General features: G+C 38.7%; 45 protein-coding genes and 1 riboswitch. Of the genes, 5 read left to right on the top strand and 40 right to left on the bottom strand.

Annotation, left to right across the window (positions count from 1 at the left end):
* Positions 1-146: 146 nt before the first annotated feature.
* Positions 147-836 (top strand): hypothetical protein, encoded by a 690-nt coding sequence (locus tag ED2_RS07720; RefSeq protein ID WP_005875168.1) that lies wholly within the window; start codon positions 147-149, stop codon positions 834-836.
* A 256-nt stretch (positions 837-1,092) separates the two neighbouring features.
* Here ED2_RS07720 and ED2_RS07725 read toward each other — a convergent pair whose 3' ends face one another.
* Together ED2_RS07725 and ED2_RS07730 are read right to left on the bottom strand one after the other, a co-directional pair.
* Positions 1,093-1,818, bottom strand: coding sequence for a YebC/PmpR family DNA-binding transcriptional regulator (locus tag ED2_RS07725; RefSeq protein WP_016177747.1), 726 nt, complete (start codon positions 1,816-1,818; stop codon positions 1,093-1,095).
* A gap of 83 nt (positions 1,819-1,901) precedes the next feature.
* Positions 1,902-2,405, bottom strand: coding sequence for a VanZ family protein (locus ED2_RS07730; RefSeq protein WP_016177748.1), 504 nt, complete (start codon positions 2,403-2,405; stop codon positions 1,902-1,904).
* 121 nt (positions 2,406-2,526) lie between these two features.
* Here ED2_RS07730 and ED2_RS07735 point away from each other — a divergent pair, with 121 nt between their 5' ends.
* Entirely contained in the window at positions 2,527-4,329 is a 1,803-nt protein-coding gene (locus ED2_RS07735; RefSeq protein ID WP_005875165.1) for a M3 family oligoendopeptidase, read from the top strand.
* Positions 4,330-4,966: 637 nt separating this feature from the next.
* Here ED2_RS07735 and ED2_RS07740 read toward each other — a convergent pair.
* The 19 genes from ED2_RS07740 to ED2_RS07830 form a co-directional block, all read right to left on the bottom strand.
* A complete protein-coding gene (locus tag ED2_RS07740; RefSeq protein WP_005875164.1) occupies positions 4,967-5,437 on the bottom strand; it encodes an NUDIX hydrolase in 471 nt (156 codons plus the stop codon).
* 481 nt (positions 5,438-5,918) lie between these two features.
* The gene (locus ED2_RS07745) at positions 5,919-7,502 is read right to left on the bottom strand and encodes a C40 family peptidase (protein ID WP_016177750.1); all 1,584 of its coding nucleotides are present in this window, start codon (positions 7,500-7,502) and stop codon (positions 5,919-5,921) included.
* Between the two features lie 217 nt (positions 7,503-7,719).
* A complete protein-coding gene (gene mreD / locus ED2_RS07750; RefSeq protein ID WP_005875162.1) occupies positions 7,720-8,229 on the bottom strand; it encodes a rod shape-determining protein MreD in 510 nt (169 codons plus the stop codon).
* Between the two features lie 3 nt (positions 8,230-8,232).
* A complete protein-coding gene (gene mreC, locus ED2_RS07755) occupies positions 8,233-9,087 on the bottom strand; it encodes a rod shape-determining protein MreC (protein WP_005875161.1) in 855 nt (284 codons plus the stop codon).
* Between the two features lie 144 nt (positions 9,088-9,231).
* Positions 9,232-9,867, bottom strand: coding sequence for a thiamine diphosphokinase (locus ED2_RS07760; RefSeq protein WP_016177751.1), 636 nt, complete (start codon positions 9,865-9,867; stop codon positions 9,232-9,234).
* A gap of 1 nt (position 9,868) precedes the next feature.
* Entirely contained in the window at positions 9,869-10,519 is a 651-nt protein-coding gene (rpe, locus tag ED2_RS07765) for a ribulose-phosphate 3-epimerase (RefSeq protein WP_060789742.1), read from the bottom strand.
* Between the two features lie 12 nt (positions 10,520-10,531).
* The gene (gene rsgA, locus ED2_RS07770) at positions 10,532-11,422 is read right to left on the bottom strand and encodes a ribosome small subunit-dependent GTPase A (RefSeq protein ID WP_034865769.1); all 891 of its coding nucleotides are present in this window, start codon (positions 11,420-11,422) and stop codon (positions 10,532-10,534) included.
* A 593-nt stretch (positions 11,423-12,015) separates the two neighbouring features.
* Positions 12,016-14,076 (bottom strand): Stk1 family PASTA domain-containing Ser/Thr kinase, encoded by a 2,061-nt coding sequence (gene pknB, locus ED2_RS07775; RefSeq protein WP_016177754.1) that lies wholly within the window; start codon positions 14,074-14,076, stop codon positions 12,016-12,018.
* Positions 14,073-14,813 (bottom strand): Stp1/IreP family PP2C-type Ser/Thr phosphatase, encoded by a 741-nt coding sequence (locus tag ED2_RS07780; RefSeq protein WP_005875151.1) that lies wholly within the window; start codon positions 14,811-14,813, stop codon positions 14,073-14,075. The genes pknB and ED2_RS07780 overlap by 4 nt, the downstream gene beginning before the upstream one ends.
* 12 nt (positions 14,814-14,825) lie before the next feature.
* A complete protein-coding gene (gene rsmB, locus ED2_RS07785) occupies positions 14,826-16,184 on the bottom strand; it encodes a 16S rRNA (cytosine(967)-C(5))-methyltransferase RsmB (protein WP_016177755.1) in 1,359 nt (452 codons plus the stop codon).
* Complete coding sequence (gene fmt, locus ED2_RS07790) at positions 16,184-17,125, bottom strand: methionyl-tRNA formyltransferase (RefSeq protein ID WP_005875147.1); 942 nt, start codon at positions 17,123-17,125, stop codon at positions 16,184-16,186. Before fmt ends, rsmB begins: the two co-directional genes overlap by 1 nt.
* Positions 17,118-17,609 carry a peptide deformylase gene (gene def / locus ED2_RS07795; protein WP_005875145.1) on the bottom strand — a complete coding sequence of 164 codons (492 nt, stop codon included), beginning with the start codon at positions 17,607-17,609 and terminating at the stop codon, positions 17,118-17,120. Before def ends, fmt begins: the two co-directional genes overlap by 8 nt.
* A gap of 13 nt (positions 17,610-17,622) precedes the next feature.
* A complete protein-coding gene (gene priA / locus ED2_RS07800; RefSeq protein WP_016177756.1) occupies positions 17,623-20,031 on the bottom strand; it encodes a primosomal protein N' in 2,409 nt (802 codons plus the stop codon).
* Positions 20,032-20,338: 307 nt separating this feature from the next.
* A complete protein-coding gene (gene rpoZ, locus ED2_RS07805) occupies positions 20,339-20,644 on the bottom strand; it encodes a DNA-directed RNA polymerase subunit omega (protein WP_005875143.1) in 306 nt (101 codons plus the stop codon).
* Between the two features lie 4 nt (positions 20,645-20,648).
* Complete coding sequence (gene gmk, locus ED2_RS07810; RefSeq protein WP_016177757.1) at positions 20,649-21,263, bottom strand: guanylate kinase; 615 nt, start codon at positions 21,261-21,263, stop codon at positions 20,649-20,651.
* Positions 21,264-21,567: 304 nt separating this feature from the next.
* Positions 21,568-21,852, bottom strand: a complete 285-nt coding sequence (locus tag ED2_RS07815) for a hypothetical protein (protein WP_005875141.1) — start codon at positions 21,850-21,852, stop codon at positions 21,568-21,570.
* A 17-nt stretch (positions 21,853-21,869) separates the two neighbouring features.
* Positions 21,870-22,760 (bottom strand): YicC/YloC family endoribonuclease, encoded by an 891-nt coding sequence (locus ED2_RS07820; protein ID WP_005875140.1) that lies wholly within the window; start codon positions 22,758-22,760, stop codon positions 21,870-21,872.
* An 18-nt stretch (positions 22,761-22,778) separates the two neighbouring features.
* A complete protein-coding gene (locus ED2_RS07825) occupies positions 22,779-22,997 on the bottom strand; it encodes a YdbC family protein (protein ID WP_016177758.1) in 219 nt (72 codons plus the stop codon).
* Complete coding sequence (locus ED2_RS07830) at positions 22,967-24,679, bottom strand: patatin-like phospholipase family protein (RefSeq protein ID WP_016177759.1); 1,713 nt, start codon at positions 24,677-24,679, stop codon at positions 22,967-22,969. The genes ED2_RS07825 and ED2_RS07830 overlap by 31 nt, the downstream gene beginning before the upstream one ends.
* Before the next feature lie 287 nt (positions 24,680-24,966).
* On the opposite strand from ED2_RS07830, the gene ED2_RS07835 reads away from it, so the two are divergent.
* Positions 24,967-25,743, top strand: coding sequence for a hypothetical protein (locus ED2_RS07835; RefSeq protein WP_005875138.1), 777 nt, complete (start codon positions 24,967-24,969; stop codon positions 25,741-25,743).
* A gap of 222 nt (positions 25,744-25,965) precedes the next feature.
* On the opposite strand, the gene thiT is transcribed toward ED2_RS07835, so the two are convergent.
* The 9 genes from thiT to mprF all read right to left on the bottom strand — a co-directional run bounded on the left by thiT (position 25,966) and on the right by mprF (position 36,979).
* Positions 25,966-26,547, bottom strand: coding sequence for an energy-coupled thiamine transporter ThiT (thiT, locus tag ED2_RS07840; RefSeq protein WP_060789743.1), 582 nt, complete (start codon positions 26,545-26,547; stop codon positions 25,966-25,968).
* An 88-nt stretch (positions 26,548-26,635) separates the two neighbouring features.
* Positions 26,636-26,739: riboswitch (TPP riboswitch) on the bottom strand.
* A 20-nt stretch (positions 26,740-26,759) separates the two neighbouring features.
* Complete coding sequence (locus tag ED2_RS07845; RefSeq protein ID WP_005875136.1) at positions 26,760-27,728, bottom strand: ribose-phosphate diphosphokinase; 969 nt, start codon at positions 27,726-27,728, stop codon at positions 26,760-26,762.
* Between the two features lie 93 nt (positions 27,729-27,821).
* Complete coding sequence (gene glmU, locus ED2_RS07850) at positions 27,822-29,195, bottom strand: bifunctional UDP-N-acetylglucosamine diphosphorylase/glucosamine-1-phosphate N-acetyltransferase GlmU (protein WP_016177760.1); 1,374 nt, start codon at positions 29,193-29,195, stop codon at positions 27,822-27,824.
* Positions 29,196-29,538: 343 nt separating this feature from the next.
* Positions 29,539-30,357 (bottom strand): pur operon repressor, encoded by an 819-nt coding sequence (purR, locus tag ED2_RS07855; RefSeq protein WP_005875132.1) that lies wholly within the window; start codon positions 30,355-30,357, stop codon positions 29,539-29,541.
* A 166-nt stretch (positions 30,358-30,523) separates the two neighbouring features.
* Entirely contained in the window at positions 30,524-31,348 is an 825-nt protein-coding gene (locus tag ED2_RS07860; RefSeq protein ID WP_005875130.1) for a metal ABC transporter permease, read from the bottom strand.
* A complete protein-coding gene (locus tag ED2_RS07865) occupies positions 31,321-32,001 on the bottom strand; it encodes a metal ABC transporter ATP-binding protein (RefSeq protein WP_005875128.1) in 681 nt (226 codons plus the stop codon). Before ED2_RS07865 ends, ED2_RS07860 begins: the two co-directional genes overlap by 28 nt.
* Positions 32,002-32,018: 17 nt before the next feature.
* Positions 32,019-32,957: a metal ABC transporter substrate-binding protein gene (locus ED2_RS07870; protein ID WP_016177761.1), complete on the bottom strand. Its 939-nt coding sequence runs from the start codon at positions 32,955-32,957 to the stop codon at positions 32,019-32,021.
* A 430-nt stretch (positions 32,958-33,387) separates the two neighbouring features.
* Positions 33,388-34,236 carry a 4-(cytidine 5'-diphospho)-2-C-methyl-D-erythritol kinase gene (gene ispE / locus ED2_RS07875; RefSeq protein ID WP_005875124.1) on the bottom strand — a complete coding sequence of 283 codons (849 nt, stop codon included), beginning with the start codon at positions 34,234-34,236 and terminating at the stop codon, positions 33,388-33,390.
* 169 nt (positions 34,237-34,405) lie between these two features.
* Complete coding sequence (gene mprF / locus ED2_RS07880) at positions 34,406-36,979, bottom strand: bifunctional lysylphosphatidylglycerol flippase/synthetase MprF (RefSeq protein WP_016177763.1); 2,574 nt, start codon at positions 36,977-36,979, stop codon at positions 34,406-34,408.
* A 176-nt stretch (positions 36,980-37,155) separates the two neighbouring features.
* Here mprF and proC point away from each other — a divergent pair, with 176 nt between their 5' ends.
* The gene (gene proC / locus ED2_RS07885) at positions 37,156-37,959 is read left to right on the top strand and encodes a pyrroline-5-carboxylate reductase (protein ID WP_005875119.1); all 804 of its coding nucleotides are present in this window, start codon (positions 37,156-37,158) and stop codon (positions 37,957-37,959) included.
* Positions 37,960-37,993: 34 nt separating this feature from the next.
* Here the strand turns inward: proC and rny are convergent, their stop codons facing one another.
* From rny to yfmF, 7 genes are all read right to left on the bottom strand, one after another.
* On the bottom strand, positions 37,994-39,550 hold the full coding sequence (gene rny / locus ED2_RS07890; RefSeq protein WP_005875117.1) for a ribonuclease Y: 1,557 nt from the start codon (positions 39,548-39,550) through the stop codon (positions 37,994-37,996).
* Positions 39,551-39,917: 367 nt separating this feature from the next.
* Positions 39,918-40,958: a recombinase RecA gene (gene recA, locus ED2_RS07895; RefSeq protein WP_005875116.1), complete on the bottom strand. Its 1,041-nt coding sequence runs from the start codon at positions 40,956-40,958 to the stop codon at positions 39,918-39,920.
* Between the two features lie 104 nt (positions 40,959-41,062).
* Positions 41,063-42,310, bottom strand: a complete 1,248-nt coding sequence (locus ED2_RS07900; protein WP_025481399.1) for a competence/damage-inducible protein A — start codon at positions 42,308-42,310, stop codon at positions 41,063-41,065.
* A gap of 323 nt (positions 42,311-42,633) precedes the next feature.
* Positions 42,634-43,212, bottom strand: coding sequence for a CDP-diacylglycerol--glycerol-3-phosphate 3-phosphatidyltransferase (gene pgsA / locus ED2_RS07905; protein ID WP_005875113.1), 579 nt, complete (start codon positions 43,210-43,212; stop codon positions 42,634-42,636).
* A 545-nt stretch (positions 43,213-43,757) separates the two neighbouring features.
* Complete coding sequence (locus ED2_RS07910; protein WP_016177765.1) at positions 43,758-44,645, bottom strand: RodZ domain-containing protein; 888 nt, start codon at positions 44,643-44,645, stop codon at positions 43,758-43,760.
* A gap of 231 nt (positions 44,646-44,876) precedes the next feature.
* Positions 44,877-46,169, bottom strand: a complete 1,293-nt coding sequence (gene yfmH / locus ED2_RS07915) for an EF-P 5-aminopentanol modification-associated protein YfmH (protein WP_005875110.1) — start codon at positions 46,167-46,169, stop codon at positions 44,877-44,879.
* Positions 46,162-47,430 carry an EF-P 5-aminopentanol modification-associated protein YfmF gene (gene yfmF, locus ED2_RS07920; protein ID WP_016177766.1) on the bottom strand — a complete coding sequence of 423 codons (1,269 nt, stop codon included), beginning with the start codon at positions 47,428-47,430 and terminating at the stop codon, positions 46,162-46,164. Before yfmF ends, yfmH begins: the two co-directional genes overlap by 8 nt.
* A 218-nt stretch (positions 47,431-47,648) precedes the next feature.
* Between yfmF and mscL the strand changes: the two genes are divergently transcribed.
* Entirely contained in the window at positions 47,649-48,122 is a 474-nt protein-coding gene (gene mscL / locus ED2_RS07925) for a large conductance mechanosensitive channel protein MscL (protein ID WP_005875108.1), read from the top strand.
* 122 nt (positions 48,123-48,244) lie between these two features.
* Here the strand turns inward: mscL and ED2_RS07930 are convergent, their stop codons facing one another.
* The 3 genes from ED2_RS07930 to ED2_RS07940 form a co-directional block, all read right to left on the bottom strand.
* Positions 48,245-48,679 (bottom strand): GNAT family N-acetyltransferase, encoded by a 435-nt coding sequence (locus ED2_RS07930; RefSeq protein WP_005875107.1) that lies wholly within the window; start codon positions 48,677-48,679, stop codon positions 48,245-48,247.
* Positions 48,680-48,772: 93 nt separating this feature from the next.
* Entirely contained in the window at positions 48,773-49,018 is a 246-nt protein-coding gene (locus ED2_RS07935; RefSeq protein WP_005875105.1) for a Veg family protein, read from the bottom strand.
* 113 nt (positions 49,019-49,131) lie between these two features.
* Positions 49,132-49,710, bottom strand: coding sequence for an RNA polymerase sigma factor (locus tag ED2_RS07940; RefSeq protein WP_005875103.1), 579 nt, complete (start codon positions 49,708-49,710; stop codon positions 49,132-49,134).
* Between the last annotated feature and the right edge of the window lie 8 nt (positions 49,711-49,718).

Raw genomic sequence — 49,718 nt, forward strand, 5'->3', positions numbered from 1 at the left:
AAATAACCGTGCCTCTTCTCATTTTTGTAGCGGATCACTTATTAAATACGTTATAGGTACAAAAAATTTTCTAGCCATAAATTTATGGAACTTCACTCTATTCAAACCATGTTACTCTGTAACTATATTATTAGGAGGATGTAACTATGATGGAACAAAAAAGCAGTAGGAAACAAAACGAAGCAAATTTACGAAAGGAAGGCATAAGTGAAGCAACCAACTTAAAAAGTCTTAAGGAACTTATCGCTGGAGAACCTATAAAAAATTACATGAAAAATGAAAAACCAGATATCGAACGCTATAAGGCTGAAGTATATAAAATTTCAGATGACCTTACTACAAAAGAAAATAAGCTACATCAAATCAGTAAAAAATTAGAAAGTTCTCAGGATTCTAGAAAAGAAAAAATTACCGACAAGGAAAAACTTCAGGGAAAAGTAGCGACTACAAAAGAAGATATTCAAACGATCAAAGAAAAAATAGCAAAAAGAGAAAAAAGTTTTTTACATAAATTATTTAAAGGCCCTTATAACACTTTAACAAAGGAACTTCATTTAAAAGAAAAAAATTTACATTCAAACCAACTTATGATTGAAGCCTTATCAACCGAAATTAAAATAGCTGACAAATCAATTCCACATCTTGAAAAAGTGGTCAAAACCTTAAAAAAAGAAATAAACCAAATGAAAGAAGATATCTCTGGAGCAAGCAACATACTGGATAAGAAAACAAAAGAATTACATAGTGGAGTAGACCAAGTCAAAACTGCTCGTAAAATTGCTGCAAAATACCCCCAAGTAAAACGCAACGCTCAGCCCGCTAGATCCGGCCGTTGATAGACATTACCAAAGATGACCATGATTCAAAACCACAAAAAGAGAATGAGACAAAAGTAAGAAACACTTTTGTCTCATTCCCTAAAAACGAATAAACGGTGGGAGCAGAAGCAACTCCTTCTTAAATAAACCGAAATTCACAAAAATTTGAAAAGCAATTTCAGTTAATTTCTTCTTATTTCTCGGAGTTAAACACTTCTGTCCCAACCTCTAACTATCAAAGAAATACTGATTACAGCTAACGCTTCATCGCTTTTTATTCATCTTCAACAGAAGTAAACACCTCAGACACATCATCGTCATCCTCTAATTTTTCAATTAGATTCTCTAACTTTTGACGTTGTTCTTCACTCAAAACAACTGTAGTTTTAGGAATCATTGTTAGTTCTGCCTGTGCAAGCGTAAATGTTTCTTCTAGTTGATCTCGTACACTTGCAAAATCTTCAGGGGCTGTATAGATCTCAAAAACTTCTGGTGAAATCTGCAAATCCTCTCCACCAACTTCCAAGACCTTCTCTAGCATAGCATCTTCATCAATCGTCAGTCCAGCGCGTTCAATAGCAAGATACCCCTTACGATCGAATAAATAGCCCACAGAACCTGTTTCTCCCAATGAACCACCATTACGGGTGAAAGCTACTCGCACATTTGTCGCTGTTCGGTTTCGATTATCCGTCAAAGCATGGACTAAAATCGCTACGCCACCCGGCCCATACCCTTCATATGTCACTTCATCATAATTCACTTCATCAGCGGTAGTTGTTGCTTTTTTAATGGCCCGATCGACGTTGTCATTCGGCATGTTTGCGGCTTTCGCCTTGTCCACAACTAAACGTAAAGCTGGATTCATCGCCGGGTCAGGTCCAACTGCTTTAGCTGCCATATAAATTTCTCGAGAAATTTTTTGGAATATTTTTCCTCGCTTCGCATCTTGGGCATTCTTTCTTCCTTGGATATTATGCCATTTACTATGTCCTGACATGTTGACTCCTCCTTCTTACTAGTCATGTACTCTTATTCTAGTCTTTCTCCCTGAAAATTCAAAGTCTAAGCCACAAGTTTTGCTTATTTTTTCCTAAAGAAGCCAATAACAAGACAGATCACAATTGCAGTTAAGGCTCCCATAGAATCAAGCATCACATCTTGGAACATTGGCGAACGGCCACCAGTAATCATTTGATGGAATTCATCTAGACCTGCATAGCCGGTTGCTGAAAGCCAAGCTAAAATAGCTGTCAATCCCCATAACTTCAATTTAGGATATACACCTAAAAACAAGCTACCACCTAAAATAAAATAAGTGCCAAAGTGTGCCCCTTTGCGAATAAAAAACTCAACAAATTTACTGTAGCCTAAATGATCGATGCTAACGATACTTCCACCGTAAGTAAAGCTTATCCCACTCCATGCAGCTTTAAACGGTTGATTTGGCAACCATTCATCGATTCTTGAAACTTGTGACTGCTGTCCATAAGTCTGTGAGGAGCTATAAAACAGGACAAGCACGATCAACAGTGCAATCACTAGATAAAAGTTGCCATTCTTCATTTGCTTTTTGATTGAATTCATAAGTCACCTCTGTCATTTATCATAGCTCTTTTTTTTACAAACAACAATTTTTTTCTAAAGACTTAAACAGTAAAATAATGATATACTAATGATTGTATTATAAAACGAAGGGAGTTTTTTCATGACTTATTCACTAAACTGGGATTTAGACTCGATTTTTGCTGGAGGCAGCGATTCCGAGGCACTAAACGCACGATTAGAACAACTAGAAGCACAGATTCAAGAATTTTACACACAAACCAGCCAATGGCATTTTTCCGCAAATTCTAACAATGGATTAGTGGCACTATTAAAATTGCAAGAGACTGTGACAAATGGTTTTTCTCAATGTAATAGCTACATCACCGCTTTACTGTCTGCAAACGTCAAAGATTCTAAAGCAAAAATTTTATCAGCAAAATTATACTCATTTTTACCTCGTTGGCAATCTGCTGAAACTATTTTATCGAATAAATTTGCAGAAATATCTGACAATAATTGGCAAGAATTGCTACAATCAGCTGAAATTGCTCCTATTGCCTTTCGCATGAACGAAATTAGAAGAGATGGCGATCGTTTACTTTCTGAATCTGAAGAAACAATCATCAATACACTTTCATTAGACGGCTTGAATGCTTGGAGCAGCCATTACGATACAATCGTTGGAACAGTTGTGATCCCATTTGAAGAAGATGGCAAGATAACACAACTATCTGCTGGACAAGCTTTTAACAAAATGATGGGTGATCCTGATCCTCTTGTCCGCGAAAAATTATTCATCGCATGGGAAGAAGCTTGGCAGGAAAAAGCACCATTACTAACAGATACTTTGAACCATTTAGACGGCTTCCGCTTATCGACTTACAAACTTCATGATATGACGGATTACTTACAAAAACCATTGGAGTACAATCGCCTGAAAAAAGAAACACTTGATGTGATGTGGGCAACAATTGAAAAGAACAAACAACCACTTGCGGACTACCTAACAAGAAAAGCAAACCTTTTCGGTAAAGAAAAAATGGAATGGCAAGACCAAGATGCTCCAATCATTTTGGGTGATCTAGAGGAAAAAACTTTTTCTTTTGACGAAGCAGCTGCATTCATCATTGAAAACTTTGAAAAATTCAGTCCTAAGATGGCCGTTTTTGCTAAATCAGCTTTTGAAAAGAGCTGGATCGAAGCAGAGGATCGTCCCGGCAAGCGCCCAGGAGGATACTGTACGGAACTTCCTGAAACACAAGAATCTAGAATCTTTATGACTTACAGTAATTCAATCAATGAAGTTTCAACACTGGCACATGAATTAGGCCATGCTTTCCATAGCAGCGTGATGTGGGATCTACCAACGTTGAATCGCGATTATGCAATGAACGTTGCTGAAACAGCTAGTACATTTGCTGAATTGATCGTAGCTGACGCAACTTTAAAAGCAGCGAAAACAAAAGAAGAAAAAATCAATCTGCTTGATACGAAATTGCAAAATGCCCTAGCTATGTTCATGAATATCCATTCTCGCTTCATTTTTGAAAATCACTTCTATACTGCCCGTCAAGCTGGATTAGTTTCAGAAGATGAAATCACAAAAATGATGGTGGAAGCACAAAAAGAAGGTTATCAAGATGCATTAGCTACTTATCATCCTTATTTCTGGGCAGCTAAATTACATTTCTTCATTGATGACGTACCTTTCTACAACTTCCCTTATACTTTTGGTTACTTGTTTAGTTTAGGTATCTATGCCTATGCAAATAAAAAAGGAACAAGTTTTGAACAAGAGTACATCAACTTGCTACGTGATACTGCTTCTATGACAACAGAAGAACTAGCACAAAAACATTTAGATGTCGATCTAACAAAACCAGATTTCTGGCAAGCAGGAATCGATATGGTCCTAGAAGATATCCAAGAATTTATGGACCTATCAGAAGAGTTTACAAAATAAGGACTTTATCACTTGAAACCAGATTAGCACTAGTAAATCTCTAAGAACAAGAAAGAACTTTCAAAAAAATCCGAACGGACTCTTTAAGAATGCCACTTATTTTTCCGAAGAGTTCCCTGCTAATCTTATCACTATTTTAAACGTAGAATATGAGATAAACGTATTGAGTCTATGATATTTAGCATGGAGGTTGGGACAGAAGTGTTTAACTCCGAGAAATAAGAAGAAATTAACGAAAATTGCTTTTCAAATTTTTGTGAATTTCGGCTTATTTCCGAAGGAGTTGCTTCTGCTCCCACCGTTTATTCGTTTTTAAAGAATGGGACAAAAGTGTTTTTTACTTTTGTCCCATAAGCATGCTAAATATCTTTTTTATAAAAAAGAATGCGGGACAAATCTAAAAATCAGTTTTGCTACAGATTCCCGAGTAAACGGCATCCAAAAGTCATTTTTTTCGGAAATCTCAAAAAAAACGAGCAATACAAAAAGCGTATTGCTCATTTTTCTCTCCAATTTCTCAAACCTAAATGATTTTTGTCTCGACCTCTTCATGATTTAATTCAAAATAGCACTATCTAACAAAGAATCAAGAAACAAAGGTTCCCATCATTCCGAAAGTTCCCTCATTTTTATGCTATCACTCATTATTTGAATCTACGTTGATGATATGCATTGTAGAATTTGGAATCAAGTCATCAGTATGGTTTAGAAAATTAGGTTTTAAAGTAACTTTGCTTAATTCTGATTTTGAAAACCACGAGAATATGTTTGAATTCATCTCAAAAGTTTCAGTAGGTAATTCATTATTGGTATCAATAAGATATACAAACATAAATTCGTGGACTTTCTTACTATCGTATGTGTAAAAGTTCTCAACTACCCAAACCAATTGTTTTATTTCTATTGAAATATTTAATTCTTCGCCAAATTCTCTATGAATCGCTTCCTCAGTACTCTCCCCTAGTTTTACATTGCCACCAACCAACGCATAAAAATCGTCGTATTTCTTTTTATGCACCAATATCATCTCGTCATTTATCAGAAAACCACAACTTCTCACCTTGATTGTAACGCCATTTAATGTATACGAAATATCTCTAGTTTCCACACATTACACCTCCAATTCATGTTAATAATTCTAGTCATACCAGTTGGCTAAAACATTATTTTTATTTCAAACAGTTTTTCATGTATGCTTTCTTTGACAGTTTCTATTGGTCCACATTCTATCTCAATTTTATACTTGAGTCAATTTCATCATTTTGGAGTAGTGGCGTACTGACCTAACGTATCAACCTGCAGATTAACGTTTGACAGTTTCTAAGGAAAATCAGTCAGCAAAGGAAAGACCCTTTCAAACAAACCTAGCACTAGTGACTCCCTAGAGATAAGAAACAACTCTTAAAAAGCAGTCATAATCTTTAAGAGTATGACTTATCTTTTCAAAGAGATTTCTTCTATTGCTATCGTTGTTTTAAACTTAGAGCATGAGATAAATCAACACCTTTATCTCATGCTCTTTTTGGTGTATAAAATCCACAACAAAAAAAGAGTTAATCTATTTTCATAGACTAACTCTTTATCAATTCTTACATACTTACTGCAAAATCAGGTGCAAACCATTGAACTGAGCCAACTTTAACACTTTCACCTGGTTGAGGTGCGTGGATATATTGTCCGCCACCTAAAGCAATTGCTACGTGGTAAGTTCCACCAGGTGAACCCCAGAATAGCAAATCTCCAGCTTTTGCTTGAGAAACTGAGATTTTAGCTCCAGCATTTTCTTGAGGAACTGTCCAACCACCGATGTCACGGCCAGTTACTTGTTTGTAAACATAGCTTGTGAAACCAGAACAGTCAAAACCGCTTGGATCTTTACCGCCCCAAACATAAGGAACACCGATGTATTTGTAAGCTTCTGCTACGATAGCAGAACCATTTACACTACCAGAAGGTGTTGATGGTGTTGATGGTGTTGTAGGAGGTGTAACAACAGTACCTGTGTTGTTTGGTGTACCGCCATTGCCAGTTGAACCATTGTTAGATGTTGCCGGTGTTGATGGTGTAGTTGGCGTAGCTGGTGTTGTTTCTTGTGTTGAAGATTCAGGAACTGTTGTACTTTCTGTTACTGATGAATCAGTAGTAGAAGACTCAGTTGATGAATTTTCAGTTGTTGAAGTTGAAGATTCTGGAACTGTTGATTCTTCAGTTGTTGATGAAGACCCAGGAGTCACTACTGCACTTGAGCTTGAGCTTGAAGATTGTGCAGATGAGGATGAGTTTTCAGTTGTTGAAGATTGAACAGTTGATGAATTTTCAGTTGTTGAAGATTGAACAGTTGATGAATTTTCAGTTGTTGAAGCAGAAGACGCAGCTTGTGATTGTGCAGCTTGTGCAGCGGCTTGTTCACGTGCTTCTTTTTCAGCTTTTTCTTGTGCAGCTTGTTGACGCGCTTGTTCTGCTAAACGAGCTTGTTCACGGATACGTGCTTGCTCTGCTTCAGCTTCTGCTTTCTTACGGTTCAAGTCAGCTTTTTTATCTTCTGCAGTTGCTTGTTCAGCAGCTAATGAAGTTTTCAATACATTTAAATCAGCTTGTTTAGCTAATAGATCACCTTTTTGTGATTCTAAAGTAGCTTGGTTTGCTGATAATTCTTTTTGTTTTGCTTCATTTTCAGCTTTTTTATCTTCTACAGCTTGTTTATCTTGTTTTTGTTGGTCTACTAAGTCTTGGTTCGCTTTGACGATAGATGTCATCGCTTGGATACGACCAACAGCATCAGCTAATGAATCAGCATTCAATACAGCGTCGATGTAGTTTGAACTTGTGTTTTTAACTTGTGTTTCACGTGCTTGTTTTTGGATTGTTGCTTCACGTTTTTCAATACGTTCTTGTAAATCTGCAATTTCTTTTTCTAATTGAGAAGATTCTTTACGTAATGTGTCTTGTTTAGTTAATAGATCTTGTGCTTTTGCGTTAATAGAAGAAACTTGTCCTTCTAATGCTTCGATTTGTGATTGTGCACTTGCTTGTTGATTTTGTAAATCCGCAATTTTTTGATCTTGTTGTTGTATCTGTGAATCAAAATCGTCCGCCGCGGCAGCGATCGGTGATCCTACGGCAGTTAAAGCGATTGAACTTAGCATTACTGCTGATATTAAACTTTTTTTCACTCTTCATTCCTCCGACTGGCTTAATTTAATAAATATCTAAATATATTTAAGTCTTTCTTAACGATAACAAAATTGTACCATAGCAGTATGTCAAGGAGATAATAGTTATGTTACAAAAACATTTCAAAATAAACTATTAACATGACAAAACTGTAAGTTACAAGTGTTATCTTAAAAAATATCAGAATATTTCAAAAAACAAGTATAAAAAAAGAAATTATTCATCACTGAATAATTTCTTAAAAGGAAAAACAAAGATAGCAAAAATGATCATATTCAACAATAAAGTCGGTCCTAAGTATCTCGTGATAAAATAGGTGTTATTTACAGAAACTAATTTGAAGATCAATTGGACAGCTAAAGTAAACAATTCATAGCTGGTAACAAAGATGATCGTACTAAAAAATTCTGTAAAGATATTGAAGTGGATCGCCGAACTCATTCCATACATGATAAATACCATTAGAGGGAGAGCAACTGCATAGATCCCGATCACCCCTATATAATACGCATCAAATATGGCTCCTATGATGATCGTCGTAATCAGTAGATAGCGTTTCGGGAATTTTTGGCTGCAAAATAATAAAGCTAAAATCAGAAAATGCGCACTAGCCATATAATCCCCTTTTGACCACTCAACGAACATTCGTGTCAAATGCCCATCAATCAACATCAATAGGAACAATACGATAGGCAGGTAGTATTTCATTGTCTCTTTTTTTAGCATCGGTTATTCCTCCACTAGCCTTTGTACGATCGTCACCACTGATATATCATACATACCGGCATAAGGTTTAACGTATACTTCTCGATCCAATCCAAAACTGTCCGGTTTCGTTTTGACCACTGTACCGATCGGCAGATCTGCTGGTGAGTTTCCGCCTAGTCCAGAAGTCTGTACTACGTCACCTTCTTTGATATTTGTATCGCCAGTCAGCTGAGTGACCACTAAAGCTTGTGTCTTCTCATCATAATTTTTCAACAACCCAAACGCCTCGCCACTAGAAGAAGAGACACGTACTGGAAAATGATTAGAGCTTTCATTGGATGAAGTCAGCAACTCAATTTTAGAAGAAGCATTGTTCACTTCGATCACACGACCGATCAGTCCTTTTTGGGACATGACCGCCATATCGACTTCAATACCATCTTTTGATCCTTTATCAACGATCAGCATATCTTGCCAAGTATCCGGTGAACGTGTAATGACATTTGCTGTTACTTTTTCGTAGCTAGCCAATGTCTGGTTCAATTCAAGTTCTTTTTTCAGTGCTTCGATTTCCTTTTGATAATTTTTGTTTTTTAATGCTACTTCGTCATAACTGTCGATCTTTTCTTTAAGACGCTCATTTTCAGAATAAGTAGTAAACAGGTTATGGACAGAATCAACCCCATTTTCCACCCATCTTACGGGCGCTGAGATTGCACGATCAACGAATGATACACTGTCATTCACGACGGACTGGAAGAAATTAGGCTTTCCTTCATTCGCTCGTTGGGCAGCGGTCACACTTATTATCGTTACAACAATGATAACAATAACTAAGGTAATTATAATATTTTTATTAGGATTGAACTTCTTCACAAAGACACCTCGAATTAATTAGACTCTTACGCTCAATTTTATCACTAATCGAGGCGAAACAAAAGGTAAGACACCTCTCTTAAGCTTTTTTTTAGCAATTAATTTACCCTGTCATTTTTCCAATCACAGCGACTTGAACTAGCCTCAATCTCTACTTTGAATAACTGCTACAACTCCCTCTAAAAAGGAGAATTCAGCCGTATCTGAAATGAATTCATTACTGGCATAGGAAGTCGGCTGTGAAACATCGGTCGGTTCCAACTCATACTTGCTCTTTCTGATTGCTAACTGCGTAACAGGTGTCAAACAACAGTATGCAAGATATTTCATTTCAGGAAGTTGTGTAATGCTGTGCTCACCTGGCAAATAAAAAGTCAGATAATTTTGCCGGTCGCTTATGACCAATTGTTGCGCATGGGACTTGAAACGTGGCTCTAAAGGCAACCAAAGATTGGCTAACAAATGATCGATCCGACCGCCAGTTGCCCCAATCAGCGTGATCGTTGCCTCAGGGTAAAGCATCAGCGTTTTCGACAAACCTAATTGCGTATCTGTATCATCCTTTTCCGCAGGAGCTTGGATCAGATCTACGGCCGCCTTCTTTACATGCTCTTTTTCTAGAGGATCCAACGAATCAAAATCGCCGATTGCAAGATCCAAAGGAAAATCATGTTGGATAAGATAAAGAGCCCCTCGATCAATCCCAATATACTGGTCATATTTTTCTTTCAATGCTGGCCACTCTTTAGGTGATCCTCCTGCTACCAACAAGATGTCCATCTTATTTCAACGCCTCTTTTAATTGCTCGATCTGTCCTACTGGATTTTCAGAATTATACACATATGAACCTGCAACAAAAATCTCCGCACCTGCATCTCGGCAGATTTTAGCCGTTTCTGGTACGATCCCGCCATCAACTTCAATGGTATAATGCCAATCGTTTTGTTGGCGTAAATCGGGTAATTCCGAAATCTTCTCTACCGTTTCCTCAATAAAGCTTTGTCCGCCAAAACCTGGATTCACCGTCATAACCAAAACTTGGTCTGCAATGGATAAAACGTGTTTGATCATTGATACAGGTGTTCCTGGATTGATGACCACTCCTGCTTTGACTCCTAGGTCCTTCGTCATTTGCAAGGCACGATGGATATGATGTGTGGCTTCGACATGCACTGTGATGATATCTGCACCTGCTTTAGCAAATGCCGGGATATAATTTTCCGGATCAACGATCATCAAATGGACATCTAATGGCAATTTTGTGATTGGACGAATCGCTTGGACGATATTCGGTCCAAATGTGATATTAGGAACAAATTGTCCGTCCATGACATCCACATGGATATAATCTGCTCCTCCTTTTTCAACTAGTTCGATATCCCTTTGTAAATTAGCAAAGTCCGCGCTTAAGATAGATGGTGCTATTTTCATCAAGATTTCCTCCTATTTTCGTTTACCTTCTTTTTTTGAATACATTGGTTTACGATTTTCTACTTCTTGCAAGAACTGCAAATAATCATCATATCGTGTTTGCGCAATCTCGCCTGATTCTACACGTTTCTTGACTTCACACCCTGGTTCTTTGGCATGCATACACTCTCTAAAACGACAATGGTGCGCTGCTTCTACAAACTCAGGAAATTGTTTCGGTAGTTCCGTCGCTTCAATGGTCAAAAAATCGATTGAACTGAATCCTGGTGTATCCGCTACGAGACCATCATATAAAGGCAAAAGTTCTACATGCCTTGTCGTATGCTTTCCTCGACCTAATGAGTCAGAGATCTCACCAGTTTCCAAATTCAATTCTGGCGAAATCTGATTTAGCAATGTTGATTTTCCGGCACCAGATTGTCCCATAAAAACAGATAGCCGTTCTGGGAAATAACGCACCAATTCAGCTGTGTCATTTGGGTGTTTTGGCACAATCACCGGATACCCGATTTTTTCGTAGACTCGCTTGATTTCAGCAATTTTAGGATCATTGGGCGACAGGTCTGTTTTAGTCAGATAAATGACGGGCTCAATTGACTCATATTCCAACAACACTAAAAAACGATCCAATAAATTATAAGAAAAATTAGGTTCAACTAAACTAGTGACAACGATGCCTAGATCAACATTAGTTACTGGGGGGCGTACCAATTGATTTTTACGAGGCATTACTTCTAGTAAATACCCATCTGTTTTGTTTTCACTTTCAAATATCACTTGGTCGCCAACTAATGGGGTGATTTTCCGATTACGAAAATTCCCTCTTCCCCTTGTTTGATAGGTTTCACCGTCAGCATATACATAGTAGAATCCGCTGATTGCTTTTCTGATTTGTCCTTTGATGTTATGCCACCTCCATTTTTCCTTATTTTACCACAGGAAAGAAAAATCATGTGGGGTTCCTCTGATAAACTTCTGTAAATTAGAAAGAGGTTGGGACAGAAGTGTTTAACTCCGAGAAATAAGAAGAAGTTAACGAAAATTGCTTTTCAAATTTTTGTGAATTTCGGCTTATTTCCGAAGGAGATGATTCTGCTCCCACCGTTTATTCGTTTTTAAAGTATGCGACAAAAATCTGAACAAATTAACTTTCAAATTTCTTTCAATTTTTTTACTGTCTAAGGGGGCTGGTTCGTGAAGTTCGCTATCATCAACGTGAAGATGACAACTTTTTTCCTTGTGGGTTTTTACTTTCTTTATAGCTAAAAAAGAGGCTGAGATATGGAGATATCTCAGCCTCTAAAACTAGATTGAGGTTGGGACAGAAGTGTTTAACTCCGAGAAATAAGAAGGAATTCACGAAAATTGCTTTTCAAATTTTTGTGAATTCCGGCTTATTTCCGAAGGAGATGATTCTGCTCCCACCGTTTATTCGTTTTTAAAGAATGAGACAAAAGTGTTTCTTACTTTTGTCCCACGCTCTTTTGCAGATGGCTCTAACTATCGCTAGTTTCACTACTGCTTGTACTATTTTCCGTTGATGAACTTGAACTACTTGAACTTGAGCTACTTGAACTGCTTGAACTACTGTCAGATGATTCTTCTTTAGAACTTGAAGATGCAGGATCAGGTCCTTTTGAATATACCACATTGACAATTGTTCCCTTAGCGACTTTCGCCCCTACACCAGGAACAGTCCGGATCACTTTGTCCTTTTCCACTGTAGGAGAATATTCATACGTTTCATGTCCGATATACTCTGCACCAATCCCTGCTAAATAGCTTTGTGCATCGCTTTTCGTATAGCCTGAAATATCATCCAACGTCTTTGTATCAGGTCCTTGACTGACCCTAAAACTAATATACGTTTGTCCTGGTACGACTTCACCCAATTCTGGTGTTTGACTGATAATTGCACCACTTGGCACAGTATCACTAGGCTCATAACTAGTACCTATATTGCTAGCAATAAAACCTGTTGCAAGAAGTGAATTGAAGGCAGATTCATAAGGCTCTCCTACATAACTGCGTAGCGATACTGTTTCTGGCCCTTTACTTACCTTAAATGAAATCGTATCTGATTCTGGATCTACTTCTGAGCCTTTATCTGGCGTTTGAGAAATAATCTCTCCACTATCGACTTCATCGCTGAATTCTTCTTCTTTTTCAATCGAACTAGAAGAAAAACCAAGTTTTGTCAGCTTTTCTTTTGCCTCATCGTAACTCATACCGGTATAATCATCTAATTTGATTTTTTTCTTCCCGCTACTTACGTAAAGAGTTACTTCTCGGTTTTGTTTGACCGTTGTTCCTGCTGCAGGATCTGTTTTGACTATGTCGCCTTCTTCGATCTTGTCATCAGCGATCTCTTCTGTCTTGGTAGCTGCTACTAATTTGGCTTTCGTCAATGTTTCTCTTGCGGAAGCTTCCGATAATCCAGAGACGTCAGGAATGACAACTTCCCCTCGTCCGCCTGAAGCAAAGAAAATACTTGTACCGATCCCTAGTAAAGCTAAAATCACGAGTAGAATGATCCACCATTTTTTTCGTTTTTTTGTTTTTACATCTGGAAGAGCTTCATCTTCTGGAACGGAAGGTTGCTCCTCTGTTTTTTCTTTTGGTAGCGGCATGGATTTGAATGACTCTGGCATTGGTGTATCTTCTGTCAATGGTGTGAGTATTTTCGTTTCGTTATCCATGACTTGTGGTTGCCATTTTGGTTCATTTGCACGTGCCGGTGATAATGCTGTCGCAAGATCATCTGACATTTCTTCTGCTGTCTTATAGCGATCTGCTGGTTCTTTAGCCGTCGCCTTCAACACCACATTTTCTAAAGCTTGCGGTATTGCAGGATCTAAAGCTTTGATCGAAGGCAATTCATCTTGAAAATGTTTCAACGCGATCGTTACCGCGGACTCACCATCAAATGGAACGCTACCTGTCAGTAATTCATAAAGAATGATCCCTAACGCGTAAATATCTGACTGCTTAGTGGCCATACTTCCTCTCGCCTGTTCAGGAGATAAATAATGAACCGATCCAAGCATCGTATTCGTTTGCGTGATCGATGTTTCAGATAAAGCAATCGCAATCCCAAAGTCGGTGATCTTCACGACACCTTCATTATCGATCAATACATTTTGTGGCTTTAGATCTCGATGGATGATTTGATGACTGTGTGCTAAAGAAATCGCTGATAAAATCTGCTGCATGATGTTGACTACTGTTTCATATGGAACAGGATAATGTGTCTGGATATATCTTTTTAAATCCATTCCCTTCACATATTCCATCACCAAATACTGCATATCGTCCTCTTCGCCTACATCATAGACGCTGACGATATTCGGATGGACCAACTCAGTCGCAGCTAGTGCTTCACGCTGAAAGCGACGAATAGCTGTTTGGTCATTTTGAAAATCGAATCGTAATACTTTTACTGCTACATTACGGTCCAAGATCAAATCATGAGCTAAAAAGACATTTGCCATGCCTCCGCTACCGATATTTCCAGTGATTTGATATCGACCGTTCAGCTTTTTACCTAGTTCGATCATGCTGCGTCCTCCTTAAATTCGATTAGAAGAACGGTGATATTATCTGCTCCGCCTGCTTCATTTGCTTGATTGATAAGTTCCGTCACTTTATCAGACAATGTTCCTTCTTGATTAACGATTGTCTCGATCATTTCTTCCGACAACATATTGGTCAAACCATCTGAACACAATAAAAGACGATCTTTCAATTGCCAAATATATGTCGAAACATCAACTTCTACCGTTCCCGGCATACCAACCGAGCGAGTCAAAATATTTTTTCGAGGGTGATTGACAGCCATTTCTTCACTGATTTCCCCAGATTTTACGAGTTCATTCACCAAAGAGTGGTCTTCTGTCAGCTGAATGATCTTGCCATCACGAATGAGATACGCACGGCTATCGCCAACATGTGCAATCGTAAATCGTTCTTCAGATAAAGCTGCAGCCACTATAGTGGTTCCCATTCCATTGTATTCAGGTTGTTCTTGTCCTCTTTGATAGATAAGTGCATTTTCTTCTTGGATTGCTTGGATGAACCACTGAGCGATTTTTTCGTCGTCCGTTAAGTCTTGTTCTTCCCAAGCATTTCCTAAGTTCAGCACAGCCATCTGACTGGCAATATCTCCCGCACGATGGCCGCCCATTCCGTCAGCTAATATCGCTAGTTTGATTCCTTCTTGATTCGTGAACACACTAGCATAGTCTTGATTCGTATTACGTCGTCTTCCTACATCTGATTGATATTCAATCTGCATTCTTTCACCTCATTACTTTTTACGCAAACAACAAATGAAAAACCCATCTGTATAGAATTGATGTGGATATAAGGTCAACATTTTATCTTCGACTGATGATTGTAGCACAGGATCAATTAAAACATCAATCTTTTCAAAATCTGGATGCCGTTCTAGAAAAGCGGCAATTACTTCTTGGTTTTCTTCTTTCAAGATAGTGCATGTACTATATGTCAATATTCCAGAAGATTTTAACACAGTTGCACAACTTTCCAAAATCTCTAATTGGATTTTCGGAAGATTGGCTAGATCTTTGGCATTTTTTTTGTAGCGGATATCGGGTTTCCTTCTAAGTAAACCAAGGCCTGAACAAGGAGCATCTACTAAGATACGATCAAATTCTTGTGAAGAAAACTGCTCTTTAACTTCTCTCGCATCCATTGTCTGTGCATACACCGCAGATGATACTCCTAAGCGTTCAGCATTTTCCTCAATCAATTTTACTTTATGTTCGTGGACATCAAGAGCAGTCACTTCTCCGCCACAAGTCGGATCTAAAAAGGTAGCAATATGCGTTGTTTTCCCGCCAGGTGCTGCACAGGCATCTAAAACATGATGTTCGGGCTCGATTTGCATTGCTGGAGCAACCAACATAGAGCTCTCATCTTGGATCGTCATGACGCCATCGTGAAACAGCGAGCTAGATGCTAGATGCCCTTTTTCAGCGACTACTCCGTAAGGGCTGACGATACTTGCTGTAGCAGAGATATCTTCTGCTTGTAACGTCAAGATAGCTTGATCCCTTGCATATCTTCTCGTATCCACACGGCCACTCGCATGACTAGGCTGGTACAAAGAATGCCCCAATTTTTCTGTTTCCTCATAACCCACTTGTTCAATCAATCGTTTCGTCAGCCATAGTGGCAAACTGATCATTGTCGCTAAACGCTCAACGGGGTCTTTGATTGCTTCAACATCTGGTTTTCCTTGTCGTTGGTAGCTTCGTAAGACTCCATTGACGAATTTTCCCGTACCAGGATTGCCTTTCGTCTTAGCGATTTCTACTGCCTCATTAAAAATGGCGTGGGCAGGTACTTTATCTAAAAATTCCAGTTGATAGACAGATAAATAAAGCAACGTCTTGACCCAGTCATCCACTTTCTTTGCTTTGGCAATAAAAGGTGCAACATAAAATTCTAATAAACGTTGGCGACTGATAGTCCCATAGACCAGCTCTGTAAAAAGGCCGATATCTTTCGAGTTCAAGTCGCTCTGTTTGATCATTTCATTCAGCAACAAGTTGGAATAAGCGCCGCCTTTATTGACTCTTTCAAGTGTTATCAGCGCCATGTAACGTACTGATTTTTTCATTTTTTTAGGTATCTTTGCCATTATTTCACCTGCTGTCCAATCTCTACATGCTGTCCGCTACCATTCAAGAATTCAGCAATTACTTGTTTTCCTTTACCTGCTGGCTGTAACTCCTTGATAGCCAAAACTGTTCCTCCACCACAAGCGATCCAAAGATTTTTTTTGTCTTTTTGGATGATCGTTCCAGGTGCTTCAGTTGTTGTCTCATCAAGCACTTCCACAGATAAAAGCTTCCAACGTGTACCTTCATAGGTCGTGAATGCAACTGGCCAAGGACGCATGCCTCGTACTTGATTATCCACTTCTTCCGCTGTTTTATTCCAGTCAATGGCTTCTTGTTCGCGCGTAATGTTTGGTGAAAAAGTTACATTCGCTTCATCTTGAGGCTGCGGCTTTATTGTGCCGTTTAAAATATCAGGCAATGTTTTTAACAATAATGTTTTCCCTAAAACACTAAGTTTTTCAAACATCGTGCCGACATCATCTTGTTTTGTGATTGGCAAACTTTCTTGGGCATAGATGCCGCCAGCATCCATTTTTTTGATCATTTCCATGATCGTGACACCTGTTTCTTTCTCCCCATTTATAATCGAGTAATGTACAGGTGCTCCTCCTCGATATTTAGGCAATAATGAGGCATGGACATTGATAGCGCCAAATATAGGTGCTTGCAATAATTTTTCTGGTAAGAATTGGCCAAATGCAGCAGTAATGATGGCATCTGGTCGCAAAGCAATGATTTCTTCCATTTCCGCTGAGCCGGAGATTTTTTCTGGTTGAAGAACAGGCAGTCCATGTTTCACAGCTGCTTCTTTGACCGGGGATGGCGTGATTATTTTTTTTCGCCCCACTGGTCTGTCTGGTTGGGTCACTACCGCTACCACTTCATATCCCTCTGCTAATAATCCTTCAAGGATCGGTACTGAAAAAGCAGGGGTACCCATAAATACTAGTTTAGTCATTCAGATGCTCCTCCATATAGTCTTCTAATTCTGCTTCTGGTATTTGTTCGATCATTTTCTCTACAAACAGTACACCATCTAAATGATCGATCTCATGCTGAAAAGCGCGTGCTAAGTAACCAAAAGCAGTCACTTCGATTTCTTCGCCTTCACGATCATAATAGCGTACAGTCACTTCATCAGCACGTTTGACTGTTCCGTATACATGCGGAATGCTTAAACAGCCTTCCACATCGATACTTTCACCTTTTGCTTCGATGATTTCTGGGTTGATCAGCTCAAACTTATCTCCTTCATCGACTTCAACAACCGCAATTCGTTTGTTTTTTCCTACTTGGGGTGCGGCAATACCGATACCATCATTGGCGACCATCGTTTCATAAAGATTATCTAATAGTGCAACCGTTTCATCTGTGATGACATCGATTGGCTGAGCTACTCGTTTCAATTTATCGTTGGGGTGGATCAATATGGGATAGCGCATGTCTGTACCTCTCTTAAATAAAATGTAGTGGTTCATTATCGATTGCAACAAATAATCCTTGGCGTTGTTCTTTTTGGCTTTGATTCAAAATTTGGTTTAACACATTTTCCAAATTAGGTTCGTGTTTGTACTTAATGATCAATTGATAGTAATAGCGGTTTTTCACACGGGAAACCGTGCTTGGTACTGGGCCTAGTAATAAACTTTTCGGTCCTAATGTCTGTTTCAACTGGTTGAAGATCTCAAATATTTTTTTTGCTGCCACTTGCTCTTCTTGGTGGCTCGTCGTGATCTTCACCGTAAAGTAGTAAGGTGGATACCCGCTGCGGTGCCGCACATTCATTTCTTGCTGATAAAATCGTTCATAATTTTGTTCTTTTGCTAACTCGATGGCATAATGTTGCGGATTGAACGTTTGGATAATCACTTCACCCGCTTTTTCTGCTCGACCTGCTCGACCAGAAACCTGTGTCAACAACTGAAAAGTGTGTTCACTTGAACGGAAATCTGGAAGATTGAGTGAAGTGTCGGCATTGAGTACACCTACTAACGTCACATCTGGAAAGTCTAATCCTTTCGCAATCATCTGCGTTCCCAACAAAATGTCTGCTTCCTTCTGTCCAAATTTTTGCAGAATTCGTTCGTGTGCCCCTTTTTTCCTTGTTGTATCTACATCCATTCGCAAAATACGGGCGTGAGGGTAAAGTTCTTGTAGCTCTTCTTCTACTTTCTGCGTTCCTGTTCCATAGTAACGGATCTTATTGCCGCCACAATTTGGACAACGGTGCGGAATCGGTTCTTCATGGCCACAATAATGGCAACGCATCGAATGAGTGTCCATATGCAAAGTCAATGAGATATCACAGTTAGGACAAGGTAAGACAAACCCACAATCTCGGCACATCACAAAGGAGGAGTAACCGCGACGGTTCAGTAATAACACCGTTTGTTCTTTTTTAGCCAATCGATCTTGTATTTTTTCTTGTAATTGACTAGAGAATGTCGATACATGATTTTTTTGCATCTCTTTTCGCATATCGACGATTTCGATCGATGGTAATTGCGCAGATGATTTTGCGCGTTGATTCAACCGGAGCAATTCATATACGCCTTTTTGTGCACGAGCACGTGATTCTAGAGAAGGCGTTGCACTTCCTAGCACAACTGGGCAATGATGGTAATTTCCTCTCCAGATTGCTAGATCTCTCGCATGGTAACGTGGAGTCTCGTCTTGCTTATAACTGGATTCATGTTCTTCATCGATAATGATCAATCCAATATTTTCTAACGGAGCAAATATAGCCGAACGGGCACCGACTACGACTTGTGCTTCATTTCGTTCAATCTTACGCCATTCATCATACTTCTCTCCTTGAGAAAGCCCGCTATGCAAAACAGCAACAGATTCACCAAACCGTCCCTTGAAGCGTTCGACCATCTGTGGGGTCAACGCGATCTCAGGCACAAGCATGATTGCGGTTTTCTTTTGTGACAAGACTTCAGCGATTGCTTGCAAGTACACTTCTGTTTTGCCACTCCCCGTAATACCTTCTAACAGAAAAGTTGGGCTACTCGTGCTTTTGCCTGCGTCAATGATCCGATCCACCGCATATTGTTGTTCCTCATTCAGTTTTAAAGCAGTTGTCTGATCAAAGGTACGATGTTTGTAAGGATCACGGTAGCTCTCCACTTCTTCAAAGTGCAACCAGCCCTTTTCGTTTCCTTGGTTCAAAACAGCTGTGCTGATCCCTCTTTCTTTGAAATAAGAAACCGTTTCTGGTTGTGTTTGTTCCGCCAAGCAAAGCAACAATTCTTTTTGTTTCTTCGCATTTTGTCTCAATTTTCCCCATTCGCTGTCGATTTGTTCATTCGTTAAATCAGAGTGGACCATTCGGATCGTTTTCACTTTGTTTTTTGTGTGGACTTCATAGTTGATATCCACTAGTTTTTCTTGACGCCAGCGGATCAATTGCGACAAGATACCTTGTTCAGTTGCTTCTTTCCAAGAAATCTCTTCTCGCCCATTAAAAAGATCCAAGACGTCTTTTTGTGCGACCAGCGGATAAATTTGCTTTTCATACTCCGCTTTCATGACACTTGGAAGCATCGTTTGCAAACAAGTGATCTTGAATGCATACGTAATTGTCTTCATGTAATCCGCGAGTAAGAGTAATTCTTCATTCACCACCGGCGCTAAGTCTAGGATCTGGATGATTTTTTTTAATTCCTGCGTGTTGTTCCTATCCATTTTTTTTACCGTCATCACAAAACCTTGCACATGACGGTTCCCATTACCAAAGGGCACTTCCACGCGCATACCGATTTGGATAGCTTCTTCAAGTTCAGAAGGAACCTGATAAGTGAATGGTTGATCGGTTTGCATCGTTGGTACATCAACGATAACTTCAGCAGTTACTGTCATAGGTTCCTTCCTCCTTTTTTGATTTTGTCTAAAATAGACAAAATGGCTCTTGCTTATTTTACTAGAGATTTCTATGTTTGTCTTACTTTCTAGCAAATCCTAAAAAAAATTAACGGCAGTAGTATAAACGAAAAGCGAATAAATGCTGGATCTCCACTTTTTTTGCTAGATTTTGACTCAGGGTATGAGAAAAATAAGCCGAAATTCCACAAAAATTTGAGAATCAAATTTCGGAAATTTCGGCTTATGCAATTGATTGTTCGAACTGCTTTCGCTAGTTATTCTTTATTTCTAAAAAAGCTAGCTTTTATAGATTTTGTTCTTCACGGATACGTGATTCTAATTCTTGTTGTTCACGATCTTTTTGTGCTTTGCGTTCTTCGTCTTCCATTCTTAAACGTTCACGTTTTAATTCAGGATGTGGATCATTGATCACATTTCCTGCTTCGATTTCTTCTAGTGCTTGACCCACACTTTTTACAGATTCAAAAGAATCCATTGTTGGTTGTACTTGAGCATCTAATTCGTGTGCACGTTTGCTTGCCAAAATAACTAGAGAATATTTTGAATTGACACGATCTAATAATGAGTCGATTGAAGGTTTTAACATCATAAGACTACATCTCCTTTAACATTTTTCTATATTTACCAATAACACGTTCGACGCGAAAGTGTTCGCTTGCAATAATATCTTTGATTCGTTCTACTGCGAGGGGCACTTCATCATTTACCACAGCGTAGTCATAAAGAGCCATCATTTCGATTTCTGCTCTTGCGACTTTCATTCGTTCTTCGATTACTTCATCCGCATCTGTTCCACGACCTACGATTCGCGATTTCAATTCTGCTAAATCGGGCGGTGTTAAGAAAATAAAGACACCATCAGGTACTTTATCTTTGACCTGTTGGGCACCTTGGACTTCGATTTCTAAGAATACATCTTTTCCCTCATCCAATGTTTGATTCACATAAGACAGTGGTGTTCCATAATAATTTCCCACATATTCCGCATACTCTAACATTTCGCCTGCTTCGATCATTGCTTCAAATTCTTCTCTGGTTCTAAAGTAATAATCGACTCCTTCAACTTCTCCTGCACGCATCTTACGTGTAGTCATTGAAATCGAATATTGGGAATCATTATCCTCACTCTCAAAAATTGCTTTTCGCACTGTGCCTTTTCCTACACCAGATGGTCCAGACAATACGATTAATAATCCACGCTCTGCCATGACGACGTCCTTTCAACTAGTCTTTTTATACTAACGTTTATTTTGCACTTTTTTTCTACAACTTTCAAGGGTATCTTTCATTATAGCAAAAAAAAGCACCGTTTGCATGAGAAACCGCTAATGGACTACTTCATGATTCGCTGGATCTTTCAGGTTCTTTTAACCTTATTTTCTATCTTTCAATTATCATTCGTGCCTTCTTTTCTCTATTTTTCCATAGAAAGAAGAATAAAAAAACGAGAGTGAGACAAAAATAAGAAACACTTTTGTCTCCACCTCTCAATTATTAAATGATCTCGTATTTCTAGAATCCCATGTTCGATAGTGTATTCACTACGCCCATGATCTCATCTTTTCTGGACAGTGCTTTTTCCGTTGGATCTGAGACTTCTTCCGCATCGATCCGAACGATAAATTTCCGATTCATCGTCACATAAGTACCGTCATTCACTAAAAGTTGTAATTCATTTTCGGTTACTTTACTGCAGGCATCTTCCCAAGCAGCAAAACCTTCCTTTTCGGATGGGATATTTCTCTTGATGATCGTTTTCCCACTTAATTCGTGGAATGTAATGTCGTAATATTTCATTTTTGTATTCCCCTTTACTATTCAATGTTTTGGATCTGCTCACGTATTTTTTCTAGTGTTGTCTTTAATTGGACCACTTGCGTCTTGATTTCGATCACATTTGATTTCGAACCGATGGTATTGACTTCACGATTCATTTCTTGGATCAAGAAGTCTAACTCTCTTCCAACCGGATATGTTGCCGCAACTAAACTATCGAGCTTTTGGGTGTGGATCACTAAGCGATCGAGTTCTTCATGGATATCGCCTCGTTCCAATAAAATGGCTAGTTCTGTCAATAATCTTTGCTCATCAACAACTGTTCCGAGAAACTCTTCCAATTTCTTTTGATATTTTTCTTGGTATTCCTGTTCATACAATGAGAAAAAGCGAGTCAGATTTGCAAGTGTCTGTTTGAACTCTTCACTATTTTGTTGCAATACACTAGTAAGTGCCAGTCCTTCCGATTGACGACTTTTTTCGATCTCAGCAAGCGCCTCTGTTGCCGTAGCAATAACCAACTCAGAAAGTTCATTCAGGTCATCTTCTGTTTTTTCTTCCACCATTACAAAATCTTCGTTCATTGCCAATCTTTCGATCAGCCGACCGATTTCCAGATGGGCCTGATCGCCGTACCGTTGCTCAAATCCGCCTTTAAGTTTTGAAACAAGTTCATCAATCAAGTCCCAGTCAATAAAAAGCTGCTTTTGGTTTTTCCCTACATAGGCAAGGTTGATAAAAACCTCTACTCGGCCGCGACTTAGATATTGTTTGATCAATTGTCGAATATCATTTTCAATAAAATTCAATACTTTTGGGCTACGTATCTGAATGTCTAAAAAACGTTGATTTACACTTTTGATTTCTATTTCGATTTGGTATTTCTTCGTTTCACGGACGGCTTTGCCAAAACCAGTCATACTTTTCATTCGACAGGGTCCCTTCCATTACATATTTTCGATAGCTTTTTGGAGCGCTTCAAATTCTTCGTTTGTCAGTGTTAGTCCCTTACCCATCTTTTCATGGTCTGGTGCCCAATCGCGTAGATCAAATTTTGGTGGACGTCCGTTCCAACTAACCAGATTCAATTCTTTGCGCCATCCTTTGTTGTTTTCTGATAAAACAGCGATCTCTTCTATGATTTCATAGGAAAATTCTTGTGCCATTGTTGTTCCTCCTTAAGATAATATAAATACAAGATCAATAATGTGTCAATTGGTTGTGCGTCAAGTGAAGATTGCAGCTTAGCGTTTTCTTTATTTCTTATCAGTCGAAAAAGTGTGGCTTGCTTTGCTTGTTCAACCTTTTGTTTTTTTTGATATACCTGAAATTTTTGCCACTCTTCCGCATTCAATTGTCCGATGGATCGGAGGCTGTCCTTTGTCAGTATGTTTTCTTTACAGATCCGCCCCACCATTTCATTAAAATGATACACTTTATTCGGTAAAACAACTCTTTTTTTTGCTAGTAGTTCGAGCATTGCCAGTCCGCATGTCTCAATGACCACCCTGTCTTTATATAACTTACGCAAATCGCGCCAAAATTTTGGGTCCGACCAAAAGGATAGATCGATTTGCACGTCTTTCATCAAATAGTTCAAAAATTTACGCCAACTACCTTCTGCCTCTTTGGCGGTAAAGAATGTATACCATTTTCCTTGGAAATCACCTAAAACTTTCTTTGTTTCTAAGTAACCTAACTGGATATTCATCTGATTCCTCTGACTATCAAAGATCAAAAAGCCACCTAAGGACCATAATGAGCCACATTCCCATTGGACGAAACCAGGTGGTGGTGTGATTTTTTTAGTTATACCGGGACCATTGATATCAACCACAAAGCACTCCGTCGCCCCATGCTGGATGGCAACATCTACCGGTAAATTATTTCGATACCCGCCATCGATATATTTTGATCCACTGATTTTTTGATAAGCCATGGCAGGATAAAAGGCAGCGGAAGCAAGTATCCAATCTGCTATTTCTTCCGCAGATAATTGCTGGATTGGTGTGACAACTTCCGTAAAATCAGGTAATCTTGTCGCTACTGTAAATAATCGAGGCTTCGATGTGGCTAATATTTTCTGTGGTTCAAGCATTCGCCGTAATAAATTTTCTAACGGTGCGATCGAGGTACCGCCCTCTACAATTGCCGACCTAGCCATCTGTCTCGTTTCTTGAATAAATCTTTTTCTAAGATCGTTTTCATCTGTTCTTTTTGGAAATTCCATCACTTGGCTCGTGGTGAGTTTTTTCCATAATGAAATGGCTTGGTCCAGATCATTTTGTAAAATCAATACACCATTCAGTGCCTCGACTGAAGTACCGGTAATGATTTCAAATGCAAGATCCTTTTCCTTCAATGCTTTCCATACACCAATTTGGTAGGCTCCATGTGCCCCGCCGCCACCCAATACTAACCCACTGCAATAATTCAGCTTTTTTTGCCAAACGTGTTGACCCGTTTGGTGAGTAGTCGTTTCATATTGGTGCAAGAGTAGTCGCTCGTGCCATTCAGAAGATAGTGGTTCTTCAAATCGTAATTCACAACTCTTTTTGAAGAAGTACCGTCCACAGCTTTCCAGTTGCATGAAGAAAGAACACCAATCAGTAGGGCTTTTTTCTACTAGAAGATTGCAAATGATCATTCGTGTATCCGTGAACTCCACTACAAAATAAACTGTTTGGTTTTCAACAGTATATCTCCAAGCCTGTCGTTTTTTTGTACTCTGCCAAAACATTTGCCGACTTTCTTGATGGGTAGGGTAAAATGGCACTACTTGTAGCGAACGTTGCAGTGATCGAGAGAGCCATTTTCTCTCTGAACTATACACCCGTTGAATATTCATTTTCTTCTCCTTTTCCGGTAATTATAACAAGTGGCACACATAAACTAGTTAGAGAATTTGTTTTTTATTTTTAGTATACTATTTTTTTGAGAAATACTAAAATGAATTAGTTGTTGCAAAAATATCAGTATATGTGGCTTTTTAAAGGATTTATTAAGTAATCCAAAAAATGGTATGGCTTTCAGATAACAAGCGGTTTTGTAATGGAATTTTAAAATAAAAGAAACAAGCTTTTTTATGATAAATGTTGTAAAATAAAAGAGATAAAGGCTAAGAGGAGGAGCATGATGACTGAGTCAGTTTATGTACATATCGATACGACAAGTAATGCAGTTTTAACAAAAGGACTGACGATCAGTGATTTTTCAAACGGCATCGTGCATTTTCCACAAAATTTGTTATTGTTGGACCCTTCAACGACCGCTGGTGAGTACGAGTCACATACCGGTCTGAAAGTTATCCGTGGTACAGAAAATATCCAGCAATTTTTTGCCTCTGTACGTAATAGAAATCGTTCTGGCGATTTAAAATGGATCGACTTCAGTGATCTAACGATGTTAAAAGAACTAACACCCTTAGAAATTTCTGAGTTACTTTACTTTGGACACATGAAAACACATCTTCATTCTCCATTTTTTTATAAGTTACAAAATAATTTTGTTTATTTCGATTTAAATGATCAATTAGGACGTATTTATTATCGCTATTTAGACGAATTTTACCGGATTTTCGCAAATAAATTAAGCACGATCTTATTTGAAAAAATCAACGAGAAAAAATCCTTTTTCCGTCGTGATATCCCTGTTGAGAACATCAGTGTCGATCTATTAAAAGATATGCGTAATTTAATGCAAGAAGGCATCATCTTTTCATTTGAACAAGGTGGATTGGTCAACGATGAATATCGTATTCCTATTTATGTGATCGAAGATTATATTTGGAAATTAAAAGGAACACGCTACCGTGAAGAAGAAGCAATCGGGACTTTAGTTTACCAAGCCGCTGATCGGCATTGGAAACTTGAAGGTGAAGCAGTTGATTTTACTGCGAATACATTGATTTAAAACGGGCAAGACAGACGTTTCCATTTTTTCAGTAAAAGCATTAGATCAGGGGAAACATTTCTTTTGTCCACTCCAAAAACAAACGGGACATCTTTTAAGAACCCTATTCAAACAAAAACATACTAAGATTAGAGGGTAATTTCATCCGTCGATGAATTTACCCTCTAATCTTAGTATGTTTTTCATTTATCTATTACTGTTCCTGATCGTACTTCATATTTTTCAGAAACTATTTCTTTGTCTTTGGCTGTGGCCTAGGAATAATGCCGGCATCGTTCGTTCAATCCCAATTAAAACGACGATAGTGACTACTCCTGTCGCAAGACCACTTGCCCCATTCATGACGAAAGAAAAAATCCATGGATTCATTCCCCATAATGCATAACTTCCCCAAAAAACAACACCTGCGATGAAGTGCCAAAAATATCTTGCCCCCACACCAACAATTGTTCCTGATACAATAGTGGTGGTCATTCCCCGTGTATTTCCTTCTATAACATTTTTTTGCATTCTCTTGGAAAAGAGGCCAGCAAATCCTGCGAAAGTAAATGCGATCGGATATTCGATCAGAACTTGGATAACACTAAGATAGTAAACTTGTCCGGTCGGAAAATGGAGAATCCCCCAAATAAATCCCGAGAGTAAACCGGCTTTCCAACCTCGTCTTAGTGCAAACAACGTGAGTGGGATCTGACCTAGTAAAATTGAAAAACTACTACCTATTTGCAATGGGATCAATGATAGAACCAGTGCTAAAGCAGCCACGATCGTTCCTTCAATCCAAACGCTGTACTTCTTTTCCATAAAAAAACTTCCTCCTTTTTAGTATAAAAACCACAAAGGAGGAAGTAATTTCAAAATCATTACTCCAGCAGATACTTCAAGATGAGTATCTACTACTCGTCACAATTCCTACGTTCGCATGACCGAAACAGGTACGAAGGGTTTAGAAATAATATTCAATCTCAGCCCAGACAGGCTCCCCTTTGTGATTCTATTTAATTTTCAGATATCCCTTATTTTTTTGTTTCAAATAAAGGACTAACTGGTTTGTTTTCATGGATACGTTTGATCGCATCACCCATCAAACCACCAACGCTCACTTCATCGATCTTATCGATTTTACGATCTTCTGGAAGGTAGATGGAATCTGTTACAACTAAACGTTCGATTGCTGAATCTTCAATCCGTTGTAACGCTGGACCAGATAACACTGGATGTGTACATGAAGCATATACACTGACTGCTCCAGCTTCTTTTAATGCATTTGCGGCTAAAGTGATAGTTCCCGCAGTATCGATCATATCATCGATCAAGACACATGTTTTTCCTTCTACTTGTCCGATGATGTTCATTACTTCTGCCACATTTGCTTTTGGACGGCGTTTGTCAATGATTGCAATCGGTGCTTTTAGAAACTCGGCTAATTTACGCGCACGAGTTACACCACCATGGTCTGGTGAAACAACGACTACATCGTCCCCTTTAATGCCTTTTTCTAAGAAATAATTTGCGATCAATGGTGCACCCATTAAGTGATCGACAGGAATATCAAAGAATCCTTGGATTTGGACAGCATGTAAATCAAGGGTCAACATTCTTGTTGCTCCAGCTTTTTGAATCATATTTGCAACCAATTTTGCAGTGATCGGTTCTCTCGCACGTGCTTTACGGTCTTGGCGAGCATAACCATAATAAGGCATCACAACGTTGATTGTTTTGGCACTCGCACGTTTCAATGCATCGATCATAATCAATAATTCCATCAAGTTATCATTTACTGGACTACTTGTTGATTGGATGACATACACATGTGAACCACGAATACTTTCTTCGATATTCACTTGGATTTCTCCATCACTAAATTGAGTAACAGATGATTTACCCAATTCGACACCGACGGCCGCAGCGATTTTTTCTGCTAATGGGCGATTTGAATTTAACGCAAAAATTTTTAATCTTGGGTCAAAGTAATGTTTTGACATGGGGACCTCCACTTTCTTTTTCACAACTCTAGAATTCTACCTACTAAATACTAGTCATATTTTCAGAATAAATCAAGGGTTTTTGCAAAAGTATTAATTTAAATAAGGGAATTTTTTAGCATATCCTTCTTTATTGACTTGTCTTGCACGCGCAATTGCCATCGCATATTCTGGGATATCATCAGTAATTGTTGATCCGGCAGCAATGGACGAATTTTTTGCCACTTCGACTGGCGCGATGATATTTGCGTTTGAACCAACGAAACTATGGTCGCCAATCGTTGTATGGTGCTTGTTTTTGCCATCATAATTTACAAATACTACGCCACAACCAACATTGATTTCTTCACCTAATGTCGCATCACCCACATAAGTCAGATGGCCGACTTTGGTATTTTTACCAATTTGCGCATTTTTCACTTCGACAAAGTTCCCGATATGTGCGCCTTCACCAATTTCCGCTTTCGGACGAAGGTGCGCAAATGGACCGACATCAGCATGACGTTTTACAAGACTGCTTTCAATCACAGAGTTTTCAACGACTACGTGGTCTTCGATCGTGCTGTCAACGATGCGTGAATGCGCACCAATGAAGCAATCATTCCCGATCACCGTGTTGCCTTGAAGTTGTACGCCCGCTTCTATTATAGTATCTGCACCGATCACTACACCAGCATCAATGTATGTCGTTGCAGGGTCAACAAAACTAACCCCATTGACCATATGCATTTTGTTGATTCGTTGGCGCATCAATTCATTGGCTTTAGCTAATGCAATTCGGTCATTGACCCCCATTGATTCATCAAAATCGTCTGTTTGATAAGCAGCTACCGTATTGCCTTCCTCTTTAAGGATCTCGATAATATCTGTTAGATAATATTCGCCTTGCGCATTGTCCGTACCTACTTTACTTAGTGCGTCAAACAGTGCACGATTATCGAAGCAGTAGGTTCCCGTATTGATTTCTTGGACTAATGCTTCTTCTGGAGTAGTATCTTTTTGTTCCACGATTTTTTCAACGATCCCGATATGATCTCGGATGATCCGTCCATAACCAGTAGGATCATCTGCTTGTGCTGTCAAAATCGTTGCACTTGCGTTTTTTCCTTGGTGGTATTCAAAAAGATTATTCAATGTTTCAGTGGTCAATAACGGTGTATCTCCACTGATGACCAAAGTTGTTCCTTCTTTTCCTTCTAAATAAGAAGCAGCTTGTAACACAGCATGACCAGTTCCTAATTGTTCTGCTTGTAAAGCGTACTCGCTTCTTTCACCTAATTGTTCTTTCACTTGGTCTGCACCGTGACCTACGATGGTGATGATTTGATCAGGGTTCGTTTCACTTACCCGATTGATGATATGCTCAACCATTGGCTTTCCTGAAACTGGATGTAAAACTTTATATAATTTTGACTTCATACGTGTACCTTTTCCCGCAGCCAAAATAATTGCATAACGTGCGTCCAATTGCGTCACTCCTAATTGTATATATTATGGTTTTAAGTTTAGCCCACTATTCCTATTTTTTCAACCAAACCATCTATAATTATAACCTAGACCATTTGACAATAGCCTAGCTGAAATCCTTCCTGACAACCATCAGAAAAAAGAAGGTGAGATAAAAGTAAAATCACTTTTATCTCACCTTCTTGATCAGAATAAACGGTGGGATCAGAAGTAACCTCTTCGAAAAAATAAGCCGAAATTCGCAAAAATTTTGAAAACAATTTCTGTGAATTCCTTCTTCTTTCTTGTGACCCGGCCTCTTTATTGTAGTCACTTGTGGACTAAAACAATCGTATATTTTTTCTTATTCTGAAAAATAATTTCCTGGCACGACTGTAATATTCTTCGTCTTAGTGTCAACATCTTTGACATAGAGAAGTGAGGTGTAATCATCGATTGCTCGATGTCCATTGAATTTTGATTCAGCAAAGACTGTGATCCCGACAAGCTCTGATTCGAATTCTTCGATCAAGCTCTTCATCCCATTCACTGTTCCTCCGCCTTTCATGAAATCGTCAACGACTAGCACACGTGAACCTCTCTTAAGACTTCTTTTTGAAAGTTCCATTTTTTCGATTCTTTCAGATGAACCAGAAACATAATTGACACTGACAGTCGATCCTTCAGTGATTTTTGAATCACGACGAACGATGACAAACGGTGCGTTCAAATAATAAGAAACGGCTTGTGCAATCGGCACGCCTTTCGTTGCTACGGTCATCACTGCATCGATTTTTTCACCTAAATATTTTGAAGCAATGATTTTACCCACTTGGCGCAACAATTCGGGTTCACCTAATAAATCAGATAAATAAACATAACCGCCAGGCAATAAACGATCTTGTTCTGACAAACGTTCAGCTAGTGACTCAACATATTTTTTGGCTTCCTCATAAGAGATTTCTGGTATGAACAACACACCTCCAGCTGCTCCTGGGATGGTTTCTAATATACCATAGCCTCTTTCTCTGAAGGTCTTCTTAATGATTGCTAGATCTTCACTGATTGATGATTTAGCAGATTCGTAACGTTCGGCAAAACTTGTTAACGAAATTAATTCGTGTGGATGTTCTAATAAATACTGAGTCATATCAACAAGTCGTTCACTGCGACGTACTTTCACATATTCCAGCTCCTTTTTCAAAAAATTTTATCGTTTTACATTATATAAGTTTTTACTCAAAAATTCGAGCATTTTATAAAAAAATAAGAAAATAGTTCGGTATTTATCTAAAAAAAAGAAAAGACGATGAAAATTTTTCGTTTTCATTGCCTTTTCTTTTTACTATTTATCTACTTTTACGTTTAAATGCTACAAGCAATCGTTTGATCAAATTCACCAGCAGGAATAAAACGATAAAGACTAAAGTGATTGTCGCTCCTGGGGGGGTGTCTAAATAAAACGAACTGGTTAGACCTGAAAGCATCCCGATAAACCCAACAAGGATACTGATTGCGATGACTACATTAAAACTTTTACCTAATCGCATTCCGATTGCTGCTGGCAATACCATGATTGCAGAGATCAACAGCGCCCCCGCAATCGGGATCATCACGGCGATTGCAACACCTGTAATCACATTGAACATCATGGACATCCAGTGGACAGGCAATCCGTCGACATGGGCAGTGTCTTCGTCAAATGTCAAAACGTACATTGGGCGTTTGAATAAGAAAAATAATATTCCGATAGCCACGAACAGTATCCCTAAGAAAATGACCTGTTCCCATGTGATGGTTACGATCGAACCAAATAAGTAGGACTGGATACTCGTCGCTGAGTTTCCACCGCTGAGATTCATCAGTACCAATGCAAGAGCCAAGCCCCCTGCCATGAGTATCGCGATCGATATCTCTGAATAAGTGCGGTAGATCGTACGCAAGTATTCCAAAATGACAGCTGCTAAAACAACAACAAGCATCGTAGTCATCGTTGGATTGATGTTCAAAAAGAATCCTAATGCCACCCCAGCTAATGATACATGGGAAAGCGTATCAGCCATTAGCGATTGTCTTCTTATCACTAGGAATACCCCCAACATAGGTGCGATCCCAGCAATAAAGATAGCCGCTAAAAAGGCTCTTCTCATGAATTCATATGAAAGCAACGCCATGGAGAGTCCTCCTTTCTTACCAAACGGATCTGACGATCAGCATACTGTTTGATATCTTCATGATCGTGCGTAATCATCAATACAGATTTTCCATGATCATGCGCACTATGGCGAAGCAAACGATAAAATTCATTCCGAGACTCTTCATCCATTCCTGTTGTCGGCTCATCTAAAATGAACAAATCAGGATCTGTCGCAAAGATCCGAGCCAAACTGATCCGCTGTTTTTGTCCACCAGATAATTCGCCGATACGCCGATGACGCATGTCCCACATTCCTACTGATTCCAACGCTCTTTTGACATGCTGATGGTCTTTTTCAGAAAGACGTTTGAACCAGCGACCTCTTGGATAGCGGCCAGACCTCACTAATTCAATTACCGTACTAGGAAATCCAGCATTAAAAGAAGCAACCTGCTGGGGAATATAGCCAACACTTAATTTTTTTCCTTCTTGATTCTTTTCGGCGATCTTTATCGTTCCTTTTGATGGCTTCAACAACCCCAAAGACGCTTTGATCAGCGTTGATTTTGCTGCACCATTTTCTCCTGTTAAAATGACAAATTCACCGGCATCGGCGTAGTAAGAAACATCTTCTAACACTGGCTCATCATCATAGTAAAAAGTTAAATCGGATATTTCGATATAATGCACGCGAAATACCTCCGTTCTTATTTTATACTTTCTTTCAATGCATCTAGATTCTTTTCCATCACAGAAATATAGTTTTCTCCCGCTTTGATTTGCTCATTCGTCAAGCTTTCTAGCGGATTCAATACCTCTAATTTCACACCTGTTTCACTAGATAACGTTTCTGCAACTTTAGAAGAAGCATTTTCTTCAAAGTAGATCACTTTGATATTTTCTTTCTTCACAAAATCTTTCAGTTCAGCTAAACGGCTTGGTGTAGGTTCTTGATCTGGCGAAACGCCTGAGATTGCTGCTTGTGTCAGACCATATTGGTTTGCTAAGTAAGCAAACGCAGCATGTTGTGTGACGAATGTGCGATTCGCAGCACCTTTTAGTTCATCATTGTATTTTTGATCCAATGTTTCTAATTTCTTGATATATGCAGCTGCATTCTTATCAAATGTTTCTTTTTTATCTGGGTACTTTTTCCCTAGGTCAGAAGCAATCGTTTGTACTTCTTTGATTGCTAAAACGGGATCTAGCCAAACATGCGGATCATATTCATGAGAATGACTATCTGAGGTTTCCCCTTCATGCTCATGTTCTTCTTCCTTCGTGTCTAAGCGATCGATTCCTTTTGCTGCCTCGATCATCAATGTTTTATCTGTATCAACAGAATCTTTTAATGAATCAACAAAGAATTCCATATCTGAACTGTTATAGACAAAAACATCTGCATCAGAAATCTCTGCCTGCTCCTTTGCACTCGGTTCAAAATCGTGTGGTTCAGTCCCTGCTGGTATCAACAATTTCACGTTTCCTTCATCACCCACTACTTCTTTAGTAAAATCGTACATTGGGTAAAAAGTAGTGACAACTGTCAATTCATCTTTTTTCGAAGTATCTTGGGATGTATTTCCACAAGCAGCTAGTAACAATAATCCAGTTGCCAAGGCAACACCTAAAAGATATTTTTTCATTATATTCCCCTTTCATAAAAAGCAAATCGGAAAATTACGATTTGTCGACGGAACTTAATTTATCAGAATAAAAAAACTGAGTCAATAGAAATACTCCAATTTCTGATTTAGCGGTCAAATTTGTTTTCAAAACGGAAAATAAATGATGCTACATTCATATCAAATGGTTCAGAGAAACGTTTTGCGTCGTTTTTTCCTTGAACACAAAAAAAGTGGAAGTGGAACATCCATCTGTTCCAACTTCCCAAAACAAAATGATTCATACCCATTCAATAACCAAACTGCCCATAAAAAGAGTCTACATTGAAGAAAAGAAATTCTTAAAGCGAAGCAAATATGAACCTCACATTCCATCTACATCCCACCGAATAAACAGCCTCTCTTATTCAATTGCTTATTCTAAACGCCTTTTCCTACACATCACTCTTGATCATAATGTACGAACTAAATACACTTCATCACAAAAACCTTTTAAGCCATTATAAACTCTTTGAGCCCGTGAATAATGTTGACACAACGCAAAAACAGTTGGACCACTACCACTCATCAAAGCTGCATCAGCACCATATTTCAACATTCGTTCTTTGATTTGATGAATGATTGGATGTCGTCTGCCTGTGACATCTTCCAAGCTGTTGCCCATCTTAGCAATCATCTTTTGATAATCTTGCTGTTGGATAGCTTCTACTAATCCCTCAATATCTTGATGATTGAGTTGTTGCGCATCCACCTCTTTAAAGACCGTTCGCGTTGAAACGCTCATTCTTGGTTTAACTAACACGACCCAACATGGTGGCATAGGGGATAAAACGTTTATTTTTTCTCCTTTACCACTAACAAAAGAAGTGCTCCCATAAACACAATATGGAACATCTGTCCCAACTTCAAGCCCGATACTCGCCAACTCTTCCAAAGAGCAGCCTAAATCCCAAAGTTTGTTGATGCCTCTTAAAGCTGCTGCACAATCAGTACTCCCCCCACCAAGTCCTGCTGCAACTGGGATATTCTTTTTAACAAAAATCTTGACACCTTTATTTACATGATACTTATTTTTCAACAACAAAGCAGCTTGATATACATTATTACGCTGGTCTACTGGTAAAAACGCTTTGTTTGTTTCCACGATGATCTTATCTTCTGGTATTTCTTCAAAGAACAAATGATCTGCCAAATCAACACTCGACATGACCATCTCCAGTTCATGGTAACCATCAGGGCGCTTATACAACACATCCAAACCTAAGTTTATCTTAGCTGGTGCTTTCTCAATCAGTTCCATCCCTCTCACCCGTTCAAAAAGTCTAAGTCGCAAGTATTCTATCACAGGGAAAAATAAAAGTATAGCTTCCCCCAATGCGTTCACGGACTTGCATGATCGCTTTTATTCAATAATAAAGAAAAAAACTGGAATAGCTTTTTGTCTTCTTATCCCAGTTCTTTTTCTTGCTCTATAATTCTGTGAGTACTTCTTCGGCAAAACTTGGTGTTTTTTCTTTTCCTTTACCGATAAGGATAAACAATTGCATAGTGGCAAACACAAAACTACTTCCTTTCATGTAGGCAAAATAACGTCCTTCCCATCTGGTTACGTAACGCAATTTTTCTTCATACGCAGATTGAAAGGAATAAAAGAAATTCCCGTAATTATAGACAATGTGCATGACTTTTTCTTGTACAAAAGAAAAATCTGTTTCCCCCACCTTTGCAAGAGGTGCCAATCCTAGATTTGCTTCCAAATATCCTTTTTCTTGATAGACCACAAATAGATTCGCCAATAAATAATCCGCCAGTTCAACAGGCTCATCTGGTAACGTCCGCAACAAATCATAACCCGCTTGCTCGTTTGTTATTGGTTGTGCTGTGATGAAACCGACGATCTTCTGCTCTTTGCGTACGATTCCTACCCCGCTGGATAAAAGATAGGCAGTATCAAATCGTCCCACTGAATAATGTTTTTCTCGTGCTCCCTGTAACCACTCTCTAGAAACTTCACTTACTGCTAAAAGCAACTCTTCTGGCAACTGGTCATACCAAGTAAAATGATATCCCTCGTTATTCAGTTTTTGGTATTCCAATTGTTGGTTGATCCAAGGAACTTCCTCAGCTGTTAGATCAGCAATCCCTGCTTCACCAACTTTTGTAAAATGAAAACCAACTTCATGGAGAGTCACGACATATTTTTCGGATACTTTATAAAACGCTAATTGATACCCTAAACAATCGGCTTTTTTCATAAATTCTGCTGTTGCTTCACGTACCCTCTCAGGATTCCCGATTGGATCACCTAATATAAAACATTTGTTTCCTTTGATTTGAAACCCAAAGACGACTTGGTCTTCATGATGTTTTTGGTAATAAAAATAAGTGTAGCCAGGCAATCGCAAATAGTGACTTGCTGCTGTCCCGCCATAACGCGTCAAAAGCTTTTCCAATCGCTCGATTTGCAAGTTTTCTCCTAATTTCTTCGGCGTAGTTGCTAAATACTGGTATAAAGCGACTAGTGCCAACAAAGAGATACCTAGACCAATCAATCCAGAAAACCAAACATCATCAGACGGAAACAGGATAAAGTGATTTGCCGTCAACCGCCCTACCCAGAAACTGCTACTGTGATAGCCGGCAATCGCATAAACGATAAACAAAAAACCAAATAGACAAGCATCAAAAACGATAGCTCCCCAAGAATAGACAAATTTTTGGCGATAAAATTCTTTTCTGGATAACCAGACAACTAACAAGATCAAGAGATATACTACAATCAATTGCCACGACAATGTTCGTGTCACCGTATTGATAATGCCAAAAACAAGTAACACGATCGTTGGTAAAAATGCCTTCTTCACTTTCATCGCTAATGCCCGTGCCAATCCTAATAATAAGAATCCAACTAACAGATTCAGCATCTGATCTAAAAAGTTAAATGAAAATGGCAATAAAAATTGGAATAGCCGACTAATCGTTGAAAGATTCGTGATCGTGGACAATAAAACCATCATGATACCCGCAAAATAAACAGCACTTACTAAGACAAGATGCGCCAGTTTTTGAAACACCAGTCGCGGGATATTATCTAAGAAACGGTTTACTTTGACCCCGGTTTGTGTAAGGAACAATAAGAGCCCTGTTGCAAAAGGGATCACATAATAAAATAAGCGATAATAAAGTAACCATACTACAGCAATATCCTGTCGCACAGATAACTGACTCATCCCTAGGATCATCAGCACATCGAAGGTTCCCATACCACCAGGGACCATTGTCAACATACCGATCAACGTCGCGATGATAAACATTGGATAGATAGAAAAAAGGGAGATGTCGACCTTCATCAGTCTACCAATCAGCAAGAACACGAACAGCGCGCCTGTCCATTGTCCAAAAGAGGCAATCAACAAACCCAACAAGCCTTTAGGATAAAATTCCGCAAACAGCGTTTTTCTTTTTAAATAGGCAAAGAAAAAAATAGCTGGTGCCACAAAACTTCCGCCCAATAACCAGATCCAGTACCCTCTAAAAATAGTTGATTCTTGAAGAACAAACACATCAAAAAAAGTAATAAAGGACCAGATAGATAACCCTGTCAGCATGAATAAGGCTACTTTAGAAACCGTTGCAAGTACCCTCTTCCGATTTGAATCTTTCCCATAAAAACTAGCTCGAAGACTAGCACCAACAATCCCGCCAAAACCAGCTAGATTATTGATCGTATTCGTAATAAAAGCAGCCAAGAAAAAATCCTGTCGCTTCATTTTGGGCTTTCCTTGCTTTTCAAGTACACGAATCGTCACCCAATCATACAGCAGCATTGGAAGAACCCCGATCAACCCCATAAGGATCATTAACGCAAGGGTGAAATGATTTTGTTGTCCCATCGTTTGCCAAATATCTTGCCAACTCATGCCATGCGCAATATTAGCTACTTGATTTGCTACAAATACCAGAACTGATCCAAAAAAAATCAATTTCAAAACCAGACTGTGATCTTTGATCCATTGAAGCATCAAGTGTCGTTTATTTTTCACATTTTACCCTTCCTAACTCGATTACTTTCGTTCTATGAATTAATGTTAGCCTATTTATCCTATTTTTTCCACTTTTGTATAGGAATCTCTCTTCTATTTCTAAACATAATTTTCATGATTCTTTACTTGCCCTTCATCCAAAAGAAAGATATGCTAAAAATAAAGGAGAGGATATCATGAAAATCGGGTTTATCGGAACAGGAAACATGGCTCAAGCAATCATCAATGGATTGCTCGAAAAAGGGACTGTTGCAAAAGAAGACATCTTCGTTTCTAGTGGTCATTACGAAAATGCCAAACGCTTTGCTGATAAAATAGGCGTGACTGCTTGTAAAAGCAATCAAGAAGTCGCAGAACAAGTCGAAACGATTCTTTTAGCTGTCAAACCTAAGATCATCGACCAAGTACTGAAAGATTTGCGAAGTTATAGTAAAAAACGTTTATTCATTTCGATTGCCTCAGGAAAAGCAATCAGCGATTTAACAGAATCATTAAATAACCTTGATGCTAAAATCATCCGGGTCATGCCAAATGTCAACGTTAGCGTTGGTGCTGGTGTTTCAGCAATTTGTAAAAGCCGTACTGTGACAGATAGCGAGTTGAAACAGGCAACTGATATTTTCGAAGCAATTGGTAGTGTCTATCAATTAGCGGAAGATGATTTCAGTACATTTATCGGACTAGCTGGAAGTTCTCCCGCCTTTATCTATATGCTGATCGATGCTATGGGACGTGCAGGAGTACTAAATGGCTTACCGAAAAAAATGGCAACAGAAATCGCAGCTAAAGCAATTATGGGTTCTTGCCAAAAATTTCTCGCTAGTGATGAGAATCCTTGGGAACTAGTTGACCAAGTATCCTCACCAGGTGGAACAACGGTTGCTGGTGTAGTTGCTTTAGAAGAAGCCGGATTTATCCCTGCCATCATCAAAGGCATCAATACAACGATCGAAAAAGACCTTGAAATGTTAGATAAATAAAAAAACGATGCAAGCCTCAACTTGCATCGCTTTTTTATTTTGCATAATCTGTTGCTCGTGTTTCACGGATGACGATTACTTTGATATGTCCCGGATAATCTAGTTCATCTTCAATCCGTTTTCTGATATCACGAACTAAACGAACAGCATCTAGATCAGAAATTTCATCCGGTTTGACCATTACTCGAACTTCACGTCCTGCTTGGACCGCAAAGCTTGATTCAACTCCTGCAAAACTATTGGAGATGTTTTCTAGGCTTCTCAAACGACGGATATAGTTTTCTAGTGATTCACTACGTGCTCCTGGGCGAGCGGCTGACAAGGCATCCGCTGCAGCTACTAATACAGAGATGACTGATGTTGCTTCAACGTCGCCATGATGTGATGCAATCGCATTGATCACTACTGGATTTTCTTTGTATTTCGCTGCTAATTCAGCACCGATCTCAACGTGTGATCCTTCAATTTCGTGATCCAAGGCTTTACCAATATCATGAAGCAAGCCTGCACGTTTCGCTAATTGGATATCTTCGCCGAGTTCAGCAGCTAAGATACCAGAAAGTTTTGCTACTTCAACAGAATGTTTCAATACATTCTGTCCATAACTTGTTCGGAAATGTAGACGTCCCATGATCTTGATTAGATCAGGATGCAACGTATGCGCTCCAACTTCAAATGCGGCTTCTTCTCCGTATTCACGAATTCGTTCATCCATTTCTTTACGCGATTTTTCGACCATTTCCTCAATGCGTGCTGGATGGATTCGGCCATCTTGGATCAGTTTTTCCAAGGTCATTCGTGCGATTTCGCGACGGATCGGATCAAAGCCAGAAAGTACAACTGCTTCTGGGGTATCGTCGATGATCAAATCGATTCCTGTCAATGTTTCCAGTGTTCGAATGTTTCGACCTTCACGACCAATGATTCGGCCCTTCATCTCATCGTTTGGTAATGTGACAACAGATACTGTCGTTTCAGATACTTGGTCTGCTGCACAGCGTTGGATTGCTAATGACAAAAGATTTTTCGCTTTACGATCAGCTTCTTCTTTTGCTCGCTGTTCAGATTCTTTTACCATTAGAGTTAATTCATGATTCAACTCTTCTTCGGTTGACTTCATGATGACTTCTTTTGCATCTTCTTTCGATAAACCAGCAATTTTTTCTAATTCTTTTTGTTGATCTTCAACCAATTTTTCAACGTCTTTTTCTCGCTCTTCAATTAATTGCTGTTTTGAACTAAGTGCTTCTTCTTTACTTTCAAGTGAGTTCTCACGTTTTTCCAACGAGTCATCTTTTCGATTCAATGTTTGTTCGCGTTGAATCAATCGATTTTCTTGAGATTTTAATTCTAATTTGCTTTCTCTCAGCTCACTTTCAACTTCAGAACGATATTTCTGATTTTCTTCCTTAGCTTCTAACAATGCTTCTTTTTTTAGAGTTTCTGCTTCTTTCTTTGCACTATCGATAATTCCAGCTGCTGATGATTGTGCACCAGCAATTTCTTTCTCGTGACGTGACTTCGCAACCATAAACCCTAAACCAAGACCGACAATTAAACCGATGATAGCGAGGAGAATGTTGAATACCATAAAATCCACCTCCATACTATCTTTTTCATTTTTATCATCTGTACAACTTCTATGATAAAGTATTCTAAACTTGTCAATATGCTTCTCGCATATGTGTACAAATATGTACACAAGTTTATTCTAATGTTTGTACCCCACAGTGTCAACTTTAAATACGTAAGGAAACGGTTTACTGTTTTTTCGTTAAAGGGACGTTTTACATATAATTATAGTGTTTTTATAAATCTTGTCATCAAAAATATCCAGAATAAGGAACGTTAAAAAAATATTCGGCTTGCACCTATCGCTACACGAAAATTAGTGGTTTAAAGATAAAAAAACAGGCAAACAAGTCATCTACTCGTTTACCTGTTGTTTCTTGATTCAATTATTCTTCTAATGGTAGTTCTGCCTGTGCTTCTTCTGGTACTTCGACTTCTTCGCCGATACCATAAGCCGCACGTACCAATGCAGAAACTTCTGCCATCATTTCTGGATGATTTGCCATATAGATTTTTGCATTTTCGCGTCCTTGCCCGATACGGTCTTCTTTATAAGAGTACCAAGCTCCGCTCTTATCAACGATGTCTTTTTCAACAGCCATATCCAGTAATTCTCCTTCTTGAGAAATACCTTGGCCGTACATGACATCTACTTCAGCAATTTTGAACGGTGGCGCAACTTTATTTTTCACCACTTTGATCTTTGTACGGTTACCAACAATATCTGTTCCTTGTTTTAATTGTTCCGCACGACGGACTTCTAAACGGATCGTTGCGTAGAATTTCAACGCACGTCCCCCTGGTGTGATTTCAGGATTACCAAACATCACGCCGACTTTTTCACGGATCTGGTTGATAAAGATCGCGATCGTTTTTGTTTTATTGATCGATCCTGACAATTTACGTAATGCTTGAGACATTAGACGAGCTTGTAACCCTACGTGAGAATCACCCATTTCGCCATCAATTTCTGCACGAGGAACTAGAGCTGCTACAGAATCGACAACAACGATGTCAACCGCACCACTTGATACTAAAGCATCAGCGATTTCTAATCCCTGTTCACCAGTATCAGGTTGAGAAAGAAGTAATTCATCGATATTTACGCCTAATTTTTGGGCATATTGTGGATCTAAGGCATGTTCAGCATCAATAAACGCTGCTGTGCCACCATTTCTTTGTACTTCAGCAATTGCATGTAAGGCAACTGTGGTCTTACCTGAACTTTCTGGTCCATAGACTTCAACGATTCGGCCTCGAGGATAGCCACCAACTCCCAATGCAACATCTAGTGCAAGTGAACCACTTGGGATGGTAGAAATCTGTTGGTCAATCTTTTCGCCTAACTTCATGATCGAACCCTTACCATAGTTCTTTTCAATTTTTTTCAACGCAGCTTCTAACGCTGCTTTACGATCATCTGCCAATACGATAATCCTCCTTATTTTCACAAATCAGTGCAACATTCATTAAGCTAATCATATCGTTTTTATTATCAAAAAGCAAGCAAAAACCGAACAAATATTCGCATTTATTTTTTTCTTAATACTTGTCTTCTTAACAGATCAAATCCTTGCATTACTGCGCTGTGTCTTATCGCTGCGCGGTCTCTCGTGAATCGATATTTCTGTGAAATGACTGCTTCGTCTCCATACGCTAACGCAATCCAAACCGTCCCAACGGGCTGTCCTTCGAGTTCATCTGGTCCAGCTACTCCAGTGAAAGAAATCCCGTAATCTGTTCCTGCTAGTTTTCTTGCTTGAAGAGCCATTTGCTCCGCACATTCTTGACTAACTGTTCCATATTTTTCTAAAAAGTGGCGATCAATCGTTAAAAAATTTGCTTTTGTTTCTAACGAATACGTCGTAAAACCACCAGGAAAGACGGCAGATACACCTGGGATATCTCCTAATGCAGCTTGAAAAGCTCCTGCGGTCAAACTTTCCGCCGCAGTGATCGTTTGGTTCCTTTCTTTTAAGAGATCCACGACAACTTTTGGCAGAGAATTGTCATCCCCGTAGCCATAAAAATACTCGCCAACTCGTTCTTGGATTCTTTCTTCTAAAGCTAGTAATGCTTGATTTCCTGCATGTGCATCCTTGGTTTTTACAGTTAATCGCAAAGTGACCTCGTTGGGTTTTGCATAAGGTGCGATCGTTGGATTGATCTGTGTTTCGATCAAATCTTTTAATTCTGTTACTAGACGTGACTCACCAATACCATAAAACCTTAGCACTTTTGAAATCAATTTTTCTTCTGATGGAAATTTTTCTTCCAATAGCGGACGCGCTTGTTCGATGAACATTGGTTTTAATTCGCTTGGCGGACCCGGTAGTAAGATATACACATGATCTTCTGTTTGGAAAAATGTACCCAAGGCTAGACCAGTACGATTGGGTAGCGGGATTCCCCCTTCGATGATTTGTGATTGTTGCAAATTGTTTTCTGTCATCTTTCGTTTCGTTGTTTCAAAAAAGGTCAATAATTTTTTATATCCTTCTGTATTTTGAATTAGTTCTCTACCAAGATGCTTTGCTGTCACTTCTTTTGTTAGATCATCTTCTGTCGGTCCTAATCCACCACACAAAATGATCAATTCACTTCTCGTTTCTGCTAACTGAATCAACTCTTCTAAACGTGTAGGATTATCTCCCACAACTGTTTGATAATAGACGTCGATCCCAAGATCTGCTAATTGTTCTGATAAAAATGTCGCGTTGGTATTGACAACTTGCCCTAATAAAAGCTCTGTTCCTACGGCAATAATTTCTGATTTCATCTTGATCGCTTCCTTAACTTTAACTGTTTGCATGTCTACTCGCTTGTAGTAATCCCTACTTAAATAGTATACGCTATTTGTCAAAAGGTTCTTTGATTATTTGCTCATTTCCCCTTCACAAATACAGTAAAAAATTTTTGACTCATTCTTCTTTACTAAAAAATATTTTCTGTCTCTTCTTTCAATTATGCGTATCATTTTTATACTTGAACTCTCTCCAACATAAAAACCGAAAATCCTCAAGGTAAGCTTTTCCGAGGATTTTCGGTTTTTTTGTTGCTTAAACAGTTTGTTTTCTCAGGGAAACTAACTGCTGGTTTCAATTACATCGATCCTTTGAATACGCCACTATTTTTGGCAAAATAGTCGACTCCTGAATAGATGGTAAAGACTAAACAAGCATATAACATGATTTGATCAACTGGAAGACCGATTAGATTAAACGGAATGTTATTGATGAATAACAAAATAATCGCAACCATTTGTGTAGCTGTTTTTACTTTTCCAGGCCACGCAGCTGCCATGACTTCACCATGTTCGACCAATAGTAGGCGCAACCCTGTTACAGCCAGTTCACGACACACGATGATCGCGATGACCCACCCTGGTGCTTTTCCTTGGCCAACTAACATGATAAATGCCGTCATTACCAACATTTTATCAGCTAAAGGATCAGCAAATTTCCCAAAGTTCGTTACTAAACCACGTGCACGAGCAATTTTTCCATCCAACCAATCCGTGATACTAGCAATCGCAAAAATAATCGCTCCTACCAATTGAGTCACCTCAAGTGTAGTATCTCCTACAGTTAATTGACCCCAATCCAATGGCAATCCGACAACTAAAATAAAAATCGGGATCATACAAATTCTAATTACAGTTAATTTATTTGGTAAATTCACAGTATCGACTCCTTTCCTCCCTATTCTACGTGACTCTATCTAAACTTTCCACCGATATTGTTTAGTTTTTATAGAAGGTTGTGAAAAAGCCGTTCAGCTCCGCCGACAATAAGTATGAATTTTTCGAAACAGCTCTCCATGTTTTGAAAAATTCATACTTATTTCAAGGAGTTGGCTTTTGAACACCGCGGATAAAGGTTGTGAAAAGAGCGCTTTGACCTGAGCAATAAGGAGGAAAATCTCGAAATAGCTTTCCATATTTTGAGATTTTTTGACTTATTGTTGAAGGTCAGCTCTTTGAACACCATAGATAAGGTTGTGAAAAAGCCGTTCAGATTATCCGACAAAAAAAGGATGAAACAAAAGTAAAAATCACTTTTATCTCATCCTCTAAATTTGAGTAAGCGGTAGAAACAATTGCTTCGAAAAAATGAACCGAATTCCCAAAAATTTGAGAAACACCTATCGTGAATCGCTCTCATTTCTAAAGTCTTTGTTCACTTTACTGTTTTCATGCCACCATCTATCAAGAACAGTTCTGAAACCTATTCCTTATATTGCAAAGCGAGGGTGACATTTTTTGGACTCCGGTTATTCTCTCCCGGATTGACAGGTACGACTTCGCCATTAGCTTTGATCGTGGCATTGCTTGCTGCCCCTAATGTGATCGTCGCGTTCGTAGCCGTTTCTGGCAACTGCGTGCTTTGCGTTTCATTCGCTGCTAGTGTGCCTTGATAAACATATGCATTGTCCACCATCACGCCAATCCACACTCGATTTACTGCGGTGAATTCAAGCGTCACAGGCTTAGTAGCATCGGTAATGGATACTGCAATAGCACTTCCTGTATCTTGTCCAGCTGTAATAGCCATTTTTTTCTCTTCAACCGTCGACTCAGTCGTTGATTCAACTGTTGAAGAAGCTTGAGTACTTTCTTTCGTAGACGATGCGGTTTGTTCTACTGAACCGTCCACAGTCACAGAGGAAGCACTTCCTCCAATGATAGGATCTGCTTGGCGATCTTGCCATGTCATATAACCAACAACTACAATGATTGCTAACGCGACCAATCCCAATAAAATGACCGGCAGACTTGTCCAAAATTTACTAGGATGTGATTCTTCTTGATGCATTGCTTTTCTAGAGCCATTTACTGTTTCAGGTTCAGGACGCTCAACGATCGTTCCAGCTGATAGTTTGCTTTTTCCATCAAATACATCAACTAAATGATCTCCGTCTTCTCCTACTGCCTCGGCATACTGTCGAATAAATGCACGAACATAAAACTTCCCAGGCAATTGATCAAAATCATCATTGTCGATTGCTTCTAGGTAGCGTTTTTGGATTTTAGTAATTTGTTGTAATTCATCTAAAGATATTTTTTTATTTAAGCGGGCTTGCCTTAATTTTTCCCCGATGGTTTCAAAAGCCACTCGTTCATCTTCTCCAGTCTTTTTATTCTAACCAGTTCTACAAATCAGTTGTCCCTTAAAAACTGGTTGTCTGCCATTCTAACAAAAGAATAGCAAGGACTTATTGCCCAATAGAAATCATCTGATTGGGCTATCTATCTAAAGAATACCACAAATCAGACAATTCTAGGGTAGCTTTCACCTAACTCTATAGTGAAATTTAAGAGTTAGATTGAAATTTTTTAACTTTCCCTATTTTTTCTTTGGCTGCATGTAAAACTCACTAAATGCTTCATTATTGATGAATGTTCGACCAACCTGTAGGACATCTTCCAATTGAATAGAGTCAATGATTTGAGGTAGATCAAATAGCGTTTGCTCTCCAAAGAGACTTTGCGTGAATTGATTGGCAATATACTCGATTGAATTCAATGATTGGAAATATTGTCCCAGCATTTTCTTCTTAAGCAGTGTTAAGTTTTCTGCAGTAATTTCTGGATCATTATCGAAGTTTAGAATAAGTTGTTTGACTTGTTTCGCCGCTTCTTCTGGTTGATCTGTATCTCCACTAAAATCGGCAAAATGGAATTCGCGATCCAACGTGAATTCAAAACCAAAGCTGTCGTCGATCAGTCCTTCATTGTACATTTTCAAATAATTTTGTGAAGTATTTCCTAATAAAAGTTGGAACAACAAGTTGATAGCTGTTTTATACCGAAGCAATTTGCTTCCTTCTTGTGGCAAAATATCTAACCCTTTTATTCCTAAAACAAATTTATTTCGATTCACAGCTGCTTCTAGCTCACTTTTTGCAATGATCTCGTGTGTATTCTCAGGAAAATACCGTTGGATCGGTTGTGCTGGTGGGAAATCTTTTGCTGATTGATTCGTTCGGATAACTGACATCAACTGTTCTGGTTCTAAATTTCCCACAACAAATAAGACCATGTTACTTGGTTGATAAAATGTATGGTAACAAGTATACAGATCATCAGCTGAAATTTTATCGATACTTTCTACTGTACCTGCAATATCAATGTGCAATGGGTGATTGGGATAAAGATTATTCAAAATCCCAAAAAACAAACGCCAATTTGGATCATCTTCATACATTTGGATTTCTTGGCCAATGATCCCTTTTTCTTTATTGACTGTTTCTTCCGTAAAATACGGTGCTTGAACGAAATCTAATAAAGTAGTGAGATTTTTTTCCACCTGATCAGTTGTTGAAAACAAATAGCTCGTTTTTGTAAAGCTTGTAAAAGCATTCGCAGAAGCTCCTTGTTGTCCAAATAGTTGAAAGACATCGCCATCTTCTTTTTCAAATAATTTATGTTCTAAGAAGTGAGCGATCCCATCAGGAACTTTTATTTTCTCTGACTTGCCATATGGAACAAATTCATTGTCAATCGAGCCATAATTCGTACTAAATAGTCCATAGGTCTTGTGGTACTCTTTTTTCGGTAATAAATAAACAGTCAAACCATTAGGCAGTACCTCATGATAGAGTGTTTCATTGATTTGAGGGTATTCAGTTTTATTCATTTGTCATTCCTCCATCCAAAAAGAATATAGCTTGCAATTCGATTTTTTGCGCAACATTTTGGATATCATGGATTGTCACGTTTTCCATTCGGCTCAACCATTCATCATCTGTCAATTGTGTTTCTGGTAACCAGTTATCTAAATAAGCTGTTTCGATCGTAGCCTGTGGTGCATCGAGAGACAACAAGTATTGATTTCTTAGCATGGCTTTCGTTTGGGCTAATTCAAGCTCCGTTACCTCACCATTGCGTAAACTTTCTAGTTGTTCATGGATCAAACGTAACACTTGATTGCGGTTTTTTCCATCGATCCCTGTTTGTACACTCATAAATCCACGAAAAGTGTCGACACTGCTTGAAGCATAGTAAGCTAAACTTTCTTTTTCTCGAACATTCATGAATAGTTTAGAGTGGGGAAATCCACCAAATAAGCCATTGAACACCATCAACGAAAAGCGCTCTGGTTGGTCGTAATAAATGTCCGTTTGATAAGCAAGATTTAGTTTTGCCTGTACAACAGGCTCTTGGATTTGTCGTTCCTTGATAATGTTTACTTTTGGCTGAGTGTAATAAATCTCTGGATGTGCGTAAGTTCTACCTGTGAAAGGTAATTTTTCTAACGCTACTTTAACTTCCTCTTCCGAAACATCCCCGACGACAAAGATATCGACTTGATCGTTTGCTATCATTTCTTGGTAATAAGTTGCCAAACTTTCCGCAGTCAATTCTTCTAGATCTTCAATTGTCCCAAAACTCGGGATTTTTTGAGCATCAGACTGTTCAAAGTACAATTCTTGCAGAGCCAGTGAGGCCATGGTTTGTTTGTCTTCGTTCAGACTTTCTAGATAAAGTTTTAAATTGTTTTTTTCCAGATCAAATGTCAATTGATCGAATTTTTGTTCCTTGATATTTGGATAAAACAGTACTTCTTTTAGAAATTCCACTGCTTCATTGAAAATTTCGGAATCATTCACATACTTGCCGTTGACGAAACTGATTCCAGCATTCAGCCAGTGAAGATTGCCTTTTTTTCTCACAGATAATCCAAAGCTAGCCCCGTAAAGATCTGCTAGTTTGGCACTGAGTTGTGTTTGATCTGGATAATTCAGACTGTTTGTTTCCAATAAGCTACTCAAAAGTGAGCGTTTGGTCAAGGTTTCTTTTGCTAAACGTGTTGTGAATCGGACAAAGATACGAACCGTTTTATATTGTTTTGTTTGCAGCACATGGAGGTTGACACCCTCTGCTAGTTGATATGTCATAATAAAGTCCCCTTTTTTGCAGTCCGTTCCCCTGCATGATTTATTTAGCGCATTATTTGATATGCACGCTCTGCTGTCAATCTCTTTTTCAGCATCTAAGAGTCACTTTATAGTATAGCATAGAAGTGTTTTAACTAAAGACTTCTACAACAAATGCGTGTTGTTTTTATATTTTTTTATTCTTCGTTATACTAAGATTAAAAGAGAGGTGGAAAATTATGATTAAAGAATTCAAAGAGTTTATCATGCGTGGAGACGTATTAGATTTAGCTGTCGGGGTTGTTATTGGTAGTGCATTTACCAGTATCGTCAATCAGATCGTGCAAGGATTGATTACTCCCCTTGTTGGTTGGGTAGTCGCAATGATCACTGGCACATCTGATTTAGAGGGGGCGTTGTCTATTTTAGACTGGTCACCTACTAAAGGAGTTACCTTCGCTTTTGGTGACGTCATCAGTGCAATCATTACATTTATCATTACCGGCTTCATCTTATTCTTAGTTGTAAAAGCAGCAAATCATGCGAAAAATCTACGTTCTACCAAAGAAGAAGAGGAAGTTCCTGCAACACCAACAGCGGAAGATTATCTTAGCGATATCCGCGACTTACTTGCTCAACAAACAGCAGAAAACAACGGGCGTCCTACAGCACAAGCAGCTGTAGATACTAGCAACGAAAAGAAAGAAATATAATGCATAAAAAGAGACGGAGGCAAAAGTATTCCTTACTTTTACCTCCGTCTCTAAACATGAATAAATGATGGGAGCAGAAATGCCCACTTCTGTTCCTCTTTTTTAGGTTGCGAAATGCTCGATCATCCAAGCTTCATATCAATATGGGGGATGTCATCTTCTAAGTAAACATCAGAGATTGCTTCGAATCCAAATGATTCATAAAAAGAACGAAGATATACTTGTGCACCAATAACGATCGGCTGATTTGGATACTTCTCTTGAATAAATGCGATCGTTTGTTGAAGGATTTTTCGCCCCAAGCCTTCTTTACGATGCTCCTTATTCACTAATACCCGCCCAAAATGAATAGCATCTTGTGCTTCATAGACCCTTGTATACGCTGAAATCTTGCCATCATCATCTTTAAAATAAGTGTGCCATGCGTGTTCATCGATCTCATCGACTTCTTGGTATGGACAGTTTTGCTCAACAACAAAAACAGCGATCCGCTCTTTGACGATGGCATAAAACTCTTCCGTATTCAACTCAGAAAATGGTTTAACGTGATACTTCATGTGACCTACCTCCGACTTTTCTTTTTCATCAGCATACCGATTTATCAACAAAAAAGCAAACGAACCTGATACGACATTAGGCTCGCCTGCTTTTTAAACTGCTTCAGTTAAAAATTCGATTTCGACTGTTCGAGTAAGTACATCAGAGTAACTATACGATACTCGTTCAAAAGAATTTTCTTCAGGATCCAAATCAACAACGAATACTGAAGGATAGGTTTCTGTTAAAACGCCTCGGCGTTCTGTTTGACGCTTTCTTCCTGTCTGAGCAACCAGCATGATCGGGCTGCCGATACGACCTTCTAAATCTTTTTTGATTGTAGCTAAAGTTGTTGGCATACAGTTCACCTCATTTACCAGTATACCACACGCTTTAAAAATTTTCAAGTTTACCATACAAAAAAAAGAAAAGCAATAAAAACAAATAAAAATAACATTAATAATTTGATGAATTATTCCTCATTATATTTTTTTAAATGTTGTTTTATTTTAAATTTCACTCGACTGTATGCACTTTTTACTTGTTTGATATCCATAGAAAGCGCTTCTGCCATTTCCGTAAAATCTGCTCCCTGCATATAGTAATAGAATATTTTTGCTTCCTTTTTTGAAAATTTGATGTGGCAGTCTTCAATCGCTTCATGCAGCAACAAATGCTGAACCGCTAACGGTTCTTGCATCGTGATCTCAGCTAAAAAATCTGGACCCTCCGTCTCGATTTTTTGATCAATCGAAATCTCATCTTTTTGATCTCTGCGTTTCAGCGCATTTTGCTTTCTCAATAATGAATAGATCTGATTACTGATAATACTTTTATAATAGCTCCCAAAACTGACTCCCTTGTTATTTTCATAAGTTTTCAAAGCTTGGTACAAAGCTATCCTTGCTTCTTGTTCCCAATCTTCATAAACGTAATTCCGTAAATAATACATATTCTTTAAACGCAATAAAAGTGGAAAATATTTTTGATACAGGGTAGCAAATGCTTCCTCATCACCGTTACGTGCGGCATGCAATAACTCCTCAGACATAAAATAAT

It is taken from the genome of Enterococcus durans NBRC 100479 = LMG 10746 (assembly GCF_001544215.1).
Lineage (GTDB): Bacteria > Bacillota > Bacilli > Lactobacillales > Enterococcaceae > Enterococcus_B > Enterococcus_B durans.

Coding starts and splice junctions, on each gene's coding strand:
- ED2_RS07720 (WP_005875168.1), top strand. CDS start 147: ATGATGGAACAAAAAAGCAGTAGGAAACAAAACGAAGCAAATTTACGA.
- ED2_RS07725 (WP_016177747.1), bottom strand. CDS start 1,818: ATGTCAGGACATAGTAAATGGCATAATATCCAAGGAAGAAAGAATGCC.
- ED2_RS07730 (WP_016177748.1), bottom strand. CDS start 2,405: ATGAATTCAATCAAAAAGCAAATGAAGAATGGCAACTTTTATCTAGTG.
- ED2_RS07735 (WP_005875165.1), top strand. CDS start 2,527: ATGACTTATTCACTAAACTGGGATTTAGACTCGATTTTTGCTGGAGGC.
- mreD (WP_005875162.1), bottom strand. CDS start 8,229: ATGCTAAAAAAAGAGACAATGAAATACTACCTGCCTATCGTATTGTTC.
- ED2_RS07760 (WP_016177751.1), bottom strand. CDS start 9,867: ATGGACATCTTGTTGGTAGCAGGAGGATCACCTAAAGAGTGGCCAGCA.
- rpe (WP_060789742.1), bottom strand. CDS start 10,519: ATGAAAATAGCACCATCTATCTTAAGCGCGGACTTTGCTAATTTACAA.
- pknB (WP_016177754.1), bottom strand. CDS start 14,076: ATGATCGAACTAGGTAAAAAGCTGAACGGTCGATATCAAATCACTGGA.
- ED2_RS07780 (WP_005875151.1), bottom strand. CDS start 14,813: ATGCAGATTGAATATCAATCAGATGTAGGAAGACGACGTAATACGAAT.
- rsmB (WP_016177755.1), bottom strand. CDS start 16,184: ATGGCAAAGATACCTAAAAAAATGAAAAAATCAGTACGTTACATGGCG.
- fmt (WP_005875147.1), bottom strand. CDS start 17,125: ATGACTAAACTAGTATTTATGGGTACCCCTGCTTTTTCAGTACCGATC.
- def (WP_005875145.1), bottom strand. CDS start 17,609: ATGCGCTATCCCATATTGATCCACCCCAACGATAAATTGAAACGAGTA.
- priA (WP_016177756.1), bottom strand. CDS start 20,031: ATGACAGTAACTGCTGAAGTTATCGTTGATGTACCAACGATGCAAACC.
- rpoZ (WP_005875143.1), bottom strand. CDS start 20,644: ATGATGTTAAAACCTTCAATCGACTCATTATTAGATCGTGTCAATTCA.
- gmk (WP_016177757.1), bottom strand. CDS start 21,263: ATGGCAGAGCGTGGATTATTAATCGTATTGTCTGGACCATCTGGTGTA.
- ED2_RS07815 (WP_005875141.1), bottom strand. CDS start 21,852: ATGAAATATTACGACATTACATTCCACGAATTAAGTGGGAAAACGATC.
- ED2_RS07820 (WP_005875140.1), bottom strand. CDS start 22,760: ATGAAAAGTATGACTGGTTTTGGCAAAGCCGTCCGTGAAACGAAGAAA.
- ED2_RS07825 (WP_016177758.1), bottom strand. CDS start 22,997: ATGGCACAAGAATTTTCCTATGAAATCATAGAAGAGATCGCTGTTTTA.
- ED2_RS07830 (WP_016177759.1), bottom strand. CDS start 24,679: ATGAATATTCAACGGGTGTATAGTTCAGAGAGAAAATGGCTCTCTCGA.
- ED2_RS07835 (WP_005875138.1), top strand. CDS start 24,967: ATGACTGAGTCAGTTTATGTACATATCGATACGACAAGTAATGCAGTT.
- thiT (WP_060789743.1), bottom strand. CDS start 26,547: ATGGAAAAGAAGTACAGCGTTTGGATTGAAGGAACGATCGTGGCTGCT.
- ED2_RS07845 (WP_005875136.1), bottom strand. CDS start 27,728: ATGTCAAAACATTACTTTGACCCAAGATTAAAAATTTTTGCGTTAAAT.
- ED2_RS07860 (WP_005875130.1), bottom strand. CDS start 31,348: ATGGCGTTGCTTTCATATGAATTCATGAGAAGAGCCTTTTTAGCGGCT.
- ED2_RS07870 (WP_016177761.1), bottom strand. CDS start 32,957: ATGAAAAAATATCTTTTAGGTGTTGCCTTGGCAACTGGATTATTGTTA.
- ispE (WP_005875124.1), bottom strand. CDS start 34,236: ATGGAACTGATTGAGAAAGCACCAGCTAAGATAAACTTAGGTTTGGAT.
- proC (WP_005875119.1), top strand. CDS start 37,156: ATGAAAATCGGGTTTATCGGAACAGGAAACATGGCTCAAGCAATCATC.
- rny (WP_005875117.1), bottom strand. CDS start 39,550: ATGGTATTCAACATTCTCCTCGCTATCATCGGTTTAATTGTCGGTCTT.
- ED2_RS07900 (WP_025481399.1), bottom strand. CDS start 42,310: ATGAAATCAGAAATTATTGCCGTAGGAACAGAGCTTTTATTAGGGCAA.
- yfmH (WP_005875110.1), bottom strand. CDS start 46,169: ATGAATAAAACTGAATACCCTCAAATCAATGAAACACTCTATCATGAG.
- yfmF (WP_016177766.1), bottom strand. CDS start 47,430: ATGACATATCAACTAGCAGAGGGTGTCAACCTCCATGTGCTGCAAACA.
- mscL (WP_005875108.1), top strand. CDS start 47,649: ATGATTAAAGAATTCAAAGAGTTTATCATGCGTGGAGACGTATTAGAT.
- ED2_RS07930 (WP_005875107.1), bottom strand. CDS start 48,679: ATGAAGTATCACGTTAAACCATTTTCTGAGTTGAATACGGAAGAGTTT.
- ED2_RS07935 (WP_005875105.1), bottom strand. CDS start 49,018: ATGCCAACAACTTTAGCTACAATCAAAAAAGATTTAGAAGGTCGTATC.
- ED2_RS07940 (WP_005875103.1), bottom strand. CDS start 49,710: ATGTCTGAGGAGTTATTGCATGCCGCACGTAACGGTGATGAGGAAGCA.